Raw genomic sequence first — 46,504 nt, forward strand, 5'->3', positions numbered from 1 at the left:
AGCTTGTTGCGCTAGATGATGCGTACATCAAGTACTCCACCGTACAGAACTGGTACCCCGGTGATGAGAACGGCAAGGGCGGTATCTATAACTTTGTGACCAAGCGTGGCGATTGCCGCGGTGCGCGTTCGCGCATTAGCTGGACGCAGGTTGAAACCGGCTCGGCCATTACCTGGAAATATCCTTCTTGCGTGCTGCGCGGTAAAGACAGCATCGGTGAATTCTACTCTGTCGCCGTCACCAACGGCCGCCAGCAGGCAGATACCGGCACCAAGATGATTCACATCGGTGAAGGCACGCGCTCTTATATCGTGGCTAAAGGTATCTCGGCAGGTAAAAGTGACCAATCCTACCGCGGGCTGGTGAAAATTGGCCCACGTGCCAAAGGCGCACGTAACTTCACCCAGTGCGATTCGCTACTGATTGGTGACAAGTGTGGCGCACATACTTTCCCTTATCAGGAAATTGGCAACAGCACGGCCACTATTGAACACGAGGCTACCACCTCCAAAATTGGTGAAGACCAGCTGTTCTACTGCCGTAGCCGGGGCATTTCCGAAGAAGACGCGGTCAGCATGATCGTGAATGGTTTTTGTAAGGATGTATTCCAGGAGCTGCCGATGGAGTTTGCGGTAGAAGCGGAAGCGCTCTTGAACGTGACGTTGGAAGGCGCGGTAGGCTAATCGTTTAGCCGGTTTGCCGTACAAATTACTTTGATACGCGTCGCGCCAGCGACTCGCCAGAATTAGAAGGTTTAAGATTATGCTGCAAGTTACTGACTTACACGTCACCGTTGAAGATAAAGAAATTCTCAAGGGCCTGACTTTGACCATCAATGCAGGCGAAGTGCACGCCATTATGGGTCCTAACGGCGCGGGTAAATCAACCCTGTCAGCGGTGATTGCCGGTAAAGATGGCTATGAAGTCACCCAGGGTAGCATCACCTTTGAAGGTAAAGACGTACTTGAAATGGAAATCGAAGAGCGCGCCCAGGCGGGCCTGCTGCTAGGTTTCCAGTACCCGGTCGAGATTCCGGGGGTTAAAAATATTTACCTACTGAAATCTGCGCTTAATGCCCAGCGTAAAGCCCGCGGTCTTGAGGACATGCCAGCACCTGAGTTTATGAAGCTTGTTAAAGAAAAACTCGGCTTTATGAAGATGGATGCCAGCTTCCTGCAGCGCGCGGTTAACGAAGGTTTCTCCGGCGGTGAGAAAAAGCGCAACGAAATTCTCCAGATGCTGGTGCTTCAGCCCAAGCTTGCCATGCTTGATGAAATCGACTCGGGCCTCGATATCGATGCCATGAAAGTCGTGGCGGATGGTGTTAACAGCCTGCGCGCCGAAGAGCGGGCGATTCTGCTGGTAACTCACTATCAGCGTCTGCTTGACTACATCGTTCCCGATAAAGTCCACGTCCTGGTGGATGGTCGAATCGTCAAAACCGGCGATGCCGAGCTTGCCAAGCAGCTTGAGGCCAATGGTTACGAAGGTATTGAGGAGTCCGCGGCATGAGCGATACGAAAACTTTTCTGGACACGCTGAAATCGCGTAGCCAGCAACGCGAGGCGGAGCCGACGTGGATTGCCGCGCGCCGTCAGGCGGGCGCTGCACGCTTTGAAGCGCTGGGCTTCCCCACGCGTCGTGATGAAGAGTGGAAATATACCGACGTTCGCGCTATTGCCCAAGGCAACTTTGCGCTAGCCGATAACGCTGATTTCTCACCAGCGCAGGCGGCGGCCGTCACATTGCCTATCTCGGCTTATCGTCTCACGTTTGTCGATGGTGTGTTTGCCCCGGCGCTTTCAGACCTTGATGCGCTGCCCCAAAGCGTTCACGTGTTGCCGCTTTCCAAGGCGCTGACTGAAAACCATGAAGCAGTGGGTGGGCCGCTTGGCCGTCTGACCGGCGTGGATTTCTCCTCGTTTGCCGCGCTGAATACCGCGTTTATGGAAGAGGGCGCTGTGGTACGTATCGCGCCCGGTACGGTGGTTGATAAACCCATCGTGCTGCAGTTTCTCTCCCGGGCTAACAGTGCGCCGGTGATGAGCCATCCGCGTATTCTGGTAGAGGCCGGTGGGCGCAGTGAAGCCACGTTGATTGAGCACTATTGCGGTGATCAGGAAGCCGCTAACTTCACCAACGTGGTAGGCGAGTTCATGCTTGATCGCGGTGCCATCCTGAACCACTACAAGTTGCAGGAAGCGCCGCTTAACGACCTGCACATTGCCAGCATGCACGTCGAGCAGGGCCGCGACACTCGCTATACCTCGTACAACCTGAACCTGGGCGGGGCGCTGGTACGTAACGACCTGATCAGCGACTTGAACGGCCAGGGTGCTGAAACCAATTTCTACGGACTGTTCTTTGGCCAAGGCCGCCAGCATGTGGATAACCATACCAAGGTCAATCACAACGCGCCCTTAACGTTCTCCAACGAGAACTACAAAGGCATTTTGGATGACCGCGCTCACGGTGTGTTTAACGGTAAGGTCTACGTCAAGCGTGACAGCCAGAAGATCGAAGGTTTCCAGAGCAACCAGAACCTGCTGCTGTCTGACCGCGCCCAGATTGATGCCAAGCCTGAGCTTGAGATCTACGCCGATGATGTGAAGTGCTCGCACGGCACCACGACCGGTCAGTTGGATGAAGAGGCGATTTATGCCCTGCGTACCCGCGGTATTGATGAAGCCACGGCACGTGGTCTTCTGACCCTGGCGTTTGCAGGCGAAGTGCTGGATAAAGTCGCGCTGGATGAAATTGCCGAGCGCGTCGAGCTGGCCGTTGCCGGTAAGCTGCCTGAGCGCTTCAACCTGGCAGGCCTGGTGGAAACCGCCGTCGCGCTTAACGACTAGTCTTAACAACTGGTCTTAACGGCTATCTTAACGGCTAAGCTCAACGCTTACATGAGGAGTGATGAATGTCGTCAACGGTTCTTGAGAAAGCGACAGCGAGTGGCCAGGCGCCCTATGATGTGCTGGCGGTTCGTGAAGACTTCCCGATTCTTGGTCGGGAAGTCCATGGCAAGCCGCTCGTCTATCTGGATAACGCCGCGACCAGCCAAACGCCGCAACAGGTCATTGACGTGTTTAGCGATTACTACTCGCGCTATAACGCCAATATCCATCGTGGGCTGCACACGCTGGCCGATGAAGCGACGGCGGCGTTTGAAGGCACGCGTGAGCGTGTAAAAGCGTTTCTCAATGCCGAAGATACTCGTCAGATTATCTTTACTCGTGGAACGACGGAAGCAATTAACCTGGTGGCTCAAACCTGGGGGCGCGTTAACCTCACCGCGGGTGATGAAGTGCTGGTCTCGTTGCTTGAGCATCACTCCAATATTGTGCCCTGGCAGCTGCTGGCCGCTGAGCGCGGTTTTACCATCAAGGTCATTCCGGTCGATGACACGGGTGCGCTGGATATGGCCGCTTATCGTGAGCTTTTAAGCGAGCGCACCAAGCTAGTCGCCGTTAACCATGTCTCTAATGCGCTGGGCACGATTAACCCGGTAAAAGAGATGGCGGCGCTTGCTCACCAGCACGGTGCGCTGATTTTCATCGATGGAGCGCAGGCTGCACCGCATCAAACAGTCGACGTGCAGGCGATTGATGCTGACTTTTACGCCTTTTCCGGCCATAAGGTTTATGGCCCCACCGGTATTGGCGTGCTGTATGGTAAAAAAACGCTGCTGGAGGCCATGCCGCCATGGCAGGGCGGTGGTGAGATGATTAAAACCGTCTCTTTCGACGCAGGCACCACCTTTGCAAGTATTCCGCATAAATTTGAGGCGGGTACGCCCGCCATTGCGGAAACTATCGCGCTGGGCCGAGCGCTTGAGTGGGTTGAGAGCGTGGGTATCACCGCCATTGGGCAGTGGGAGAGCGTGCTGCTTGAGCATGCTACTCAGGCAGTGCAGCGTATTGATGGGCTGCGTATTTTAGGAACCGCGCCGAATAAGGCGGGCGTGCTGTCGTTTGTAGTTGACGGCGCACACTCCCAAGATATCGGCCTATTAATTGATCAATTAGGCGTGGCCATTCGTACCGGGCACCACTGTGCACAGCCGCTGCTGCATCATTTTGGCGTGGATGCTACGTGCCGTGCCTCGTTTGCTGCGTATAATACCCTCGACGAAGTGGATGCATTTGTTGCAGCGCTTAATCGTGTTATTGGTATGGTGCGCTAAGGAATCCTATGGATATCGAGCAAATCGCTAGCCTTGATCGAGGCCAGAAACTGCCGCTCCAGCGTGACGTGGAGGCTATTGCGATTCCGTTTGGCAAAACGGAAACCTTGGCGGAAGACAGCGTCGTCAGCGTCATGCAGGCGAAAGGTAGCTCGGTCAGCGTTGGTTTTGAAGGGCGCCTTTATCTTATTGAAGGACGCAACCTGGACGCCTTGGGGCTTGAGGCGCTGCCGCGCCCAACCCTGGCTGAAAGTGCTAGTGAAGATGAGATCGAGCAGTTTGTATGGGAACAGCTGCGCACCTGTTTTGATCCGGAAATCCCCGTCAATATCGTGGATCTGGGGCTGGTATATGGCTGTCGTATTGAGCGCCTGATTACCGGCGAGCGGTTAGTAACCATTCGCATGACGCTAACGGCCCCCGGCTGTGGTATGGGGGACGTCATCGCGGCAGATGCACGTAATAAAATTTTAGGGGCGCCGCAAATAAATAAAGTGCACACCGAGATTGTTTTCAGCCCTCCCTGGAGCCGTGACATGATGAGCGACGAGGCTAAGCTTGAGCTCGGCATGTTTTAAACGCCTCTGGGTCGCTAGATGTACAGCATGTTGTTGAGGTGGGCAAAGCGTCTGCTGATGTCGCTAGGAGCATTGTTGCTGCTGGCGGCATTGTTGTTTGTGCTCGGTAATTTATATGTGCTCGGCACTACGGCACGCTATATCGATCGACAGATACCTGAGTGCCGTCCAGCGGATGTAGGCATCGTTTTCGGCACGTCTCACTGGACGCGTAGCGGGTTACGCAACCCTCACTTTCACGCGCGTATGCGCACCTCCGCCACGTTGATTGCCGAGCAGCGTGTATCGCATCTACTGCTATCCGGCGATAATCGTACCCAGGCCTATAACGAGCCGCGTGCCATGTGGCGTGATCTGCATCGGCGGGGGGTGCCTGCTGACCAGCTCACCATGGATTTTGCTGGCTTTAGCACCTATGACACGCTGGCGAGGGCCCGAGATGTTTTTCAGCTTGAACATGCGCTTTTGGTAACTCAAAGCTGGCATTTGCCGAGGGCAATATTTATTGGTCGGGCGTTGGGTATGGATGTAACCGGATGTGTGGCCGAAGAAAGGCCCACCGCGGACGAGTGGCGCTTAAGAGTGCGCGAGTGGGCGGCACGTGTAGCCACGCTTGGAGATATTTACGTGTGGGACAGGCAGCCCTACTTTTTAGGACCCGCCGAGCCCATCGAGCTGCGAAGCGTCGAGCCAGTCATTACGCCGACGCTTTATATATTTGAACCGGAATCAAGCGAATAGATGCTAGCGGTGTGCTTTACGTTTTTGCAGCCCGTAAAGCTCACGAATCAACTTCCGACACCCCTGCATACATTCATCGACGACTGGCTCGATCGGGTCGGGTAGGGGGTGAGTAAAGAGTGTGGATAACGCCTGCATCAGCACACGCTCTTGCTCTAACAGTTCATTGATTAATACTTGGCTATCGTTGCCAACGAAGCTTTTAAGACGGCTCCAGAGCCATAAAAAATCATCGCGTTCAACATCAGCATCGCGCGGCAGCATTTTTAAATGCGCACGTGCCAATTCCTGCAGTTTACGCATCTGCTTTAACCGCGCAGTATAGTGCGGTTTCAGTGCATCACGCAGCGAGGGACGCAAGCGTTCGATATTATCCTGGAAATAATCAATGCTATCGGCCAGCGCTTCCAGCACGCTGTCCATCGCCACTTGGCGATTGTCGAGAAACATGAGCGTCTACCTCCTTCGGTGACGCAGATTGTGGGGGTGGCAGCGTCTATTTGCCACCCCTAATGCGGATTATTTTTGGTTTTTCCTCTTAGCCTTTAGGCTTGGGGGGCGCTTTACGAACCGGAGAGGCATTTTTTTCGATATGTTCGATAATCATGCCCGCAATATCTTTGCCGGTGGCGTTTTCAATGCCCTGCAAACCGGGGGAGGAGTTTACCTCCATGATGACCGGCCCGTGGTTAGAGCGTAAAAGATCCACACCCGCCACACTTAGCCCCATGGCTTTCGCTGCGCGAATCGCGGTAGAGCGCTCTTCAGGCGTAATGCGGATAACGCTTGCGGTACCGCCACGGTGGAGGTTAGAGCGAAACTCACCCTCTGCCGCCTGGCGCTTCATTGAGGCAACCACTTTATCGCCAATCACGAAGCAGCGAATATCCGCACCGCGCGCTTCTTTAATGTATTCCTGCACCATGATATTGGTCTTCATCCCCATAAAGGCCTGAATAACCGACTCGGCCGCCTGATTGGTTTCAGCGAGTACGACGCCGATCCCCTGGGTGCCTTCCAGCAGCTTAATGACCAGCGGCGCGCCTTTGACCATGGTAATCAGATCGGGAATATCATCTGGTGAATGAGCAAAACCGGTGATCGGCAATCCTAGCCCTTTACGTGATAAAAGTTGCAGTGAGCGTAGTTTATCCCGCGAGCGAGTAATCGCTACCGAATCATTGATGACGTAGGTACCCATCATTTCAAATTGACGCAGTACCGCACAGCCGTAAAACGTAACTGACGCGCCAATCCGCGGAATGACTGCATCGAACGGCTCTATTTCCTGGCCTTTATAATGAATCGAAGGGTGATGCGAGGCGATGCTCATATAGCAGCGCAGTGTATCTACTACGCGCGCTGTATGGCCCCGAACTTCCGCGGCCTCAATAAGGCGGCGAGTAGAGTACAAGTTGCGATTACGTGATAGTAGAGCGATGTGCATTCAGGACTCCGGGCCAAATAAAAGACTAATCATTGTTAGGTTAGGGTTCGCCATGTAAAAATGCAGCGCCGGGGGCAACCAGCAGGCGACGCATGGCGCGGCGTCCAAGCAGCATAGGGTGACGCATATTGCTGCGATCTGTCAGAGTGAGCTCAACGAAAAAGTTCAGCTGGCCCATCTGCATTGGCGTGCGTATCACGTAGCGCCATTCGCTATGTCCGTTTGAGCTGGTAATCCGGCGCCGATCATGAAGATGCAGCTTGATACGGTGTTCAGGCGTTGTCGGCCCGCCACTATGGGTAATGAAGCTTACCCATAACTGGCCGTGCTCATCTTCATGGGTCTGAATATCTTCGGCGTGCAGTGCTGAAGTCCGGGCGCCCGTATCTGCTTTACAGCATAGATGAAGGCCCAGTTCAGGCAACGTTACCATCTCGCGGCGGCCAATGACCGCTTTAGCCTGATAGGGTAATTCCTTCACGGCTTACTCCTTGCAATGCATAGATAGTGCTATCCGTCTAACGGTTAGCTGCCTGTGTCATGGCTGCTAAACGACGCTGTATCGCTGAGCCTGCCGGAGCGTCTCGCAGTGCCATCATGACGGGCAGCCGCAAGCGCGGGATAAGCGCAATATCACGAACAACAGCGGCAAAGCTAGTCCGCTCATCTTCAGCCAAACGGTTGAGGAAAAGTGGTAAACGATATGCGTCTTCCAATAAAAGCCAGCCTCGCCCGGCAATAGCTGCGAGTACATCCGGCCCGCAGGCGTGTTTATCATCTAACAGGCTTGAGTACCAGTCGCCAACCGCCGGATGAGAGGTACTGCCTACCGCACGAATGCAGCTACATAAGGTTTCCATGTCGCCATTGTTCGCTGCCTGCTCACCTATCTCGCGCAGCGCCAGTATCATAGATACTGGCAGTGGCTGGTGTTCTAAACAGTAGCAGAGTGAGTGCACAACGCTAGTTGGCAGCGTCGCTAGACGAGAAGCAAGCGCCTCTGCCTGGGTGTCGTCCAGCCTGACCGTATAGTCGGCAATACCTTGAAGCCCTAATGCTTGCCAGTCGATATCCAGTTGACCGCTCAAATAGGCGTCAACCGGCTCAAAATGCTGGCTGGCGGGCAATCCTCGCTCAAGGGTGGCGTAGGCATTAAGCATTGCCTGAAAAGTCACATTTGGCGTGAAAGCGAGCGGATTATCCTTCATTAGATGATCTGCGTCTTTAACGTTTTGCCCCGCTTGAGCAACATTTTTTCCCAGCGTTTCGATCAGCCGGTTTAAAAAACCGTCGCGCTGGGCGGGGGAGAGTAATCCTTGCTCGTCTAGAGGCAATGCTAAAAACCAAATCGCAGGTTCCGGCATATCCCCAAGGCGAAAAACGGCCGCTATTCGCGCCTGGCCTTGCCATGGCTCGGGCCAAGCGGTATGACCCAGCTCAAAGCTTGCCAGCGTATCGCGCGTACAGGCGGAGACACGCCGGCCCATATGATAGAGCGAAACCTCGGCACCGCTGCGTGTAAAAAACTCATCAATGGTCTGAATTGGTTGCATGATGTCCTTCCGCATTTCAAGCTTGCACTCTACCTTGCCCACCGCACAGTGTCAGCCGAAACGGCGGTTAAATCGCTGCTTTCTTTTGGTTGGTGATCAAAAAACAAACAATTTCCTGTAAGCCTTCTGAGAGTAGCGGTTCCGGCACCTTTCCATAGTTTATCCACAGGCTCTTGCAGGTTTTCTGTGAATCGGTGGGTAACTGTTAATTACTGGGTATAAGTAGCAACTCACGTATAGAGTTGGGATAATAAAGGTGAACCGTTACTGATTAATTAAGGTGTTTATGAGCGTCCATCAACAGCTTCAAACCGCGCTTCTCGAGCTTGAAGCCGCCATGAAGGCCGCCAACTTATGGCGTGTCGAAACTCCCCAGGCAAGCGCTTTTGCAAGTCAGGAGCCCTTTTGTATCGATACCATGTCGCTACCCCAGTGGGTGCGCTTTGTGTTTGTCGCCCGGCTTAATGCGCTTATTGATGCCAATGCGCCGTTACCCGCCAAATGCGAAGTGGCCCCTGCGATTGCCGCCTATCTGATCCAGGAAAAAGTGCGCTCCAGTGACCAGTTTCTGGTGGTGCGGGCATTTGAGAAGGTCGATCAGCTAGTCACAGACAACTAGCGGTTAACCCATCGGGCCTGCGCACTGGCTGGCCCGGTAGGAAAAATTCATCCCGGTGTTGGTTCGCCAAGCGCTTTTCCTAGTGCTATCCGTTAAAAGCGATAGCTTAGCCCGCCCATCACGACAACCGGATCAATGTCCACAGAGCCCGCAGCCGTACCGTTAATAGTGGCATCAGTATTGATATCCAGATACCAGGCGGCCGCGTTAAGCGCCCAGTGGTCGTCGATCAGTAGGTCGACACCTACTTGGCCTGCTGCCCCCCAGGAGTTTTCCAAATTAAGTTCACCAATCGCCACGTACTCATCTGAAAAACGCGTGTAATTGATGCCTGCGCCAATATAGGGCTGCACACGGGATTGCGTGCCGCCGAGCGGGTAATACTGCAGTGTCAGGGTCGGGGGAAGATGCTTGGTTGATGCCAGATTATCCCCATTGAGAGCAATATCATGCTCAAACGGGAGGGCGGCGAGAAGCTCAACCCCTAGCTTGTCGTGGAAACGGTAACCAAGGGTAAAAGCGAAATCCGTTTTATCCTGTACATTGACCGCAAAGGCGCCATCGGCAAGTTCTCCGTTGTGGCTTTTGGGGGCCACTTTGGCGACCCCTGCACGGGTAAAAAAGTCGCCTGCACCGTAGGCAAATACTTGGCTGCTGGCGGCCAGGGTGGCCGTGGCCAGCCCCATGGTTAACAGTGCGGGGAAAGATAGATGGCGCATGATGTTGCTCCTTGCTGTTGACGTTACTCGATAAGTGTCTGTCACTTATGAATAAAGGATATCGTCATGGTGTGGCGGCATTATTGACCCAGGGCAATGAGCGCATGAAAAAGGCCACCCGGGGGTGGCCTTCAAAGATCACTTCAGACTCTTTCTATCGTTCGATATGCTGATATTCACCGGCATCGGCAGTCGCGCTGCTCACCACCAGAATGGCAATGAAGGAAGCAATGAAGCCAGGAATGATTTCGTAGATGCCAGGGCCACCCATGAATTCGCCATTCCAGCCCAGCGCGATCCAGACCATCACGGTGACAGCACCGACGATCATGCCTGCGATGGCGCCAGCGCCGTTAGTGCGTGACCACATCAGCGATAAGATAATCAGGGGGCCGAACGCTGCACCAAAGCCTGCCCAGGCGTTACTGACTAAGCCTAACACCTGAGAGTCGGGGTCGGAGGCAATAAAGGCTGCCACCAAACCTACCAGTACCACACTAATCCGGCCCACGGTAACGGTCTGCTTTTCTGATGCCTGCTTGTTCAGGAAGAGACGATAGAAGTCTTCGGTTAGCGATGACGACGCCACCAGCAGCTGGCTGGAAATGGTACTCATGACTGCCGCAAGCAAGGCCGCATACAGGAAGCCGGTAATCAGCGGATGGAACAGCAGCTCTGCCAGGATAATAAAGATCGTTTCCGGATCCTGAATATCCATACCGTTGCGGATAGCGTAAGCCCGACCAAAGATGCCGAGCGAAACCGCACCAATCAGGGAAATCGCCATCCAGCCCATACCAATATTACGTGCAGTAGGCACATCTTTCAGGTGGCGAATGGCCATGAAACGCACGATGATATGCGGCTGGCCAAAATAACCTAAGCCCCAGGTAACGGCAGAAAGCCAGCCGATGAAGGTCAGGCCCTCTGTCCACGACAGCAGCGTGGGATCGACGTCGTTAAGCGTTTGCGATGCTTGAGTGAAACCGCCGCCGCCTTCACCAAAGAGCACAACTGCCGGCATGATGATCAGTGCCAGCATCATGATGCAGCCTTGCACAAAGTCCGTCATGCTCACGGCCAAGAAACCGCCCACTACCGTATAAATAAGCACCACGCCGAGAGTGATGATAATGCCCAGAGCGTAGTCGCTCATGTCGCCAATGTTGATAATCCCCGCAAAGGCGCTTTCGAACAGCTTCCCGCCTGCCACTAGGCCAGACGCTGTGTAAACTGCGAAGAAAATAACGATAACGATGGCCGATACCGTTCTTAGCGACATTGCCCGGGTAGGAAACCGATTGGCCAGAAAGGCTGGAATAGTGATCGCATTACCATAGTGAACGGTTTGCTCACGCAGGCGTGGTGCGACCAATAACCAGTTGAAGAAGGCGCCCACGAATAGGCCAATACCGATCCAGGCCGAGCCCAAGCCAGACACGAACATCGCACCGGGCAACCCCAGCAGCAGCCAGCCGCTCATGTCTGATGCACCCGCTGACAGGGCCGCTACTTTGGGGCTCAAGGTTCGACCGCCCAGCACGTAGTCTTCAGAGGTCGAAGTGGATGTGCGCATGGCATATAGGCCAATGCCGATCATAAGCGCAAAGTAAGCAAAAAGGCTGATCCAAACGCCAATAGCCATGAAATTCTCCCGTTTATCAAGTCGGATAGCACCGACTGGTGAGTGCGCTTACCGAGCAATGCTTGGTAATCGCACGGACTTATTGTTGTTAACCCTGTCTCTTATTCACGTTACGACCTTCGAGCGTTCCTCGAAGGAGTCGTCAAAAAGAGGTTTCGAGCGTTTATGTGTAACGTTCCCTATGCCTAATGTCCCCCTCCTCAAGAGGGGGGACGTAAAGGCCGTTGCGCTATTATTTTCAACCATGAGAGATCCTTTTTGAGGAGTTCAGGTTCGTTATTATGATGAGCTATTTACTCATCGCCTAGCGCCAGTAAAGACGCGTTACCACCTAAAGCGGCGGTGTTATTGGTAACCGTTTTTTCAGTGATAAAGCGCTGCAGGTAATTCGGCCCGCCCGCTTTAGGGCCTGTGCCTGAAAGTCCTTGACCGCCAAAGGGTTGGACGCCCACCACGGCCCCAATGATATTACGATTAATGTATACATTGCCCGCACGAATTTTCTGCGCAATTTCAGCGGCAAAGGACTCATTGCGGCTATGCACCCCAAAAGTCAGGCCGTAGCCACGGCCATTGATGTCGCTGATTGCCCGGTCAAGCTCGCTGGCCTTGTAGCGCACAATGTGCAGCACAGGGCCAAACTGCTCGCGGGTTAACGAATTGATACTGTCGATGGTAAAGGCTACGGGCGCCACGAACGTACCGTTCTGAGTATGCTCGGCAGCCATCGGCGTTTCAGCGACTAAGCGGTTTTCGCCTTTAAGCTTTTGGATATGCTCAAGCAGGCCTTTGCGGGCTTCTTCGTCAATCACCGGGCCAACGTCGGTACCCAAATCGCGCGGATCACCGATGCGCAGCTCGTTCATAGCGCCTTTAAGGATTGTGATGACGCGGTCGGCAACATCGTCTTGCAGGTAAAGAACTCGCAACGCTGAGCAGCGCTGGCCAGCGCTTTGGAACGCAGACTGAATAACATCGACCACGACCTGTTCGGGCAGGGCGGTAGAGTCGACGATCATGGCATTCATGCCGCCGGTTTCAGCGATCAGCGTGGGCAGCGGTGCGTTTTCACGCGCAGCCAAGGCGCGGTTAATGATCTGCGCCGTGTCGGTGCCGCCGGTAAAGACTACGCCAGTGATACGCGGGTCGGAGGTCAGCACGCTGCCCACGGTCGGGCCATCGCCCGGCAGTAGCTGAACCACATCGCGCGGCAGGCCTGCTTCGTAAAGCAGCTCAATCACGCGGTGAGCGACAATCGATGTTTGCTCGGCAGGCTTGGCCAGTACGGTATTGCCCGCAACGGCAGCGGCAACAATCTGACCGCAGAAGATAGCCACCGGGAAATTCCAGGGGCTTATCGCAGCAAACACACCTTTACCGCCCATGATCAGCCGGTTGGATTCGCCGGTTGGTCCCGGCAGTTCAATGGGCTCGCCGAAAGACTCTTCTGCGCGCATGGCGTAGTAGCGGCAGAAATCAACGGCTTCTTTGATTTCGTCCACACCATCCGTTAAGAGCTTGCCGCCTTCGCGTGAGCAAAGGGTCATAAGCTCGGGCATGTTGTCTTCCATCAGGTCGGCTAAGCGACGCAGCACGGCCGCGCGCTCAGCAACCGGCGTGGCTTCCCAGCGCGGGAAGGCATTCCAGGCTGCATCCAGTGCCTCGGTTGCCTGCTCTTTTGTCGTCCACTGAATGCTGCCTACGCTTTGACGACGATCAAACGGGCAGGTCACGCTGTGGGTATTGGCGGCATCGTCTGCCACATCGAACGCCAATAGCGGCTTGGCCAGGTACTGCTTATCCATGAAGGCGGCCATCTTATCCATCAGCGGATAGAAGTGGCTGCGGATATTTAGGTTAACGCCCCGCGAGTTACGCCGCTTGGGTCCGTAAATATCCTTGGGTAACGGAATCCGCGTATTGGTCAATGATTTCTGCTGACGCAAGGTCTCAATCGGGTGCTGGCAAAGCCATTCCACCGGCACTTCTGGATCAACCAGCTGGTGGACGAACGACGAGTTAGCACCGTTTTCCAGCAGGCGGCGCACCAGATAGGGCAGCAGATCTTTATGCGCGCCTACTGGGGCGTAGATGCGACAGTACGTGCCTTTGGGCGCGCGCTCCAGGGCCGCATCGTAAAGCGCTTCACCCATGCCGTGCAGGCGTTGGAACTCAAACGGCCGACTGTCGTGGTTGGCAAATTCCAGAATGTTGGTGACCGTATGGGCGTTATGCGTGGCGAACTGCGGAAAAATGCGCCCGACGGTATCGTTTGAAAGCAGAAACTGGGCACACGCCAGGTAAGCAACATCGGTACATGCTTTACGGGTATAAACCGGGTAGCCATCGACACCCAGCTGCTGCGACTCTTTGATTTCGCTATCCCAGTAAGCGCCTTTCACTAGGCGCAGCGGAATTTCATCGCCTTGCTCATCCGCCAAGCGGTTAATGTAGTGAAGCACCGGCAGGGCGCGCTTGGAGTACGCCTGAATCACCAGGCCAAAGTGGCCCCAGCCTTTTACCGAATCGCTTGAGTAAACCGCGCGGAAAACTTCCAGCGAAAGCTCTAAACGGTCAACTTCTTCGGCATCGATAGTAACGGCAACATCCAGCTCGCGGGCTTTAGTTACCAGCTTGATAACGGTGTCGACAAGCTCTGCGAGTACCTGCTCACGGCGGCCGAATTCATAGCGCGGATGAAGTGCAGAAAGTTTGATCGAGACAGACGGGGCGGGCGTTTTCTCGCCCAGTGCTTTAGACGTTTTACCCACCTGCTCAATGGCGCGGGCATAATCATCAAAGTAACGCTTCGCGTCATCACGCGTACGCGCGGCTTCACCTAGCATGTCGTAAGAGTAGGTGTAGCCTTTATTGAAAAGCGGTTTGGAGCGTTTCAGGGCTTCGTTGATATCACGCCCCAATACGAATTGCTTACCCATGATTTTCATCGCTTCAACCATCGCGCGACGAATCACAGGCTCGCCCATACGATTAACCATACGGTTAATAAAGGTAGCTGGCTGGCCATCCCGCGGATGGTCGAGCTTTAGAACGCGGCCGGTCATTAAAAGACCCCACGTGGAAGCGTTGACCATCCACGACTCACTTTTGCCTGCGTAAGACTGCCAGTCGGCCGGACCAAGCTTGTCTTCAATCAGAGCGTCGGCGGTCGCCTTATCGGGGATGCGCAGCATGGCTTCGGCCAGACACATCAGCATCAACCCTTCATGCGTGTCCAGGCTGTACTGCTGTAAAAGCTCGTCAATGGTGTCGACGGCCGTGTCCATTTCACGCACATCGCGTATTAGCGCCGCCGTATTGGCCTCAATGCGAGCAAAGTCTTCGCGATCGGCATCCAGCAGTTTGATAAGCTCGCCAACGTAGGTTTCTTCGTCCACCAAATAGTGGTCGCTCACCTGGGCCATTAGCGTATCAAGATCAGTTTGCCAGGTGGCAGAATCACGCATTTTTTTAGCGTTGAGCATTGAGGCCCCCGAAAATCTAAATAAAGACAAATAGGTGGTAGGGCTTTTCGCCCAAGCAGCGGTCGAATGTAGAGTGCTATCAAGTTTGGTGTATGTCGTTTCCTCGGAAAAACATGTCAATTCCGTGGCAAGCGCTGTGGTTTTTAGACTTTAGTGGAATGATTTTTGTGCTGCCAGAGGATTTTTAGCCCTGGTTGGTGACGCTTTAGATAGTGGCTCTGATGTCGCTTGGCGCAGCATGCGAGGTGATACGCCGTAGCTATGTCTGAACGCATGAGAAAGCGCACTTTGATTGGCAAAGCCGGTTTGAATGGCAATATCGGTTAAGGGTAGCCGACTTTGCAAAATAAGCTGACGGGCGGCGTGCAGCCGCTGGCGCTTGACGTATTGCCAGGGAGAAAGCCCGGTTTGCCCCCGAAAACGTTCTGAAAAGTGCGCCTCACTCAGGCAGGCGAGCTTGGCTAAATCAGCCACACGTAACGCATCAGCAAGATGACGGTGGATAAAACGATCAATCTGGGTAAGGTCGATCCGCCGCTGACATACTGTTGGTGGGTTGCCAAGCCGGGCTTTTAGTGAGCCAAGTAGGGTGGCTGCCAAGCGGTCCTGCTGAAAAGATGCATAGGATGTGTCAAACCCTTGGGCGAGTTCGCTCTCCATAAATGCCAAATAATGGCGTAATGGGTTATCCAGGGCAAAAAAGCGCGGGGCATCAAATAGGGCGACCAGCTCGCGATGCTCGCCGGTAAGTGCTGGTGCATCTTCTGGAAGGTCCAGAATGAGCTGCCGATTGTGCCCCTGGCCTGAGTAGTAGTGCTCATGGTTCGCCGGCACAATGCAGCCTGAAAAAGCATTCACGCGGCCACCCAACCCCTCAATCTCAAATTCCGATGAGCCACACAGGGTTATCACGATTTGGTGAAAATCATGCGCATGATGATGTGTGGCGCTATCCAGTGGGATTCTGCGGATGGTACTCGGCATGGCTATTATCTCCTCGGCGCGTTTAGCCGCATCTACTTCTGATGCAACGCCGTATGGGCCGCCAGATGGTCGCGTAATGCTTGCAGCTCTGCTTGCCCTTCATGATTTAAAAGCGGTTTACCCTGAGCGATCAGCCAGCGTCGACCATGTAGCTCCATCAGGTGTGCAGCGCGTCGGCGAACCCCATCCAGATACTCATTATGGCGTATCGGGTAGCCGATAATCGCATTCCACTCGGTTTCGCTCACCTGGCTAACTAACGCCTTGTCAAAAAGGGCCAGCAAATCTTTTGGTTCGGTGCGATACCTGGGGGTCCCCGCCGTCATTAATACCAGTAAAACGGCACCCATCACCAACAGGCAAACCCCAAGCACCAGTAGGTAAAGTGCCATGTATTCACTCCTAACCACTTATGCGTATATGTAAGCTTTAGTATACGCGTGCACCCCTTTGGAGACGAAAATTTTACGGAGTAGCGAACTTTTTCATTAGAGAGTGTCTGAGTTAGTACAGACAACGTAGCGATAGCAGTCGCTAATAGTGTTGTCCTAGCTATTGTTTTCGATCCCTTGCTTCCGCTGCTTTTAAAGCAGCGGTTTTTTTTGACCGTTGTTCAGTGGTTAGCTTGCTATCAGCGCTTAATGGCAGCGAATTTTAAGAAGCGCAATCAGAATATCACGCCGGGTAACGATACCCACCAAGCGCAACTGCTCAACGACCGGGTAAACTTTAGGTTTTTTGCCGAGCATTTCCTGGGCAAGGTCGGTAATGCTTTTATTGGGAGTGGTCGTCAGCACCTCCTGGCGCATCAACTCGCCGACCATTGGTGTCTCGTGGTCATGATAAAGGCAATCAAGTACGTGACCCAATACATCCTGTTCAGAAATAAAACCAACTAGTCGGTCTGATGCATCAACAACGGGGGCACCCGGCAGGCGATGAAGCGCTAAACCTTGGGCCAAGTTGGTAATGGATGTGGAGGGCGAGACGCGGTAACAGTCTCGGGACATGATATCGCGAACGGTATGCGGGGCTTGCTGGTTCATCGGTCACTCCTTATGCACACCTTCGTATATGAATCACACCTGTGTGCAACGAGGTCTTAACGCGTGATAGCTAAGTGCAACGCGAGCTAGGTTATTCGATAATGCGTAGTCACGGCTTAAACATTTTACAGCTCAAACGCTCTTACCAATGTAGATGATTTAGAGCCATGCTTGGTGTGAATTGGCACTAATTACATTCAACGCTTTGCGTATCGCTAACGTAAGGAGCTTCAAATGGATGCACGTGAGTATCTTAATCGCAAAGGTGTGGGCGTTGAACGCGAACCCGACCGTCCGAATACCCTTGAGGAAAAATCCTGGGAACGTGCCCGTGGGGCAGGGCAGCAGCGACCCAAATCCGGCACCCCGCACGACTGGGAAGATTGGGAGCGCTACCACGATGATCTCGCTCAGGATGCCACTGAATTAGAGCAAAAAATCGATAAGCAGGCCCACCGCAAAGAAGGTCGTGAACAATCCGAAACTCAGCGTGCTCAGCCAGCAGTGGAGCATTTTACGCCGCCGGAATCTTCACCCCAATCCAAGCCGTTGCCATCTCATGCCAAGCCAGCCGGCGCTCAATTGGAAGCTAAGGCTGAAGAGGCTACTTCTGATAAGGCTAAATCGGAAAAAACTGGCGCGGACTCCCCCGTCTCCGAGCCTAAAGCGCTAAAAGCTGCCTATATGGCGCTGGCTGTTTTATTACCGCCGTTAGCATTGGCGTTAACCGGTGCCGGCGCTACGCGTATTGTTATCGGCGTGGTGCTCACCCTAGTTGGCTGGCTGCCTGGCGTAATTTATGCGCTATGGTGGCTCAAGCGTGTATAGAGCGTCGTTAACTAGGACATTTATGCAGGTTTACCAGTTGGCAGGCCGCGATAAGTCCGTATAATCTGCGTAAACCATTTTAATAAACGAGGTTTACCAGTGGGCTATCTAATTAGTGTAACGGCGCTATGGGCGTTTTCATTTTCGTTAATAGGCGTTTACCTGGCGGGCCAGGTCGATGGCTATTTCGCGGTGCTGATTAGGGTAACGCTGGCAATGCTGGTTTTTTTACCTTTTTTACGCCCAAGCCTGCTACGCGGTAAGCAACGCCTCGCTTTGATGGGCCTGGGTGCGGTACAGCTTGGCGTAATGTACACGTTTTTTTACCAATCTTTCTTGCTGCTTTCCGTACCGGAAGTGCTCCTCTTTACTATCTTTACGCCTGTGTATATCGCGCTGCTGGACGATTTACTGTTTGGCCGCTTTACGCCTATGTACCTTATCACCGCGCTGTTGGCGGTAATCGGCGCCGCCATTATTCGCTACGATGGGATCGATAGCGGCTTTTGGCAGGGTTTCTTTGTAGTTCAGGGCGCCAACCTTTGCTTTGCGCTTGGCCAAGTTGGCTATCGCCGCTTAGCGGCCGACCTGCCGCCAACGCTTGCCTGGCATAACGTGTTTGGCTGGTTTTTTATCGGCGCCATGCTGGTTGCGCTGCCCGCTTACCTTCTGTTTGGCAATAGTGCAGCGCTGCCCAGCACGTCACTGCAGTGGGGGGTATTGGCGTGGCTGGGCCTAGTGGCTTCAGGCGTAGGTTACTTTGCCTGGAACCAGGGCGCTACCAAGGTCGATGCGGGTACGCTGGCGATTATGAATAATGCCCTTGTGCCGGCCGGTTTACTGGTCAACCTGCTAATCTGGAACCGTGATGCGGATATCGTGCGGTTAGCCGTGGGCGCGCTCATCATGGTCGGGTCACTATGGTTGAATCATTGGTGGCTGACGCGTCGGACCGCAAGCGTGGCCTGAGTTATTACCTTGGTTTCGTTAAGCTTATTTGCCCGTTACTCCCGGTATCGCCATAATGTGAGGCTGATGCCAGCGAGAGCCTCCCATGCTTAACACTCAACCGCCATCTTCCGCGCCGTTATCCGGCGAAAGGAGTACACGGCCCTTTAAAACGATTGGTTTGATTGGTCGTTTAGGCAGCGACAAAGTCGTCGATTCGCTTCAACGGTTGATCAGCTATCTGGTAGCGCACGGCTATAACGTGTTGGTTGAGGATCGCACGGCCACCGTAATTCCAAGCCACGGCCAGCCTGAAGCCAGCCGGCGGATGTTGGGCGAACTGTGTGACCTGGTAATTGTGATTGGCGGAGACGGCAGCCTACTGGGCGCGGCACGCACGCTGTGCCGCAGCGGCACGTTAATGTTGGGCGTGAACCGGGGTCGGCTGGGGTTTCTCACCGATATCTCGCCCGACGAACTGGAAAGCCGGGTGGGTGAAGTGCTGGCTGGCGAGTTTGAAATTGAAGAGCGCTTTTTGCTCGATGCGGTGCTGTATCGTAACGGAGTCGCCGTCGGTAATGGTGATGCGTTAAACGAAGTGGTCGTGCACCCTGGCAAAGCCGTGCGCATGATCGAGTTTGAGCTGTTCATTGATGGCCAGTTTGTTTATAGCCAGCGCAGCGACGGCTTGATTATTGCAACGCCGACAGGTTCGACAGCCTATGCGCTTTCCGGCGGCGGCCCGATTATGCATCCCAAGCTTGATGTGGTGACGTTGGTACCCATGTTCCCGCATACGCTTTCCAGCCGCCCCATCGTGGTTGATGCGGCCAGCGAAATTCGAATTCATATTGGTGAAACCAATCAGGCCTACCCACACATAAGCTGTGATGGACAAACACGAGCGGTGGCCAAGCCAGACGACATACTAGTCATTAAGCGCAAGCCAGAGCGCGTCAAGCTTGTACACCCTATTGGACATAACTTTTATGAGGTGCTGCGCAGTAAATTAGGTTGGAGCCACCGGCTGGGAGATTAAGCATGGAAGGTTACGACCTGATTGGTGATGTGCATGGTTGCGGTGCAACGCTGATTGCCCTGTTGGAAAAACTGGGTTATCGCGACTCTGGTGGCGTTTATCGACATCCTCAGCGAAAAGTTATTTTTCTAGGCGATTTAATTGACCGTGGCCCGCGTATTCGTCTTGCCGTCACCGTTGCACGGCGTATGGTGGAGGCGGGGGAGGCGCATATCGTCATGGGTAATCACGAGCACAATGCTCTGACGTATACCCACCCGGCGCCGCCAGACAGCCATAAACGCTGGCTGTGTGAGCACACACCGCGCCATAACCGTATTATTGAAGCCACTTTGGCCCAGTACCAGGATTACCCCAGCGAGTGGGAAGACACGCTTGCCTGGTTTAAAACGCTGCCGCTTTTTCTAGAAATAGACGGAATCCGCGTAGTACACGCCTGCTGGGATGATGGGTTGATCGGGCAATTAAAGCAGCGCCTACCTAATGGACGTCTGGATGACCAGTTTTTAATTGAATCTGCCGACACATCTACCGAGGCTTATCGTATTATCGACCGGCTAACCCGGGGAGCGAATATTCCGCTGCCTAGCGGCATCGCCATTCAATCCGGCGATGGTTATACCCGGCAGAGCTTTCGGGCGCATTTCTGGTCGGCTCATCCGGAGCAGTGGGGCGATGTCGTTTTTCAACCGGATAACCTGCCGGGCGACCTGGAAGAGCGTGTGCTCTCCGAGAGTGAGTACCAGCGCCTGAGCTATTATGGCCCGGAAGAGCCACCGCTTTTTATAGGCCATTACTGGTGCGAAGGAATCCCCGCGTTGCCTACCCAAAATATCGCCTGTCTGGATTATAGTGCGGTTAAATATGGCCGTCTGGTGGCCTATCGGTGGAGCGGAGAAAAGCAGCTAAGTTCGGATAATTTTGTTTGGGTTCAGGTGGTTAACGAGGGTTAAAACTGTTTTTCACTAAACGCGAAAGATTTTTATTAACCTGCGTTAGTCATAGATACAACTGGTTACATTTTTTTTATGAAACTGCTGAACTAACTGTGCGGTCGGCTATCAGAGTAAGTGTTCCCTTGAATGATCCCTTGCTTTTTTCCGGCGGCCCCTCCGCCGGATTTTTTTTGTCTATAGATTGGTGGCTTGATCTATAGGGTGGTGGTTAAGTTTCAAGGCCTTCAACAGGGAGAGGCTATGCACCCCGTTATACGTTTACCCAGTGGCGTCGATACGCAGGAATTGCGTAAAGCACTATGGCACTACCGGATCGGCCACCGTATTACTGATGAAGCCGATGGCCCGCTGTTATGGGTGGCCGACCCGCGCCAGCATGAAGAATTAAAAGCCCTGGTAGGGCGTTGGGAGCGTGGCGAACCACTGATTCTGGATCGGCCTGCCACACGCAAGCGTACGACAGGCAATCTGCTGACGCTGCTGCATGGCGTGCCGGTAACCGTGCTATCCATTGCGATAAGCCTTGCGATATTTGCCTTAACCGAAATGTTTGGTGACGTTATCGTCATGGCGTTGACCATTGTGCCGGTAGGCATCGAGGGCAATCAGCTGGTGTACGGCAACTTAACGCAAGCCCTGACGTCTGGTCAGGTGTGGCGCCTGCTTTCTCCGGCATTTCTGCATTTCGGCTTGATGCACCTTATCTTCAATCTAATGTGGCTATGGTATTTTGGGCGCCAAATCGAAGCGTTACAGGGCAGCCGTACCATGCTGCTTATGCTGTTAATCGCCGGTATTGGCGCCAACCTCGCTCAGTACGTCACCGGCACGGTGCTGTTTGGCGGAATGTCGGGCGTGGTATATGCCTTGCTGGGGCATGTCTGGCTGATGTCTCGCCGCGTGCCGCATAGCGGTTTTTTCGTTCCGCAAATGCTGGTCGTATTCATGTTGGGGTGGATGGTATTCACCATGACGGATCTGGCTGGTTCAGTAGGGTTTGGCAATGTCGCCAATGAAGCACACTTAGGTGGGCTTCTCGTGGGGCTTGTCACAGGCTGGTATTATTCTTCACGCCGTTTGAAAACAGATTAAGAGGCCCGCAATGAGCGATATGACGTTTGATAAAATGATCAACCAGATGACCCCGGCGATTTATGAAAGCCTTAAGCAGGCCGTGTCTTTGCGTAAATGGCCCGACGGTCGCTTTCTAACCGCCGAACAAACGGAGCTGTGTCTGGAAGCGGTAATGCGCTACGAGGCCGAAAATAACGTTGCTGAAGAAAACCGGGTGGGCTACCTGGAGCAGCGTACCTGTGGTGCAGCCTCCTCAGGTGCTGGCGTGACACCGGAAATGGCAGGGCTTGGCCGGGATGCAACGCGTGACTGATCAGGTAGTGCAAGGGTGCTTACGTAAGATGTCCGCCACATTGCCCGACCAGCTAGGCGATAAGGTGGTCTATCACCTGCGGGCAGGGGATCAAGAGATTCCCCTCAATTCACGTATTGGAATGCCGTTATCGCTTGAATGGAGCGGCGCCATTGCCTGCACGCACTGCGGGCGGGCAACCAAGAAAAGCTTTGCCCAAGGTCACTGTTACCCATGTTTCAAACGCTTGGCGCAGTGCGATACCTGCATCATGAAGCCTGAAACCTGCCACTTTTTTTTGGGTACCTGCCGCGAGCCGGAATGGGGCGAAACACACTGCTTTCAACCACATATTGTTTACCTGGCTAATTCATCAGGCTTAAAAGTAGGTATTACGCGTAAAACGCAGATGCCTACTCGCTGGTTGGATCAGGGCGCTATTCAGGCGCTGCCCATACTCGAAGTCAATACGCGTCAACAGTCGGGGTTTGTCGAGATGCTCTTTAAAGAGCAGGTAAGCGACCGCACTAACTGGCGCGCTATGCTGAAAGGGGAAGTCGAGCCGCTTGACTTAAACGCTGAGCGAAATCGCCTGTTGGATGTGTTGAGTGATGGATTAGACAAGCTGCGCGATCTGCATGGGCAGGACGCTATCCGCACGCTGGATGAGGCGCCGCACGCCTTTGACTACCCGGTTGAGACGTTTCCACGTAAGGTGGTATCGCATAATTTTGACAAGCAGCCGCGGGTCGAGGGAGTACTCCAAGGCATTAAAGGACAGTATCTGATATTGGATACTGGCGTAATTAATCTCCGAAAATTCACAGGTTACGAAATTAGCCTCACGTAAATCGGCTAGCTAGAGTGGCAAGTGTTGGCTAAGGTATAGGGAGCGCAATTCATCCAAGCCTAACGCAACGCAAGGAAGCCACAATGCCTTGGCTAAAACTTCTGCATATAGCCTCGCTCGTTATCTGGTGCGGCTCACTTCTATACCTGCCTGCGTTACTGAGCTACTCGCTTCAGCTGCGTAAAGATGCGGGTTTTGCTCAAGGCTCGCCTCCCATGCCGCGGTTTTTTTATATTTCCGTGGCAACCCCTGCAGCCCTGGTCGCCATATTTTCGGGCACCGCGTTATTTTTATTGCACGGATTAATGGGCGGTTGGTTAGCTTTTAAACTAGCCGCGGTCGTGGCCATGGTCGCGGCGCATGGCAGCTGCGGCTGGTTAATCCTGCGTTTGGAAATGGGCATTTATAAAGGTGTAAAAACGGCCTCGATTTTAGCGTTGCTGCTGGCTTTGGCGGGTATTCTTAGCGTATTAGGATTTGTATTGGCTAAACCCTTGGACTGGAGTTAACCCGCCATGACCAGTGCCAAGCTATTCCTCTACTTCAACACCCACCGCATGTTCATACACCAACTGACCACCCAGCCAGCCTGCCAGCGCCACCAAACCAGCGGTGATGACGGAAATTGCAATGCCCCAGGGCAGCACCATCTCGGGCTGATTAAAGCGTATCAGCCAATTAAACGATGCCAGCGACAGCATGACAACGGCAACAATGGCGTGACTCCAACCTGTGATCAAACGGCGAATCTGCCCCACGCTGACCAGATCAATCGTGCCGGCGATGCTCGCAAGCCAGCCGCCGAGCGCGCCAATGCCCGCCAGCCAAAGTCCAACGCGCAGCCAGAAAGGGTCGGCGGTATACCAGTAGCCCAAATCGCAGGCTACCAGAGCCATGAGTGCGGCGACGGGGAAATGCACCATCAACGGGTGCAGCGGGTGGCCAGCAATCGCGGCGCGGCTTTTAATTGTGCGCCTATTGGGGTTTGCCATAATCACTTCCTGTGGGCAGAAATAGGGATAAAAACATGAGGGAGCGTTACTTATATCACGTCGCCTCGTTGTGTATTCAACGTGCTGTTGCGCGGCGGGTCAACCGGTTAACGTACGTATCGCTGGTGGCTCTGTTTGGGCTCACGGGGTGTGCCGGTGATAAGTCTATTCTAGACCCCGCTGGGCAAGCTGCACGCGATGTAGTGCTTATTTGGTGGATCATGCTGACCTTTGCCACGGTCGTGTTTATCGGGGTCATTGCGCTGTGGCTTTATGCGTTTAAGCGCAAGCACCATGAACGGACGCCTCAGCAAGAGCGTAAAATTGCCCGCCGCTGGATTGTGGGCGGCGGAATTTTATTGCCCGTGTTCAGTGTCAGCGCGCTCCTCATTTTTGGCGTACCGACCGGTAAACGTATGCTGCCACTGCCGTTAAGCGAGCCACCGGACGTTATAGAAGTTATCGGCCACCAGTGGTGGTGGGAAGTACGCTACCCAGGCGCAGAGGGTGGCGAAGTCGTGACCTCGAACCAGCTGATTATGCCGGCCGGTGAGCCCGTGGACTTTCACGTTACCTCCGCTGATGTGATCCACGCGTTTTGGGTGCCCCGATTAGGTGGCAAGATCGATATGTTACCCGGTCGGGTTAACGTTATTCGTCTTGAGGCCGATGAACCGGGCATTTTTGGCGCTCAGTGCGCCGAGTTTTGTGGCGCGCAACATGCCCATATGAACCTTTACGTAGAGGCCGTCGAGCGCGAGGAGTATGAGGCGTGGCTGGCTGACCGGCAGGAAGAGCGGTTGGCGGAGCTGGCCATTGCCAATGAGAATTTTGCCCAGGCCCGCGAAACCTTTGCCTCCACCTGCGCCGCTTGTCATAGCGTGGCCGGACTTTCTTCATCGTCCATCGGACCCGATCTGTCTGATGTAGGCGCGCGCCATAATCTGGGTGCTGGCGTGCTGCCCATGGAAGAGGGCGCCATCCATTACTGGTTGGAAAATCATCAAACGCTTAAACCGAGTAACAAAATGCCGCCGCACGATTATATGGATACTGCCACCTTGGAGTCCCTGGGTGCTTGGCTGGAGACCCTGACACCATGACCACGAGAAACCCAGAGGCAACCGGCCCAGAAAATCTGCAAAAGCTGCATGATGACCTGTCTGATGTTTGGGGAAATCCACGCGGATTAAAAGCCTTAACCATCGTTAACCACACCACGCTTGGCCTGCGGTTTATGGTCACCGGGATGGCATTTTTTCTGATTGGCGGCATATTGGCGATGCTGATTCGCACGCAAATTGCGACGCCCGATCAGAACTTTTTGACCCCGGATATCTACAGCCAAGTGACCACCATGCACGGCACGGTGATGATGTTCCTGTTCGCCATTCCCATCTTGGAAGGTTTGGCGATCTACATGATCCCCAAGATGATTGGCGCACGCGACTTGGTATGCCCACGGCTAACTGCCTTGGGCTACTGGTGTTATCTGTTTGGCGGCATCATCTTGTCGTTCAGCATGGTGATCGAAATGGCCCCCAACAGCGGTTGGTTCATGTATACGCCGCTGAGCAGCAGCGAGTACTCGCCAGGCCTGGGGTCCGACTTCTGGCTATTGGGCATTACCTTTGTTGAGATCTCCGCATTGTCTGCCGGTGTAGAGCTGGTGGTTTCCATTCTGCGTACCCGCACGCAGGGCATGGCGCTGCATAAAATGCCGCTGTTTGCCTGGTACATTCTCGCCATGGCGCTAATGATCGTGGTGGGTTTTCCGCCATTGATTTTGGGCAGTATTTTGCTCGAGCTTGAACGTGCCGTGGGTATGCCGTTTTTTGAAGTGGCCGGTGGCGGTGATCCGGTACTTTGGCAACACCTATTCTGGCTATTTGGCCATCCAGAGGTTTACATCATTTTCTTGCCGGCGGCGGGCATTGTATCAACGATCATTCCCGTATTTGCCGGGCGGCCTATCGTAGGATATGGCTGGGTCGTCTTTGCGATTACCGTTATGGGATTCATCAGCTTTGGTTTATGGGTACACCACATGTTCACTGTGGGGATACCCCAGCTTGCCCAAGCGTTTTTCTCGGCGGCCAGTATGCTGGTGGCGATCCCAACCGGTATTCAGATATTTGCCTGGTTGGCCACACTATGGCTTGGCAAGCCTAAAATGAAGCTACCCATGTTATGGATCGTCGGGTTTCTGGTTATTTTTGTGTGCGGTGGTTTGACTGGCGTCATGCTGGCGCTGGTGCCGTTCAACTGGCAGGTCCATGATACCCACTTTGTGGTAGCACATATGCACTATGTGCTAGTAGGCGGCATGCTGTTTCCACTGATGGCGGGCATTTACTACTGGCTGCCGCTGTTTTCAGGGCGTATGCCGTCTGAAACGATCGGCAAGTGGGGCTTCTGGCTGGTGTTTATAGGCTTTAATGCCACGTTCTTGATCATGCACTGGACAGGGCTTTTGGGTATGCCGCGGCGGGTGTATACCTACGATACCGGCTTTGGTTGGGACATCTTCAATCTGCTGTCGTCTGTCGGTAGCTTTGTTATGTCCGCCGGGTTTGCCATGGTACTGATTGATATTGCCTTGCACTTTCGCTACGGCAAACCCGCCAAGACTAATCCTTGGAACGCCGACACGCTTGAGTGGGCCAATCAACTGCCGCCTAGCCCCTATAACTTTGTCAGCCTGCCATCCGTTGAAACTCGCCACCCACTTTGGGAGTATCCTGAACTGCCGCAGCAGATGCAGGAAGGCAAGCATGGTTTAGCTGCCGCAGAGCACGGCCGCCGTGAACTATGGGGCACTGACCCGCTGACCGGCAAAGTGCGGGAAGTCATTCATTTGCCCGGTAACTCCTGGTGGCCACTGTTTGCGGCTATGGCGCTGGCCGTGGTGTGTATCAGCCTGTTGCTGCGCTGGTATCCGCTGGCTGGGGTCGGCGTGTTGATTGCCATTGGCTTTCTACTGCGCTGGTCGTGGGAAAACGGCGCCCACCCCAAAGCAGCACCGGATGCCAAGGTGATGCCCGGCGATCCCCCGCTTCATTCGCGTACCATGGATGGCCCCGGTTTATGGGCCATGACCACGGCGATGATCGCCAACGGGTCCTTCTTCCTGTCTTACCTTTTTGGCTGGTTCTATTTGTGGACCGTGTCGCCAGGGTGGAGGATGCCTGACGCCTCACCGCTTTCATTAGTTGCGTTAGTGGTCGCCGGGGTTGCCTTGCTGGGAGGTTCGGCGCTAATGGAGAGCAGTGTCAGTAAACTGCGTAAGCAGCAGGACAGCGGCTTGGCGATGCGCCTTTACGGGGCAGCGATTTTAGGCGCCTTACAGTTTGCGTTGATTTTATGGGTAATGTGGCGCGCTGATTTGGCAGTTACGGAAACCTCCCATGACGCTATCTTAATGGTAGGCCTGTACTACGCATTGCTGCACAGCGCCTTGGGAGCAGTAATTTCTCTGCTTCAAGGTATGCGTGTTGGCTATCGCTATGTAGGCGTTCATGCGCCGTTTGAGCCCGTGGTAGTGGCCTATTTCTGGCGTTATAACGCAGTCGTGTTCTGGATCCTGATTGTTGCGCTGGCCGTGTTACCTAGAGTGATTGGGAGCTAAAGCATGAAAGCTATTATTCAGCGTTTGCATCTCACTCATCCGGGCCATTTTGTCGGCGGGCTAACGCTTTGGAGTATCTGGTTTATCACGATATATGGCGGCCTTTCGGTCGCCTGCGCCGTGGCGCCCCCCGACCCCGCGCAGGGTGCCCTCACCTCAATCAATATCAGCCTGTTATTGTTGAGCCTGCTGACTGCTTTGCTACTGGCAGGGCTAGCCTGGGGATGTTTCCAGGAAGCCAAAATGCATGAAGGACGGCGGCACTTTAACGCCTTTGTTTCCGCCTGGCTTTATGTGTTTTCTGCGGGAGGCGTGATGTTTGTTGCTGGGCCGATGGTGGGTCTGCCGCCTTGTTTATAAGGGTTTAGTGTGGCAACTCAAACGGCACCGGGTGAGCCGGGCAATAACGAGGCGCTCTATACGCTAAGCGGTATGTGGTGCACCAGCTGTGCGCTCGCCGTTGAGGGAGTGCTTAGTCACCGTAAAGGTGTTGAGAGTATCAGCGTGCATTACCCAACGGCCACGCTATGGGTAAAGGGCGCCAGCGAAACTATCTCGCTCGATGCCCTGGCCCCTAAAATAAAGCGCCTGGGCTACCGTTTAACCGAGCTGGAACCCAATGCGGATGCGCATGCACGCTTAGAGCAGGAAAGCCGCTATTTGAGCTTGCGCCTGCTGGTGGGTTCGGTATTTGGCATGTGGACCATGCTCGCCTCCATCCTGATCTATGCCGGCGCGTTGCCTAATCCAACGATTGAGTGGGTCGTCGCTTGGGTGTCTGGGGCGTTTTCTATTCCGGTTGTGACCTTTGCCGGCTGGCCGTTTTATCGTGCGGGCCTGCGTACGCTATACGCCAAGCGACCGGGCATGGATGTACTGGTAACCCTCGGCGTTCTTGCTGCTGTAGTGGTTTCCATCGGGCTTTTATTGAGCGGCTCGGCGGAGGTGTATTTTGATACTGCCGTGATGCTGATTGTGCTGCTGCTAGGCGGGCGTCTGGTAGAAACCCTATGCCGCCACCGAGGGTTAAAGGCACTCGACGCCTTGCCCGAGCCCAATAACGAAGCCGCGGTATGGCAGGGGGATCAGTGGCGGGTAGCTCCATTAGCTGAGATTGAGCCAGGGGCGCGGATAAAACTTGCGCCTCAAACGCTGATTGCACTAGATGGCATTTTGGAAAGCGCTGCCTGGGTGGATACCGCATCGCTCACCGGGGAAAGTGTTCCCCGGCATTTCTCCAGAGGAGAGGCGGTCTATGCCGGATGTCGATTACTCGGCAGCGACGAAGTCGTCATTACCGTTACCCAGGCGTTAGGCCAGCGCCGCCTGGACCGTCTGCGCGAACAGATGCGTCACTATCAGGCCCAGAAAGGCGAGCTTCAAAAACTCGCCGACCGCTTTGCTGCCTGGTTAAGCCCAGTGGCATTATTGCTCGGAGTTGCCGCCTTCCCGGTGGGCCTGTTACTCGGGCTGGGTATTGAAGAGGCCGCCGTGCGCGCACTATCAGTGTTGGTAGTTGCGTGCCCGTGCGCCGTTGGGCTTGCCGTCCCCTTGGCAAGCCTGGCGGGGAGTGGGCAACTGCTTCAGCAAGGCATTGCATTACGCGACCCGGCAGCGCTTGAAACGCTGGCTAAAATTCAGGCGATTGCACTGGATAAAACCGGCACGCTTACCCAGGGCGAGCCTGCGCTTATGGCCTGGGAAAGCCGAGAGGGTGTGGCAGAGCCGACGCTTAAGGCCACACTTTATCAGGCCGCGTCTAATAGCCAGCACCCGCTGGCCCAGGCATTGACGCGCTGGGCGCGTTCTGAGAAAACAACAACTATAAACGCCAGTGTGATACAGGATGTGCCAGGGCAGGGCGTGCATCTTCGCTTGCCTGAACAAGGCGATATTTGGCTGGGCAGCCAACGCTTTTTTGAAAGCCAGGGCATCGAGCTACCGCCTCAGGCGGCCAGTGCTTCAAGCCCATCGGCGTCAGAAGTATTGCTCGCGGATGAGGAAGGCTGGCTAGGCAGCTTCTATCTAGAGGATGCCCTGTTGGAGGATACGGTGCAGAGCGTTCATGCACTTCAGGCTAACTACTGGGTCGCCATGCTCAGCGGTGACCGGCCTAGCGCGGTGTACGCCGCTTCCGAGCAGCTGGGTTTGCCCGCCGAAGCCTGCTATGCCGAGCGCTCGCCAGAAGCAAAAGCGCGCCTGGTGCAAGGGTTGCCTGCTCCCACCCTGTTTGTCGGTGATGGGATTAATGACACCTTAAGCCTGGCCGCCGCCGATGTCGGCATGGCCCCTTTTAATGCCAGCGACGCTGCCCGAGAAGGCGCCGCTGCGCACCTGTTAAAACCTGGCATTGCCAGTTTAGTGACGGGCCTTGCCACCGCGCGCGCTACCCGTCACGTGATGGTCCAAAACTTAACCCTTTCGGCGCTATATAACACGCTGGCACTGGGGCTTGTCATCATTATGGCCATTCCACCGCTGGTGGCGGTGCTGGCCATGGTCGCCAGTTCATTAAGCGTTACGCTGAACGCCGCACGGCTTGCCTGGCGCGACTGATCCGCTGAATCAGCACATTAATCAAGCCGAGAGAGCGGGGTAGTCAAGCGCTTCGGCCAGCTGGTTTGCTTGCTTCTTGACCCAGGCAGGATCAATAGGACCCCAACTGATAATCCGGTATTCACCGCTGTTATGGCGCTCGCCTTGTGTCGTTTGAAATTGGCATTCAATATCCAGCTCGGCAAGCGAGGTGATGGTGTCCTGAGCCGTACGACGCGGCATGCCGCAGAAGCTCACGAGCGCAGGCACGCTAGAGACTCCCTGATCGATCAGGTAAGCCACGTAAAGACGGCGATAGAAGCTGGATTTTGTCTTGCTGAGAGCATCGGCCATAAGTGTGATTGCCTTAAAAATGAGCGTCGGCTAAAGCATACGGAACGCTTTTTGCCACAGCCACCGTTTAATATGTGTGTCCACTCTATTTGCACTAACATCATAGTGCCACGCTGTTGTCACGCTTATGTCACCTATAGCCGCCATCCTTCGTTGAAGTAGGTGGGCATCAGGGCGTTTTTCCTTCCAAGAGGGTGTGGCAAATGGCCGAGAATATTAATAGCGCTGTACAAGAGGTGTTACCCAGCCAGCGTGGAAGGGTAAAGGTCAGGCGCAAAGGGACATTAAGGCAGTGGCTCACGCTTGCCTTGCTGGTGTACTTTTTGATTTGTGCAGTATCAATTATTGGTAACGGTTTCAAAATAGCTGCTGGCGATCATGCCCAACAGCTTTTTGAGTTTGCCACCAATCCCTTTGTTGGCCTGATGGTCGGGATTGTCGCTACGGCGTTGATTCAGTCATCCTCCACCGTTACCTCGGTTATCGTCGCCTTTGTGGCCGGTGGATTGCCGGTTGCCACCGCGGTCCCCATGATCATGGGCGCGAATATAGGCACAACGGTTACCAATACGCTGGTAAGCCTGGGTCATGTACGCGATAAAGCTGAGTTTAAACGCGCGTTCTCCGCAGCAACAGTGCATGACTTTTTTAACTTGCTGGCGGTGGCTATTTTCCTGCCTATCGAACTTATCTTTCATCCGTTGGAGAAGATGGCGCAAAGCACGGCATTTCTATTTTACGGCGACGCCGATCTTTCCATGGGTAGCATCAATATTGTCGGTATGGCAACGAAGCCGATTACCTCTACTGTCGAAAGTGTGGCCATGAACCTGCCCACGGTTGCCGGTGGAATTGCCATGATTGTTTTTGGCATTGCGCTGATTTTTTTAGCGATTCGTTATATCGGTGCGCTGCTGAGAGTATTAATGGTAGGACAGGCAAAAAATATAATGCATAAAGCCATCGGGCGTGGTCCGGTTGCCGGTATTGCTTCCGGCGCGGTGGTAACATTTTTAGTACAGTCCTCATCCACGACCACCAGTTTAATGGTGCCATTAGCGGGGGCAGGCGCGTTCTCATTACGTCAGATTTATCCCTTCACCTTGGGCACTAACATCGGCACGACCTTTACGGCGCTGCTTGCAGCCACCGCAATAACCGGCGCCACGGCCATATTGGCCCTTGAGATCGCTCTGGTTCATCTATTCTTTAATCTATTGGCGGTAGTCGTCATTTTCGGACTTCCGTTTCTTCGCCCGCTGCCGGTAAAAGGCGCTGAATGGTTAGGCCGTGTAGCTTCAGAAAGAAAAGCTTTGGCGGCCGCTTGGGTATTAAGCGTATTTATTGTCATACCGGCCATCCTGATCGCATTCACGACGCTGCTTTGAGGTAAAAAACATGACGCCCCATCAAAAGATCGTTTCAACCTCGACCGCTGAACTCAAGTCCATGCTCGATGATTCAGCCGAGCTTATTGAAGAAATACGCGATGAGCTGGCCGAGAGAGAAGCTCAGGAGCGCGAACTGGAGCCGTTCGATACGCTGATTGAACAAGCGCGTCCCAAACTCGATGAGATCCGAGGCTTTTTCACACTGGTGCTTAATGAGCTGCGTGAGCGGCGTAATTAAGGCTATGTATAGATAGTATCTTCAAGGCATTTGTCAGGCACTCTTTGCTATCCAGAGAACGCCGATCAGATGCCTTTTTATTAAGCGCTAATAAAAGAGATCGCCTTGGGCATTGGGCGGTCGAAAGTCTCGGGTATTCAGCCCCTGCTCGGTGCGTGCCTGGAAATTCCACTGACGGCTGGCGCGATTGAAACGCTGGGCGATCATATCGGCAAAAATTCCTTCACCGCGAAAGCGTTTGCCAAACTGGGCATCATAGGCCTTCCCGCCCCGGCATTGGCGCATCAGGCTCATTACTTTCGCCGCTCGCTCGGGGTAGTGAGCTTCAAGCCATGCTTCAAAAAGCGGCGCTACCTCATGAGGCAAACGTAGCAACATCCAGGTGGCTGTTCGTGCGCCTGCGCGGCTGGCGGCTTCCAGAATGCGCTCTATTTCGTGGTCGGTAAGCCCTGGAATAACCGGGCTAACCAAAGTGCCCACAGGAATGCCTGCGGTATTAAGCTCGCGGATGACTTTTAAGCGTGCCTGAGGAGAGGCGGCGCGGGGTTCCAGCGTGCGCTTCATATTGGCATCCAGGCTGGTCAGGCTAACAAACACACGCACCAAACGGTATTCCGCCATTTCAGCCAGTAGGTCAATATCCCTTAGCACCAGAGTGCTTTTGGTTACGATAGTGACCGGGTGGCGGCATGCCAATAAAAGCTTAAGCAGCTGGCGCGTTAACTGGCGCTTGGCTTCCAGCGGTTGGTAGCAATCTGTATTGCCCGAGAGATTGATAGGGCGGCAAACATAGCCTGGCTTGCAAAACTCTTCGCTCAAACGCTCTACCAAGCCGTTTCGAGCAATCAGCTTGGTTTCAAAATCAAGGCCCGGCGATAGATCCCAGTAAGCATGAGAGGGCCGGGCGTAGCAGTAAACGCAGCCGTGCTCGCAGCCTCGGTAAGGGTTCAACGAACGGTCAAAAGGAAGGTCGGGCGATTTATTCCAGGAGAGTGCACTTTTACTGGTTTCTTCGCGTACTTCCGTGACCAACGTAGTGGAGGCTTCCTCTTGCCACCAGCCATCGTCCTCCGCCACGCTGTGGGTTGGCGCAAAGCGGTTATGCGGATCATAAGTAGCCCCACGCCCTTTATGCACGGTAGTTTGCGCTGATGGTTTACCGAGAGACGCCATACGCCTGCCTCTATCGTTATATATGTTTATATATACAGTATATGCGGTGTGGCTGAACGTGCAAGCCTTGGGCGATTTATTATCGAAGTGATGGCTAAGGCGGGGCGTTATTGAATAACCCGTTATTGAGTGAGTAGAAAGCAGCCAATCATTTATTAGCAAAAATTAATTTTATTAATTCAGATTCACAGAAATGACATTTTCGAACGTTAGGCTTAGCCGAATAACGAGTTAGCTAAATTTAGCCAAGGGATGAAAATGAAGAATTTTAAGCGAAATGCACTTACGTTAGCACTGGCATCAATCATGGTTACGCCGGTATTAGCGCAGGAAGATACGGCTAAAAATGTCATTTTAATGGTCACCGATGGTGCCGGTATCGAGACGTTCCGCGCAGCAAGTTACTTCCGTCATGGCGCGCTAGGTCATGAAGTTTACGATGAGTTTGATGTGCAGCTTTTCATGGCCACTCATCCGCTGAATACCTCCAATATGCCCACCAATAGCGACGACGGAACGGTCACGTTTGAGCCAGCCCAGCTTTGGAACGACGAAGCGGTAGACACCGTTTACGAGGGCAGCCTGGGTAACTACAAAGGCTATTTTGCCGGTTACGACTATGCCCGCGCCGATTACACTGATAGCGCCGCGGCAGCGACTGCGCTGGCGTCCGGCCAGAAGACTTTCAACAATGCCATCAACTGGTCCAACGACGATGAGTCGCTCAAGCATATCGGCGAATACACGGTTGAAAGCGGCCGTGCTCTAGGCGTTGTCTCTTCCGTGCAGATTTCACACGCTACCCCAGCCGGTTTCCTGGCCCATAACGTAAGCCGCAACGACTACAGCGCGATTGGCCGCGAAATCGTTGATTCCGGCCTTGCCACTGTGGCCATCGGTACAGGTCACCCTTATTACGATGCGGCAGGCGAGCGTGTCGATAACCCCGGTGAGAGCGATTTTCGCTTTATCGGTGGTGAAGAGTACTACCAGCGCCTGATGGACGGCGAAACGGATTATGCCTTTATCGAAAGCAAGGAAGACTTTGAAGCGCTGGCCGCCGGTGAAATCGATCTGCCCAAGGACAAGCTGCTGGGCTTGGTGCAGAACATTCAGACCCTTCAATACAACCGCCCTGGCGTGATCGGTGGAAACTTCCTGGATACCTCTCCGAGCTTAGCCACCCTGACCGGGGCTGCCCTGAACGTGCTTAACGCCAACGAAAGCGGCAACGACAATGGCTTCTTCCTGATGGTTGAAGGCGGCGCTGTGGATTGGGCCGCTCATGCCAATAACCTGCCGCGTATCATCGAAGAGCAGATCGACTTCAACGAAGCGGTTGAAGCGGCTGTCGAGTGGGTAGAAAACAACAGCTCCTGGGACGATACCCTGATCATTGTTACTACCGACCACGGCAACGGCCTGCTGCAAGGTCCTGATTCTGACGTCAATGCCTATAGCCCGGTCGTCAATCAGGGCGCCGGTGCGCTACCCCTGGTACGTTGGCACTCCGACACCCACACCCGTGAACTGGTGCCGCTGTATGCCCACGGTGCAGGTGCTGAGTTCTTCTATGACATCGCTCAGCAAGAAGAAGGGCTTTCCCGCTACGAAGTGGATGCAGACAGCCACTACTGGGTCGACAACACCGACGTATTCCGCGCGGGCATGAATGCCTTTGGTATAGACGCCGAGTAAACACTCACGTACGGCAATTACCTAAGAGCCGCCTTCGGGCGGCTCTATGCCGTTAGACACTTACGAAACTCTCGAATAGAGCCAGATATGAAGCTTCGAACCACTTTTTTAAGCCTTTCTTGTCTAATGCTGGCGGCAGTGGCTAGCAGCCCGGCCCTTGCCCTCAACGCTGAGCAGGCACCCACTGCCAGTGGCCACGCCTATGCTGAGCCGTACAAGGCCGTGCGCAAGGATGGCGTTTTGCATATTGAGGTGCGCTTTGTGACCGACTACCCCGGTTATTCCGGCGAACTTATTTACGAAGACATTCCGCTAGAGCGCATTGATGGGCAGATCTACGCCGAGTTTGGTGACCAGTCATTCTCGTTGCTGCGTCAAGATGGTGGCGTGGTCGCCCCGGATAACCTGCATCTGGGCTTTAATTATGATCCCTCCAAGAATCCTCGCGTCGGTTCCTGGAAAGCGGACTTCGTTGCCCCTATGCATGATGTTAATGAGGTCACCATCTTCATGCCCAACGTTGCGCCTATTGGACCTATTGCCATTCGCGATCGTTAATCAATCGATCTAATAACTCTTGATATAACGGTGTTGCCTCATCGCCTTGATAAGCAATTATCAGGGCGATGTTGTATCTGCTACCGGGCTTTCGTGCCAAAGTTGGCTTATGCTTAAGTTTTGCGTGTTAGGTAAACCCATGAAACCTTTTTCTATTTTGCTGATTCGATTGCTCGCCGTTTACCTTGCCATCAATCCTTTACTTAGCGTATCGCCGTTGCTGTTTAGCCCAAGCTTTGAGGCAGAGCTAACCCAGTGGCTGCCAGGGCTAGTGGCCACCATTGCTATTCCTATCATCGTGGGCATCGCACTGTGGTTTTCTGCCGTAACTCTGGCCAATAAAATTCATGACAGTGATAGCGCTGACTCAGCCTTATCCATCAGCGAGGCAGGCTTGGTACGGGCCGGTAGTTTCTTAATCGGCGTGTATCTTTTCGTTCAGCACTTGGGCACGGCGATTAGCCAATGGACATGGGACGGAATGGTGGCTTACGGTTCGCTGGCAGTGGTTATACTCAGCATTGGATTAATGCTGGGCACACGCTTTTTAGGCAAGCTGTATAGAAGGTTGAAGTATTTTGAGTAATCAATTTGCCGCCCTGGTGATCATCGATATGCAGCGAGGAATGAGCGATCCCGCCATCGGTGAGCGCAATAACCCGGATGCCGAAAATAATATTCAGAGCCTGCTCACTGAATGGCGTAAAGCGGGCTGGCCCGTAGTGCATGTACGCCATATCTCACGCACCCCCAACTCGCCATTTTGGCCGGGGTTACCAGGCGCAGAGTTCCAGCCCGCACTAGTCCCGCAACCTAAAGAGCACGTAGTAGAAAAGAACATACCCTGTGCGTTTACCCACTCAGGCTTAGAGCGCTGGCTTCACGCTCGCGAGATCAAGCGGCTGGTTATCGTCGGTGTAAGTACCAGCAATTCGGTTGAAGCCACCGCTCGCACAGCCGGTAATCTTGGCTTTGATACCCACGTCGTCGCCGATGCCACTTTTACCTTTGCCAAGCAGGACTACGCAGGCACTTACCGTACGGCGGATGAAGTGCACGCCATGTCACTGGCGAATCTGGAAGGGGAGTATGCGGCTATTGTTAGTAGTGATAAAGCGTTGACACTTTTTAGTAGTTTAAATTAACAATCAAAACGTTTACGCCTGATTCCTTGAATAAAAATAGCATTGCTAATTTTTTGTAGTATGTTTTTTTTAAAAATTTCTTTTTAAATAAAGTTGGTGTTCTATATCTTGATTTTATTTGGTTTTTAATAAAAGATAACTGTTGGTCAGAGTTAAGAGACATATTAATTGGTTTGACTTAAATGTTTTTTATGACATAAACCACCAACGCCAACCCGCTGCGCATACGATTCCTATTGCAATTGATGCTAATGGGCTTCTAAAGATAATCGCCACCATGCCTGCCATGATAGCGGCGAGGCGGGTGCCGCCGTCACCATGCACAATGATTGGCGTTATAATCGCAATAAGCACTGAGCTAGACATGGCATTAATAAAAAGCTGAACGTTAGGGCTTAATGGTAAACGCGCCATAATTAGCAGTCCCAGCACACGAGAGCCATAGCTGATGGCTGCCATTAACATAATTGCTAATAACGATTGCCACACCGTGATTGAACTCATGATGTCCCCGTCTTATACCAGCGTTTAGGTAATAAGATGGCGACCATCCCGCCCGTTAAAGCGCCTACCATTACATGCAGATAGGGAGGCAGCCACCAATACGCCAATAAGGCACTGATGGCTGCTGCCAGCCACGGTAAAATCATCAACGCCTTGGGATTTCCACCTATCACGATGACCAGCAGAAAACATAGCATGATCACGTCAAGGCCAAAGCGTTCGGGTTGATTGATCCCACCTCCGAATGCTAACCCTAAGCCAGTTCCTGCGACCCAGGCAGCCCATAGCGCAATACCCCCGCCTAAAAGAATGCCAATATTACGCTCGCCGCGATGATATTCACCTAACGCCATAGCCCAATTTGAATCTGTCAGCATGAATATTACGGCGAATTGTTGGCGCAAGGGCAATGCCTTGAGCCAAGGGTATAAGGACGCACTCATTAAGACATGCCGGGTATGGATCGTGAGGGTAGTGGCCGCTAGGGCCAGCATGGGCAGTGGCGTCTGCCATAGCTCAAGCGCTGCAAATTGCGACGGAGCAGCAAAGACAAGCACACTCATCAACATCGCTTCCCAATGAGTGACACCCTCATGTGAAGCAGCTACACCAAAGGCTAAACCAAACGCGACAGTGAAGGCCGCCAAGGGGAGCATCATGAGAATTCCTCTCCATGTGCCAGCCATGTCCAATTTTATTTTATTCTTATCTTTTTTCATAAGCTTACTCGTAATCTTCTGTACGCTTCATATAAAAACAAACAGACCTGCTTGTTTTTATGTTTTTTGAAGTTTAAATTGAATAGTGTGCATACGCTAGAAGATAGTATGCCGTCACGATTAAATGAAATAACATAACACTAAAAACTGCCGATTGATTCGGTTCGGGGATAATACAATATGAACTTCAACCGCAATGCACTCACTCTGGCTGTCGCTTCTCTTGCGTTACCTGCTTTTGCTACTTCCGCTCAAGCGGCAACTTCTTTTATTGCTAATTCGTTTTACGACCAACAGCACCCTCACTCTCGTTACGGTTATATCGAATGGGCTGAGATGGTTAAAGAGCTTTCTGATGGGGAGCTACAACCTGAGGTTTATACGGGTACTGTACTACTAGCGCCGCGCGCTAATTTGCAGGGTATTCAGGATAATATTGTGCAGGTAGCACACCATGCCGCTATTTACACACCTTCTGAAATGCCGGTAGCCAATGCGGTTCAGGAGCTGGGGTTTAACTATGATGATCCGCTGGTCAGCATACTGGCGGTTACCGACTTTAGCCTGCACAATCCCACCCAGCTCGCTGAATGGGAAGATCTGAATATCGTTTATCTGGGCGCTTATAGCACCCCGCCTTACATGATGTTTTGTCGGGAGCCGGTGCGTAATCTTGAAGAACTGCGCGGCAAGCGTATCCGCACCGCAGGTTCAACGGTATCTGCCTGGGTAGAACAAGCTGGCGGCACCCCCGTGAATGTTCCTTCCAGTGAAATGTATAGCGGTCTTGACCGTGGATCACTGGATTGTGCTACCAACGCCACTAACGACCTAATTGATCGCTCCCTCTGGGAGGTGGCCAAACACACAACGCTTCTGCCTACCGGCATGTACTGGTCTGGCCCTCAGTGGGGCTTTAACGAAGAGTTTTGGTCAGGCCTTGATGACGCGCAGCGCGATGTTTTCAAGCAAGCCACTGCTCAAGCCATGACGCGCATGATTGTGCAATTCATTAGCGCTTCAGAGTCTGCTATTGAAGAGGCCAAAGAGCTAGGTAACAACGTCTATGAGCCGGAAGCTGACCTCATGGAATCCGTGGTCGCGTTCCGCGAGCAAGCACTTGCCAACGTCTACGACAAAGCGCGCGATGAGTATGGCGTGGAAGACCCCGAAGCCTTGATTGATGACTTCCTAAGCACCTATGAAAAGTGGCAAGCACTGCTTGAAGGCGTTGATCGCAGTGACGAAGAGGCCTTGGCCCAGTTAGCGATGGATGAAATCTACAGCAAACTTCCCGCTGATTACGGCATTTATTAATTTAACGTACTCTGTATGCCTGCTAGGCAGCCAACGTTAATGCAATAAAAATAGGGACCGGTATGACGAAGCGACAAAATCAGGAAGAGCGCTCACGCAACACTCAAGCTCGCGTGATGCAGGCAACGATCGAATGCGTTCTTGCCAAGGGAATTCGTGCCACTTCGACGGTTGATGTCGCTCGTCAGGCCGGTGTGTCTCGTGGGGCTTTGGTTCATCACTATCCGTCCAAAACGCTTTTGATGCAGTCAGCTCTGGAGGACCTGCTTAACCAAGAGGTTGAGAACGTTCGCCAGCTGGCAGTCAGCGTGCAAGAGGGTAATTTTGACTTCGATAGCCTGTTGAGAGTACTGCACGAGCATTTCAAAGGGGATCTGTACATGGTGACGTTGGAGTATTTGACCACTGCCCGTACCGATCCTGACATCATGAAAGTGCTTATTCCCCTTGCTGCCAGGTTCAATAGCTCTTTAGAGACAATCTGGGAGCAGCTTGTTGCCAGCTCAAGGCATACGTCACGGCAAAATCGCGTGGCTTTGAACGCCACACTCTGCATGATGCGCGGTATGGGCGCCCAGAGCATATGGCGTGATGACCCAGAGCTTTACCGCGACATGCTGCTGTTCTGGAAAGACGCTCTTATCGAGCTTGGCTTTGCATCTTCGCAAGCGAAGACAAGAGAGTATGTATGATCACGCGCATTGTTGAATCATTAAGCCAGTGGGTTGCCAAGAGCGCACTAGTGCTGGCGGCGCTGTTTCTTATCCTGATGGCGCTACATGTCACGCTTGATGTAGGGCTGCGTTATTTTTTTGGTAAATCGTTTACCGGCACGCTGGAATTCGTCTCCTTCTACTACATGGTCGCGGTAGTGTTTCTGCCCATTGCCTACGTGGAACTCCAGCGGGAGCACATCAGTGTCGATGTTTTTGTAGGCAGGTTTTCGCCCCCTGTGCAGCTGGCGTTTTACCTGTTTGCCGGTACGCTTGGCCTGGTTTACTTCGGCATGCTCTGTTACCAGAGCTATCTTGATGCCGTTCGTGCCACGGTGCGTCAAGAAACCGCCATGGCCAACTTTACCTTCTATTTATGGCCCAGCCGCTGGGCATTACCGGTCGGCTTTGCCGCCATGTGCCTGGCCATTCTCGCCAACATGATCAAGGCAGTGCATCAACGCCAAGCACTGTAGGAGCTAATCAATGACTAACATCGAGATAGGTGTGGCGGGTATCGCCATTGCCTTGGCCCTTATCGCCCTGCGCGTGCCAATCGGTATTGCCTTGGGATTAGTATCGATTATCGGCATTGGCGAAATGACCAACATGCGAGTGGCATGGGGGATGATTTCTGCCACGCCCTTCGATTTTGCGGGTACTTGGGAATTAACCGCCGCGCCCATGTTTCTATTCATGGGCTACTTGTGTACCTCCACTAACATGACTCAAGGCCTCTTCCAGGCCATGCGCCTCTATCTGGCGAGGCTTCCTGGCGGGCTTGCGGTTTCCAGCGTGATGGCGTCGGCTTTTTTTGCCGCCGCATCGGGGTCAAGCGTTGCAACATCGGCAGCTATGTCACGCATCGCAGTGCCCGAGATGCTCAAGCATAATTACGATAAGGGGCTGGCAACGGGCACGGTTGCTGCATCAGGCACGCTAGGCTCGCTGATTCCGCCAAGCGTTTTATTGGTGCTTTATGGTGTTTATGCCCAAGTATCAGTTGGCCAGCTGTTCATGGCAGGATTCATCCCGGGCGTTATTTCGGCGCTGTTATACATTGCCATGATCATGGTGCGTACCAAGCTGAACCCAAGCCTGGCTGGGGATACCAATGTACGCTCTACCTGGCAAGAAAAGTGGGAAGCATTCAAGCATATCTGGCCGCTGCCATTACTCATTGGCTCTGTGCTTGGCGGGATTTTTCTGGGTGTTTTTTCACCTACCGAAGCGGGCGCAGTAGGCACCACTATTGCAGCATTAATCGCCTTGGCCCGCCGTACTCTAACCATCGCTGCCATTCGTGAAGCGGTCGTCCAAACGGCGGTAAGCACGGCCAGCATCTTTATTATTTTGATTGGCTCGCTGTTCTTCACCCGCTTTTTGGCCATGAGCGGTGTACCCGCTGCGTTCTCAGAGTTAATCCTGGGTGTGAGCACTGAGACGTGGTGGATCATCCTAGCGGTAGCCGTTATCTACCTTGTCTTAGGCATGTTTATCGACTCCATTGGTCTGCTGTTACTGACGTTGCCGCTAATACTTCCCCTGGTCGAAGGCGCTGATCTTAATTTGATTTGGTTTGGCATTATCGTGGTCAAACTGCTCGAAGTCGGGCTGGTCACGCCGCCCATCGGACTCAACGTCTATGTCATCAAAGGCGCACTCGGCAACAGCGTTACCTTGAGCGAGGTTTTTAGGGGCGTGAGCTGGTTCATCGTGATGGACATCGTCGCGCTGCTGCTCATCGTGCTGATTCCTGCGCTTTCGCTTTATCTTCCGCAGAAAATGTTCTGACGCTTATACAATAAGGAACACTCATGACTACCACTCGTTTTATCAACGCCAACGTTATCGATTCACGCAACGGTAAAGTGCTCCCTAATCATGAGGTGCGCATCAAAGATGGGCGCATTGAAGCGGTAAGCGAGTCCCCACTTGAGGACAACGACGACCAGGTGATCGATGTAAAAGGCCACTACCTGATGCCTGGCCTGGTGGATTCTCACGTACACGTCACCGCCATCACGCCTAACTTTGCGCTGCTGGGCACGCTCTCGCCATTTTATGTGGGCGCCAAATCCAGCGAGCTGCTCGAAGCCATGTTAATGCGTGGGTTTACCACCGTACGCGATGCCGGTGGGGCTGATTACGGCCTTGCCAAAGCGGTAGATGAAGGGACGCTTGCCGGGCCACGTATCATGTACGCTGGCCGGGCGCTCTCACAAACGGGTGGCCACGGTGATATGCGTGGGCCAGGCCAGCAAACCTTTGAAGGCTGCTTCTGCTGTGCAGGCCTTGGCCGTGTATGTGACGGTGTTAGTGAAGTACGTCAGGCCGCTCGTGATGAGATTCGCAAAGGCGCTACTCAAATTAAGATCATGGCGTCTGGTGGCGTGTCGTCACCCACAGATCGTATTGATAGCACACAGTTTTCACTTGAAGAGATCGACGCCATTGTAGAAGAGGCGACGGCTGCCAATATTCATACCATGGCTCATGCCTATACAGCACGCGCTATTAATCGCCTACTTCCCCGCGGTGTTAAAACCATCGAGCACGGTAATCTTATGGACGAGGAGAGCTGCCGTCTCTTCCTCGAACATGACGCTTATTTGACGCCTACGCTGTGTACTTACGATGCGTTAGCTAAAGAAGGCGTGGAAGCGGGTATGGCTGAAGAGCTGCAGCGTAAAGTGTTCGACGTACTTGATGCGGGTGGCAAAGCCCTTGAAATGGCGCAGCGCCACGGTGTGAAAATGCTTTACGGGTCTGACTTACTGGGCCGTATGCAGCGCCATCAGCTCAATGAGTTTCATCTTCGCAAAGAGGTGGTACCTGCCGATGAGCTGATTCGTGCGGCCACCAGCCACGCGGCCGATGCCTACGGCCATACGGGCGATTTTGGTGAAATTATCCCTGGCGCCCGTGGTGATGTCATTATCCTTAAAGATAACCCCCTGGACGATATCACTGTGCTTACTGAGCCTGACGAACAGCTGATGCTCATTATGAAAGGAGGCGTTTCTTATAAAAATGTACTTTAAGCATCACGCTTAAATACTCAGTAGTTAATTTTTATCTGACTGCACCGGCGCCGGGACTCAATAGTTCCGGCGTCTGCGTCGTTGGGCACTGCTAAACTAAAAGCTGGCCTCCATGGCAAATTCTTCGGGTTATTAATAGGCATTAATGACTATTTCAAATCTTATTTAAGTAATATCGACTTATTAGTATTTTTCGACTGCCAAATACAAGAGGCGTTTGGATAGATATGACTTTCGTGAGCCCTGTCACCCTTAACACAAACGGCGTAAAGCTTGAGCCATTAGCGCATGATCACGAAGCGGGCCTGTGCGCTGCCGCCGCCGATGGCGAGTTGTGGAATTTGCGCGTCACAGCGGTACCATCGCCTGATGAAACAAGCGCCTTTATTGAAACCGCCTTGAAAGACCGTGAGGCAGGCCACCGCTTTGCTTTTGCCGTCATTGAGGAGGCCAGCGGTACTGTGCTTGGCACGACGAGCTATCACGACATCTTACCTGAGGTAAAACGGGTAGAAATTGGCCACACCTGGTATGCCAAACGCGCGCAGCGTACCCATATCAATACCACCTGCAAGCTGCTGCTGTTAACGCATGCTTTCGATACGTTGGGTTGTAACGTGGTTGGCTGGCGCACCGACAACTTCAACTACGCAAGCCAACGTGCTATTGAGCGCCTAGGGGCTAAAAAGGATGGTGTCATACGCGGACAAAAGCTGCGCCGTGATGGCACCATTCGCGACACGGTGATGTATAGCCTGCTCAGGGGAGAGTGGTCAGAAGTGCGCGCACATCTCCACTACTTATTAAGCCAGCCCCGCAGCTAATCAATAGGCGACTAGCTCATTAGCCGCTGCCTGTAGGTGAAACATGATCGCAGCCGCCAATTATGTGCGCTACAGGGTAAGCGAGAAGGCGCGCGGATTTTTAATATGCAGCCAAGTTTTTCTTTGCTCCTAATAGAATCAATGAGGCAGATTTGATCAAGGCAGCGAGATAACCTTAATGAACGTACCATAAAATTCATTGAGGTTATCTATCCTTCCGTATAATCACTGTTAGGAGATTCAATGGTTTCGTATCGACAAACAGAAGATTTATCAGCTTCGGCTGAGATTACTTACTTAAACATGCGTTCATACTACGAGCATTACTCTGTTGATTGGGATTGCTCAAAAATTGAAGATCAAATCCATAATTTAACCAATTTCGATATCCTGCTCAATGGTGAGGTCGTTGGGGCGATTCGTTTGGCATTTGATAACGTCGGTTGCTATGTCCGTGACTTGCAAGTCAGCGAGAAATACCAAAATAAAGGTATTGGTGCGTTAGCGCTTTCTGAATGCGAAAGGTTAGCAATTGAATCAGGCGCTAATCGACTTAGGTTACGTGTATTTAAAGTCAGCCCAGCCTTCCATCTCTATGAAAGAGTTGGTTTTGTGGTTGATAACGTTGATGATAGGTTTTACAGCATATCGAGAACAATCTCCTAACAAAAAAAATTAAGAGTGATTCGGCACGCGTGGCATTTTTATTATGCGTCGGTTTTAGTGTTTAAGATGGTATGCGGCAGCATCGGTATTGCGTGCCTCACACCTTAATGGGTGTTATGGACAAGGAGATAAAATGGAACTTATTCACTTAGAACGCACGGATGCGCTATACAAAGAGGCATTAGATTTGCGGTATGACTTGTTCTTCCGAGCTCTCGACCTTCCGCGAGAAAGTATGTTTGATGGTCTTGAGAGTAGTAGTTTTCATATTGCAGCGATAGAAAATGATTCATTGTGCGCATATGGACGATTAAGCGAAGAAAGTCATCGAGTCTTTAAGATTTCACAGATGGTCGTTCTCCCAAACATGCAAGGTCAGGGCTTAGGCACTAGAGTCTTAACGAAGCTCACACATGAAGCGCTTGCAAATGGAGCGAAAGAAATTTATTTAAATGCTAGGCTACATGCTGTATCAATGTATGAAAAGTTGGGATTTAAGGCTTCAGGTCAATCTTATATAGCCAAGATTACGGGAGTTCCTCATATAAAGATGGTCAGGCGCGTTTAGATTGTCCCTAACAAGGCGTTTAAGGTGGATTCACAACGTTTGGCGACTTCAGTGTAAGTCGAATTTAGTGTTTAAGGTACAATGATTTAGGTTAGGTGATCGGGTTGTTCACCACTTAACGCAGCGCTATGCACCAATATTCGAGAGACAGATGATAGATAGTACAAATTTTTACGAAGTGATTAGGGAGTTTGAGCTTCTTCCTGGAGCGATAGAGAATGTTTCTACGCAGGCGTTTCAAACTGTCTATGGCTCGCCTAGGGCCTCCCTGGCGAAGGGGATAGTTTATTTATTTCTATCGGCTCAGCCCATTCCGCGACTTGTCGGAGAAAGCAGGATTATTTACATCGGTCAAACGAAGGGCAGCTTTAAAAACCGCTATTTCCAGTACTCAAGTCTTCATGCCTCTTCCAAAGCGAATAAACTGAAGTTTGAAGCAATCATTAGAGAATACGGCCCAATAACTATAGCGGTCTGTCCTTTTAAGCGGTTCGGTAGTTCCCTGTTGGAAGCTGAAGGACAATTGCTTTGGTGGTACTTCCAGAATCACTGTGAGTATCCGCCGGTTAACTACACCAAGACCAAAGTCAGGAACGATGCCGTACAAGCATAACAATCGCGTCAAGTGCGCCGCTCGTACCTCGCGCGCTCTATGCGGGCGTTGGGGCCATACGCCTTGGAGAATACATGGATATTGAGGTTTGGATCATGTTCGTTTTCATGCTTGCTTATTTGCTCAATTGCAGTACGTCGAACGTTCACAACGATAGGCAATTCTAAGCTATATAGAATTACAGGCAGATTATTTGGCGGCACATTCATAGGCGCGGGTGGTGTACTTTTGGTCTCGAAAAACAACCTGGCCTAACAAATTCAGGCACGGCGACGCCTACTACATTGCGCCTTCGGCTCCATTTTGTAGGCGTGCATGCTGCAAGCATTAGGAAGGACGTCATGAAACCTAAAATCAGCATTATCACACTGGGTGTGGACGATATGGAAAGGGCCTCTCGTTTCTATAGCGAAGGCCTCGGCCTGCCGAGGCACGACTTTGAAGGTGGCAACATATCTTTTTTCAGTCTGGAAGGAACATGGCTAGCGCTCTATCCTCGGGAGGAATTGGCTAAGGACATCGGATTGCCCATTCCGACTCAGGTCGGTTTTTCCGGCATTACGCTGGCCCATAATGTTGCAAGCAAGTCAGAAGTTGATACTGTCCTCAGTCAGGCAGTATCCGCAGGCGCTCAACTCATTAAACCGGCGGTGGAGGTTTTCTGGGGCGGTTACTCAGGTTACTTTCAAGATCCCGAAGGTCATTACTGGGAAGTAGCCTACAACCCTTATCAGGACCTGACGTAGTGGCCCACTCTTCGGCAGTCCCTAACAATTACAGGCCCGGCGACGGTTACTACATCGCGGCTTCGCCTCCATTCTGCAGCCGCGCGTGCTG

The 46,504-nt window shown here is 53.0% G+C and carries 50 protein-coding genes (1 of these 50 running past the window's edge); 35 read left to right on the plus strand and 15 right to left on the minus strand.

Going from position 1 to position 46,504, the window contains the following annotated elements:
- From sufB to ACT3XD_RS07400, 6 genes are all read left to right on the plus strand, one after another.
- Positions 1-683: the 3' end of a Fe-S cluster assembly protein SufB gene (gene sufB / locus ACT3XD_RS07375; protein ID WP_192537647.1), read on the plus strand. Its footprint begins 760 nt before the window's first position; the window shows 683 of its 1,443 coding nt (coding positions 761-1,443); the start codon falls outside the window, past its left edge; its stop codon occupies positions 681-683.
- Between the two features lie 79 nt (positions 684-762).
- The gene (sufC, locus tag ACT3XD_RS07380; RefSeq protein WP_018917498.1) at positions 763-1,512 is read left to right on the plus strand and encodes a Fe-S cluster assembly ATPase SufC; all 750 of its coding nucleotides are present in this window, start codon (positions 763-765) and stop codon (positions 1,510-1,512) included.
- Positions 1,509-2,852, plus strand: coding sequence for a Fe-S cluster assembly protein SufD (gene sufD, locus ACT3XD_RS07385; protein WP_192537646.1), 1,344 nt, complete (start codon positions 1,509-1,511; stop codon positions 2,850-2,852). Before sufC ends, sufD begins: the two co-directional genes overlap by 4 nt.
- Before the next feature lie 65 nt (positions 2,853-2,917).
- Positions 2,918-4,183: a cysteine desulfurase gene (locus ACT3XD_RS07390; RefSeq protein WP_192537645.1), complete on the plus strand. Its 1,266-nt coding sequence runs from the start codon at positions 2,918-2,920 to the stop codon at positions 4,181-4,183.
- Between the two features lie 8 nt (positions 4,184-4,191).
- Positions 4,192-4,761 (plus strand): putative Fe-S cluster assembly protein SufT, encoded by a 570-nt coding sequence (sufT, locus tag ACT3XD_RS07395; RefSeq protein WP_192537644.1) that lies wholly within the window; start codon positions 4,192-4,194, stop codon positions 4,759-4,761.
- Positions 4,762-4,779: 18 nt separating this feature from the next.
- A complete protein-coding gene (locus ACT3XD_RS07400) occupies positions 4,780-5,502 on the plus strand; it encodes a SanA/YdcF family protein (RefSeq protein ID WP_192537643.1) in 723 nt (240 codons plus the stop codon).
- Positions 5,503-5,505: 3 nt separating this feature from the next.
- On the opposite strand, the gene ACT3XD_RS07405 is transcribed toward ACT3XD_RS07400, so the two are convergent.
- The 4 genes from ACT3XD_RS07405 to ACT3XD_RS07420 form a co-directional block, all read right to left on the minus strand.
- Entirely contained in the window at positions 5,506-5,952 is a 447-nt protein-coding gene (locus tag ACT3XD_RS07405) for a hypothetical protein (protein ID WP_192537642.1), read from the minus strand.
- Between the two features lie 88 nt (positions 5,953-6,040).
- Positions 6,041-6,949, minus strand: coding sequence for a 30S ribosomal protein S6--L-glutamate ligase (gene rimK, locus ACT3XD_RS07410; protein ID WP_192537641.1), 909 nt, complete (start codon positions 6,947-6,949; stop codon positions 6,041-6,043).
- A gap of 40 nt (positions 6,950-6,989) precedes the next feature.
- Entirely contained in the window at positions 6,990-7,430 is a 441-nt protein-coding gene (locus tag ACT3XD_RS07415) for an ATP-dependent zinc protease family protein (protein WP_018917491.1), read from the minus strand.
- A gap of 37 nt (positions 7,431-7,467) precedes the next feature.
- Positions 7,468-8,502: a DUF3549 family protein gene (locus tag ACT3XD_RS07420; RefSeq protein WP_192537640.1), complete on the minus strand. Its 1,035-nt coding sequence runs from the start codon at positions 8,500-8,502 to the stop codon at positions 7,468-7,470.
- Between the two features lie 286 nt (positions 8,503-8,788).
- Here ACT3XD_RS07420 and ACT3XD_RS07425 point away from each other — a divergent pair, with 286 nt between their 5' ends.
- Complete coding sequence (locus ACT3XD_RS07425; RefSeq protein ID WP_192537639.1) at positions 8,789-9,121, plus strand: YqcC family protein; 333 nt, start codon at positions 8,789-8,791, stop codon at positions 9,119-9,121.
- Positions 9,122-9,213: 92 nt separating this feature from the next.
- On the opposite strand, the gene ACT3XD_RS07430 is transcribed toward ACT3XD_RS07425, so the two are convergent.
- The 6 genes from ACT3XD_RS07430 to ACT3XD_RS07455 form a co-directional block, all read right to left on the minus strand.
- Positions 9,214-9,840, minus strand: coding sequence for an OmpW/AlkL family protein (locus ACT3XD_RS07430; RefSeq protein WP_192537638.1), 627 nt, complete (start codon positions 9,838-9,840; stop codon positions 9,214-9,216).
- Between the two features lie 154 nt (positions 9,841-9,994).
- The gene (gene putP / locus ACT3XD_RS07435; protein WP_192537637.1) at positions 9,995-11,485 is read right to left on the minus strand and encodes a sodium/proline symporter PutP; all 1,491 of its coding nucleotides are present in this window, start codon (positions 11,483-11,485) and stop codon (positions 9,995-9,997) included.
- Between the two features lie 293 nt (positions 11,486-11,778).
- On the minus strand, positions 11,779-14,970 hold the full coding sequence (putA, locus tag ACT3XD_RS07440; RefSeq protein WP_192537636.1) for a bifunctional proline dehydrogenase/L-glutamate gamma-semialdehyde dehydrogenase PutA: 3,192 nt from the start codon (positions 14,968-14,970) through the stop codon (positions 11,779-11,781).
- Between the two features lie 150 nt (positions 14,971-15,120).
- A complete protein-coding gene (locus tag ACT3XD_RS07445) occupies positions 15,121-15,954 on the minus strand; it encodes an AraC family transcriptional regulator (protein ID WP_192537635.1) in 834 nt (277 codons plus the stop codon).
- Positions 15,955-15,986: 32 nt separating this feature from the next.
- Positions 15,987-16,346 carry a hypothetical protein gene (locus ACT3XD_RS07450; protein ID WP_192537634.1) on the minus strand — a complete coding sequence of 120 codons (360 nt, stop codon included), beginning with the start codon at positions 16,344-16,346 and terminating at the stop codon, positions 15,987-15,989.
- A 246-nt stretch (positions 16,347-16,592) separates the two neighbouring features.
- A complete protein-coding gene (locus ACT3XD_RS07455) occupies positions 16,593-17,000 on the minus strand; it encodes a CBS domain-containing protein (RefSeq protein WP_192537633.1) in 408 nt (135 codons plus the stop codon).
- A 234-nt stretch (positions 17,001-17,234) separates the two neighbouring features.
- Between ACT3XD_RS07455 and ACT3XD_RS07460 the strand changes: the two genes are divergently transcribed.
- The 8 genes from ACT3XD_RS07460 to ACT3XD_RS07495 all read left to right on the plus strand — a co-directional run bounded on the left by ACT3XD_RS07460 (position 17,235) and on the right by ACT3XD_RS07495 (position 23,496).
- The gene (locus ACT3XD_RS07460; RefSeq protein ID WP_192537632.1) at positions 17,235-17,828 is read left to right on the plus strand and encodes a YqaE/Pmp3 family membrane protein; all 594 of its coding nucleotides are present in this window, start codon (positions 17,235-17,237) and stop codon (positions 17,826-17,828) included.
- Positions 17,829-17,927: 99 nt separating this feature from the next.
- Complete coding sequence (locus ACT3XD_RS07465; RefSeq protein ID WP_192537631.1) at positions 17,928-18,797, plus strand: carboxylate/amino acid/amine transporter; 870 nt, start codon at positions 17,928-17,930, stop codon at positions 18,795-18,797.
- An 85-nt stretch (positions 18,798-18,882) separates the two neighbouring features.
- The gene (locus tag ACT3XD_RS07470; RefSeq protein ID WP_192537630.1) at positions 18,883-19,815 is read left to right on the plus strand and encodes an NAD(+) kinase; all 933 of its coding nucleotides are present in this window, start codon (positions 18,883-18,885) and stop codon (positions 19,813-19,815) included.
- A gap of 2 nt (positions 19,816-19,817) precedes the next feature.
- Positions 19,818-20,768 (plus strand): metallophosphoesterase, encoded by a 951-nt coding sequence (locus tag ACT3XD_RS07475; RefSeq protein WP_192537629.1) that lies wholly within the window; start codon positions 19,818-19,820, stop codon positions 20,766-20,768.
- A gap of 243 nt (positions 20,769-21,011) precedes the next feature.
- Positions 21,012-21,863 (plus strand): rhomboid family intramembrane serine protease, encoded by an 852-nt coding sequence (locus tag ACT3XD_RS07480; RefSeq protein WP_192537628.1) that lies wholly within the window; start codon positions 21,012-21,014, stop codon positions 21,861-21,863.
- A gap of 10 nt (positions 21,864-21,873) precedes the next feature.
- Complete coding sequence (locus tag ACT3XD_RS07485; protein WP_018917478.1) at positions 21,874-22,158, plus strand: YeaC family protein; 285 nt, start codon at positions 21,874-21,876, stop codon at positions 22,156-22,158.
- Complete coding sequence (locus ACT3XD_RS07490; RefSeq protein WP_225736106.1) at positions 22,142-22,987, plus strand: DUF2797 domain-containing protein; 846 nt, start codon at positions 22,142-22,144, stop codon at positions 22,985-22,987. The genes ACT3XD_RS07485 and ACT3XD_RS07490 overlap by 17 nt, the downstream gene beginning before the upstream one ends.
- 83 nt (positions 22,988-23,070) lie before the next feature.
- On the plus strand, positions 23,071-23,496 hold the full coding sequence (locus ACT3XD_RS07495) for a CopD family protein (protein WP_018917476.1): 426 nt from the start codon (positions 23,071-23,073) through the stop codon (positions 23,494-23,496).
- A gap of 21 nt (positions 23,497-23,517) precedes the next feature.
- On the opposite strand, the gene ACT3XD_RS07500 is transcribed toward ACT3XD_RS07495, so the two are convergent.
- Positions 23,518-23,979, minus strand: coding sequence for a DUF2231 domain-containing protein (locus tag ACT3XD_RS07500; RefSeq protein ID WP_192537627.1), 462 nt, complete (start codon positions 23,977-23,979; stop codon positions 23,518-23,520).
- 35 nt (positions 23,980-24,014) lie between these two features.
- Here ACT3XD_RS07500 and coxB point away from each other — a divergent pair, with 35 nt between their 5' ends.
- Genes coxB through ACT3XD_RS07520 form a run of 4 tightly spaced genes read left to right on the plus strand, consistent with a single transcriptional unit; the run spans position 24,015 to position 30,163 of the window.
- Positions 24,015-25,082, plus strand: a complete 1,068-nt coding sequence (gene coxB, locus ACT3XD_RS07505) for a cytochrome c oxidase subunit II (protein WP_192537626.1) — start codon at positions 24,015-24,017, stop codon at positions 25,080-25,082.
- On the plus strand, positions 25,079-27,607 hold the full coding sequence (gene ctaD / locus ACT3XD_RS07510) for a cytochrome c oxidase subunit I (RefSeq protein WP_192537625.1): 2,529 nt from the start codon (positions 25,079-25,081) through the stop codon (positions 27,605-27,607). Before coxB ends, ctaD begins: the two co-directional genes overlap by 4 nt.
- 3 nt (positions 27,608-27,610) lie before the next feature.
- The gene (locus ACT3XD_RS07515; RefSeq protein WP_018917472.1) at positions 27,611-27,967 is read left to right on the plus strand and encodes a hypothetical protein; all 357 of its coding nucleotides are present in this window, start codon (positions 27,611-27,613) and stop codon (positions 27,965-27,967) included.
- 9 nt (positions 27,968-27,976) lie between these two features.
- Positions 27,977-30,163: a heavy metal translocating P-type ATPase gene (locus ACT3XD_RS07520; protein WP_192537624.1), complete on the plus strand. Its 2,187-nt coding sequence runs from the start codon at positions 27,977-27,979 to the stop codon at positions 30,161-30,163.
- 21 nt (positions 30,164-30,184) lie between these two features.
- Here the strand turns inward: ACT3XD_RS07520 and ACT3XD_RS07525 are convergent, their stop codons facing one another.
- Entirely contained in the window at positions 30,185-30,496 is a 312-nt protein-coding gene (locus ACT3XD_RS07525; RefSeq protein ID WP_192537623.1) for a winged helix-turn-helix domain-containing protein, read from the minus strand.
- A gap of 203 nt (positions 30,497-30,699) precedes the next feature.
- Here ACT3XD_RS07525 and ACT3XD_RS07530 point away from each other — a divergent pair, with 203 nt between their 5' ends.
- Both ACT3XD_RS07530 and ACT3XD_RS07535 read left to right on the plus strand, forming a co-directional pair.
- Positions 30,700-31,884: a Na/Pi symporter gene (locus ACT3XD_RS07530; RefSeq protein ID WP_225736105.1), complete on the plus strand. Its 1,185-nt coding sequence runs from the start codon at positions 30,700-30,702 to the stop codon at positions 31,882-31,884.
- A gap of 10 nt (positions 31,885-31,894) precedes the next feature.
- Positions 31,895-32,125 (plus strand): hypothetical protein, encoded by a 231-nt coding sequence (locus ACT3XD_RS07535; RefSeq protein ID WP_192537622.1) that lies wholly within the window; start codon positions 31,895-31,897, stop codon positions 32,123-32,125.
- 87 nt (positions 32,126-32,212) lie between these two features.
- Here the strand turns inward: ACT3XD_RS07535 and ACT3XD_RS07540 are convergent, their stop codons facing one another.
- Complete coding sequence (locus tag ACT3XD_RS07540; protein WP_192537621.1) at positions 32,213-33,298, minus strand: PA0069 family radical SAM protein; 1,086 nt, start codon at positions 33,296-33,298, stop codon at positions 32,213-32,215.
- A 258-nt stretch (positions 33,299-33,556) separates the two neighbouring features.
- Here ACT3XD_RS07540 and ACT3XD_RS07545 point away from each other — a divergent pair, with 258 nt between their 5' ends.
- From ACT3XD_RS07545 to ACT3XD_RS07560, 4 genes are all read left to right on the plus strand, one after another.
- Positions 33,557-34,996: an alkaline phosphatase gene (locus ACT3XD_RS07545; RefSeq protein WP_192537620.1), complete on the plus strand. Its 1,440-nt coding sequence runs from the start codon at positions 33,557-33,559 to the stop codon at positions 34,994-34,996.
- A gap of 87 nt (positions 34,997-35,083) precedes the next feature.
- Positions 35,084-35,554: a hypothetical protein gene (locus ACT3XD_RS07550; protein ID WP_192537619.1), complete on the plus strand. Its 471-nt coding sequence runs from the start codon at positions 35,084-35,086 to the stop codon at positions 35,552-35,554.
- Between the two features lie 139 nt (positions 35,555-35,693).
- Entirely contained in the window at positions 35,694-36,140 is a 447-nt protein-coding gene (locus ACT3XD_RS07555; protein ID WP_192537618.1) for a hypothetical protein, read from the plus strand.
- Entirely contained in the window at positions 36,133-36,699 is a 567-nt protein-coding gene (locus tag ACT3XD_RS07560; RefSeq protein WP_192537617.1) for a cysteine hydrolase family protein, read from the plus strand. The genes ACT3XD_RS07555 and ACT3XD_RS07560 overlap by 8 nt, the downstream gene beginning before the upstream one ends.
- A gap of 189 nt (positions 36,700-36,888) precedes the next feature.
- Here the strand turns inward: ACT3XD_RS07560 and ACT3XD_RS07565 are convergent, their stop codons facing one another.
- Together ACT3XD_RS07565 and ACT3XD_RS07570 are read right to left on the minus strand one after the other, a co-directional pair.
- Positions 36,889-37,203, minus strand: a complete 315-nt coding sequence (locus ACT3XD_RS07565) for an AzlD family protein (protein ID WP_018917460.1) — start codon at positions 37,201-37,203, stop codon at positions 36,889-36,891.
- Positions 37,200-37,922 (minus strand): AzlC family ABC transporter permease, encoded by a 723-nt coding sequence (locus ACT3XD_RS07570; RefSeq protein ID WP_192537616.1) that lies wholly within the window; start codon positions 37,920-37,922, stop codon positions 37,200-37,202. Before ACT3XD_RS07570 ends, ACT3XD_RS07565 begins: the two co-directional genes overlap by 4 nt.
- Before the next feature lie 180 nt (positions 37,923-38,102).
- On the opposite strand from ACT3XD_RS07570, the gene ACT3XD_RS07575 reads away from it, so the two are divergent.
- The 10 genes from ACT3XD_RS07575 to ACT3XD_RS07620 all read left to right on the plus strand — a co-directional run bounded on the left by ACT3XD_RS07575 (position 38,103) and on the right by ACT3XD_RS07620 (position 46,413).
- Positions 38,103-39,239, plus strand: coding sequence for a C4-dicarboxylate TRAP transporter substrate-binding protein (locus tag ACT3XD_RS07575; RefSeq protein WP_192539809.1), 1,137 nt, complete (start codon positions 38,103-38,105; stop codon positions 39,237-39,239).
- Between the two features lie 62 nt (positions 39,240-39,301).
- Positions 39,302-39,931 carry a TetR/AcrR family transcriptional regulator gene (locus ACT3XD_RS07580; RefSeq protein WP_192539808.1) on the plus strand — a complete coding sequence of 210 codons (630 nt, stop codon included), beginning with the start codon at positions 39,302-39,304 and terminating at the stop codon, positions 39,929-39,931.
- Positions 39,928-40,428 (plus strand): TRAP transporter small permease subunit, encoded by a 501-nt coding sequence (locus tag ACT3XD_RS07585; RefSeq protein WP_018917456.1) that lies wholly within the window; start codon positions 39,928-39,930, stop codon positions 40,426-40,428. Before ACT3XD_RS07580 ends, ACT3XD_RS07585 begins: the two co-directional genes overlap by 4 nt.
- 10 nt (positions 40,429-40,438) lie before the next feature.
- Positions 40,439-41,746 (plus strand): TRAP transporter large permease, encoded by a 1,308-nt coding sequence (locus ACT3XD_RS07590; protein ID WP_192539807.1) that lies wholly within the window; start codon positions 40,439-40,441, stop codon positions 41,744-41,746.
- Between the two features lie 23 nt (positions 41,747-41,769).
- Complete coding sequence (locus tag ACT3XD_RS07595) at positions 41,770-42,996, plus strand: metal-dependent hydrolase family protein (protein WP_192539806.1); 1,227 nt, start codon at positions 41,770-41,772, stop codon at positions 42,994-42,996.
- A 227-nt stretch (positions 42,997-43,223) separates the two neighbouring features.
- Positions 43,224-43,820 (plus strand): GNAT family N-acetyltransferase, encoded by a 597-nt coding sequence (locus ACT3XD_RS07600; RefSeq protein WP_192539805.1) that lies wholly within the window; start codon positions 43,224-43,226, stop codon positions 43,818-43,820.
- A 243-nt stretch (positions 43,821-44,063) separates the two neighbouring features.
- The gene (locus ACT3XD_RS07605) at positions 44,064-44,486 is read left to right on the plus strand and encodes a GNAT family N-acetyltransferase (protein WP_192539804.1); all 423 of its coding nucleotides are present in this window, start codon (positions 44,064-44,066) and stop codon (positions 44,484-44,486) included.
- Positions 44,487-44,619: 133 nt separating this feature from the next.
- The gene (locus ACT3XD_RS07610) at positions 44,620-45,054 is read left to right on the plus strand and encodes a GNAT family N-acetyltransferase (RefSeq protein ID WP_192539802.1); all 435 of its coding nucleotides are present in this window, start codon (positions 44,620-44,622) and stop codon (positions 45,052-45,054) included.
- A gap of 151 nt (positions 45,055-45,205) precedes the next feature.
- Positions 45,206-45,667, plus strand: coding sequence for a hypothetical protein (locus ACT3XD_RS07615; RefSeq protein WP_192539801.1), 462 nt, complete (start codon positions 45,206-45,208; stop codon positions 45,665-45,667).
- A gap of 341 nt (positions 45,668-46,008) precedes the next feature.
- Positions 46,009-46,413, plus strand: coding sequence for a VOC family protein (locus ACT3XD_RS07620; RefSeq protein ID WP_192539800.1), 405 nt, complete (start codon positions 46,009-46,011; stop codon positions 46,411-46,413).
- The last annotated feature ends 91 nt before the right edge of the window (positions 46,414-46,504 follow it).

The organism is Halomonas sp. AOP7-B1-5, assembly GCF_052353045.1.
Classification (GTDB): Bacteria; Pseudomonadota; Gammaproteobacteria; order Pseudomonadales; family Halomonadaceae; genus Vreelandella; species Vreelandella colorata.

What these genes read in the sequence shown, in the direction of transcription:
- sufC (WP_018917498.1), top strand. Translation starts at nt 763, where the DNA reads ATGCTGCAAGTTACTGACTTACACGTCACCGTTGAAGATAAAGAAATT.
- sufD (WP_192537646.1), top strand. Translation starts at nt 1,509, where the DNA reads ATGAGCGATACGAAAACTTTTCTGGACACGCTGAAATCGCGTAGCCAG.
- ACT3XD_RS07390 (WP_192537645.1), top strand. Translation starts at nt 2,918, where the DNA reads ATGTCGTCAACGGTTCTTGAGAAAGCGACAGCGAGTGGCCAGGCGCCC.
- sufT (WP_192537644.1), top strand. Translation starts at nt 4,192, where the DNA reads ATGGATATCGAGCAAATCGCTAGCCTTGATCGAGGCCAGAAACTGCCG.
- ACT3XD_RS07400 (WP_192537643.1), top strand. Translation starts at nt 4,780, where the DNA reads ATGTACAGCATGTTGTTGAGGTGGGCAAAGCGTCTGCTGATGTCGCTA.
- ACT3XD_RS07405 (WP_192537642.1), bottom strand. Translation starts at nt 5,952, where the DNA reads ATGTTTCTCGACAATCGCCAAGTGGCGATGGACAGCGTGCTGGAAGCG.
- rimK (WP_192537641.1), bottom strand. Translation starts at nt 6,949, where the DNA reads ATGCACATCGCTCTACTATCACGTAATCGCAACTTGTACTCTACTCGC.
- ACT3XD_RS07420 (WP_192537640.1), bottom strand. Translation starts at nt 8,502, where the DNA reads ATGCAACCAATTCAGACCATTGATGAGTTTTTTACACGCAGCGGTGCC.
- ACT3XD_RS07425 (WP_192537639.1), top strand. Translation starts at nt 8,789, where the DNA reads ATGAGCGTCCATCAACAGCTTCAAACCGCGCTTCTCGAGCTTGAAGCC.
- ACT3XD_RS07430 (WP_192537638.1), bottom strand. Translation starts at nt 9,840, where the DNA reads ATGCGCCATCTATCTTTCCCCGCACTGTTAACCATGGGGCTGGCCACG.
- putP (WP_192537637.1), bottom strand. Translation starts at nt 11,485, where the DNA reads ATGGCTATTGGCGTTTGGATCAGCCTTTTTGCTTACTTTGCGCTTATG.
- putA (WP_192537636.1), bottom strand. Translation starts at nt 14,970, where the DNA reads ATGCTCAACGCTAAAAAAATGCGTGATTCTGCCACCTGGCAAACTGAT.
- ACT3XD_RS07445 (WP_192537635.1), bottom strand. Translation starts at nt 15,954, where the DNA reads ATGCCGAGTACCATCCGCAGAATCCCACTGGATAGCGCCACACATCAT.
- ACT3XD_RS07450 (WP_192537634.1), bottom strand. Translation starts at nt 16,346, where the DNA reads ATGGCACTTTACCTACTGGTGCTTGGGGTTTGCCTGTTGGTGATGGGT.
- ACT3XD_RS07455 (WP_192537633.1), bottom strand. Translation starts at nt 17,000, where the DNA reads ATGAACCAGCAAGCCCCGCATACCGTTCGCGATATCATGTCCCGAGAC.
- ACT3XD_RS07460 (WP_192537632.1), top strand. Translation starts at nt 17,235, where the DNA reads ATGGATGCACGTGAGTATCTTAATCGCAAAGGTGTGGGCGTTGAACGC.
- ACT3XD_RS07470 (WP_192537630.1), top strand. Translation starts at nt 18,883, where the DNA reads ATGCTTAACACTCAACCGCCATCTTCCGCGCCGTTATCCGGCGAAAGG.
- ACT3XD_RS07475 (WP_192537629.1), top strand. Translation starts at nt 19,818, where the DNA reads ATGGAAGGTTACGACCTGATTGGTGATGTGCATGGTTGCGGTGCAACG.
- ACT3XD_RS07480 (WP_192537628.1), top strand. Translation starts at nt 21,012, where the DNA reads ATGCACCCCGTTATACGTTTACCCAGTGGCGTCGATACGCAGGAATTG.
- ACT3XD_RS07485 (WP_018917478.1), top strand. Translation starts at nt 21,874, where the DNA reads ATGAGCGATATGACGTTTGATAAAATGATCAACCAGATGACCCCGGCG.
- ACT3XD_RS07490 (WP_225736106.1), top strand. Translation starts at nt 22,142, where the DNA reads ATGCAACGCGTGACTGATCAGGTAGTGCAAGGGTGCTTACGTAAGATG.
- ACT3XD_RS07495 (WP_018917476.1), top strand. Translation starts at nt 23,071, where the DNA reads ATGCCTTGGCTAAAACTTCTGCATATAGCCTCGCTCGTTATCTGGTGC.
- ACT3XD_RS07500 (WP_192537627.1), bottom strand. Translation starts at nt 23,979, where the DNA reads ATGGCAAACCCCAATAGGCGCACAATTAAAAGCCGCGCCGCGATTGCT.
- coxB (WP_192537626.1), top strand. Translation starts at nt 24,015, where the DNA reads ATGAGGGAGCGTTACTTATATCACGTCGCCTCGTTGTGTATTCAACGT.
- ctaD (WP_192537625.1), top strand. Translation starts at nt 25,079, where the DNA reads ATGACCACGAGAAACCCAGAGGCAACCGGCCCAGAAAATCTGCAAAAG.
- ACT3XD_RS07515 (WP_018917472.1), top strand. Translation starts at nt 27,611, where the DNA reads ATGAAAGCTATTATTCAGCGTTTGCATCTCACTCATCCGGGCCATTTT.
- ACT3XD_RS07525 (WP_192537623.1), bottom strand. Translation starts at nt 30,496, where the DNA reads ATGGCCGATGCTCTCAGCAAGACAAAATCCAGCTTCTATCGCCGTCTT.
- ACT3XD_RS07530 (WP_225736105.1), top strand. Translation starts at nt 30,700, where the DNA reads ATGGCCGAGAATATTAATAGCGCTGTACAAGAGGTGTTACCCAGCCAG.
- ACT3XD_RS07535 (WP_192537622.1), top strand. Translation starts at nt 31,895, where the DNA reads ATGACGCCCCATCAAAAGATCGTTTCAACCTCGACCGCTGAACTCAAG.
- ACT3XD_RS07540 (WP_192537621.1), bottom strand. Translation starts at nt 33,298, where the DNA reads ATGGCGTCTCTCGGTAAACCATCAGCGCAAACTACCGTGCATAAAGGG.
- ACT3XD_RS07545 (WP_192537620.1), top strand. Translation starts at nt 33,557, where the DNA reads ATGAAGAATTTTAAGCGAAATGCACTTACGTTAGCACTGGCATCAATC.
- ACT3XD_RS07550 (WP_192537619.1), top strand. Translation starts at nt 35,084, where the DNA reads ATGAAGCTTCGAACCACTTTTTTAAGCCTTTCTTGTCTAATGCTGGCG.
- ACT3XD_RS07555 (WP_192537618.1), top strand. Translation starts at nt 35,694, where the DNA reads ATGAAACCTTTTTCTATTTTGCTGATTCGATTGCTCGCCGTTTACCTT.
- ACT3XD_RS07565 (WP_018917460.1), bottom strand. Translation starts at nt 37,203, where the DNA reads ATGAGTTCAATCACGGTGTGGCAATCGTTATTAGCAATTATGTTAATG.
- ACT3XD_RS07570 (WP_192537616.1), bottom strand. Translation starts at nt 37,922, where the DNA reads ATGAAAAAAGATAAGAATAAAATAAAATTGGACATGGCTGGCACATGG.
- ACT3XD_RS07575 (WP_192539809.1), top strand. Translation starts at nt 38,103, where the DNA reads ATGAACTTCAACCGCAATGCACTCACTCTGGCTGTCGCTTCTCTTGCG.
- ACT3XD_RS07580 (WP_192539808.1), top strand. Translation starts at nt 39,302, where the DNA reads ATGACGAAGCGACAAAATCAGGAAGAGCGCTCACGCAACACTCAAGCT.
- ACT3XD_RS07585 (WP_018917456.1), top strand. Translation starts at nt 39,928, where the DNA reads ATGATCACGCGCATTGTTGAATCATTAAGCCAGTGGGTTGCCAAGAGC.
- ACT3XD_RS07590 (WP_192539807.1), top strand. Translation starts at nt 40,439, where the DNA reads ATGACTAACATCGAGATAGGTGTGGCGGGTATCGCCATTGCCTTGGCC.
- ACT3XD_RS07595 (WP_192539806.1), top strand. Translation starts at nt 41,770, where the DNA reads ATGACTACCACTCGTTTTATCAACGCCAACGTTATCGATTCACGCAAC.
- ACT3XD_RS07600 (WP_192539805.1), top strand. Translation starts at nt 43,224, where the DNA reads ATGACTTTCGTGAGCCCTGTCACCCTTAACACAAACGGCGTAAAGCTT.
- ACT3XD_RS07605 (WP_192539804.1), top strand. Translation starts at nt 44,064, where the DNA reads ATGGTTTCGTATCGACAAACAGAAGATTTATCAGCTTCGGCTGAGATT.
- ACT3XD_RS07610 (WP_192539802.1), top strand. Translation starts at nt 44,620, where the DNA reads ATGGAACTTATTCACTTAGAACGCACGGATGCGCTATACAAAGAGGCA.
- ACT3XD_RS07615 (WP_192539801.1), top strand. Translation starts at nt 45,206, where the DNA reads ATGATAGATAGTACAAATTTTTACGAAGTGATTAGGGAGTTTGAGCTT.
- ACT3XD_RS07620 (WP_192539800.1), top strand. Translation starts at nt 46,009, where the DNA reads ATGAAACCTAAAATCAGCATTATCACACTGGGTGTGGACGATATGGAA.